The organism is Pseudoxanthomonas sp. CF385 (assembly GCF_900104255.1).
Lineage (GTDB): Bacteria > Pseudomonadota > Gammaproteobacteria > Xanthomonadales > Xanthomonadaceae > Pseudoxanthomonas_A.
On record NZ_FNKZ01000002.1, the window covers coordinates 844,548 to 898,375 of the forward strand.

The window sequence follows — 53,828 nt, forward strand, 5'->3', positions numbered from 1 at the left end:
CAGCGCTTTCACCAGCGACTTCACCAGCGCGCCCCGGCCTTTCAACGCGGGCGCCCGGTGCTTCTGGAGCGCGAGCCGCTGCCGGCGCAGGCTGAGGTGGTGTGCGAGCAGCTCTTCGATCGCCAGCCGGCGCTGCGCCGGATGCGTCCCGAGCGCGAGCGCCGCCACGTCCGCATCGCGCGGAGGACGGTGCATCGCCAGCAGGGCCTCGCGTAAGGACGGCAGGCCGAGCCCCTCGAGCAACGACGCGGGCAACAGCTCCAGCGCATCGGCCTCGGGCAACCGCTCCAGGGCCTGGCCGATGAGCTTTCGCAGGGTCGCTGGCCCCAGGCCTTCGACGGCGGGATAGATCGGGTCCAGCGCATCGCCCAACGCAGCGTCGTCCCCTTCCCCCAGGACCCGGTAGCTGGGATGGATGATCTCCAGCCCATGCTGGCCGGGTTTCGGCGTGCCGTAGCAGCGGATGCGGGTGCCGACCGCAAACTGGGCGACTTGCGCCGCCCGGAAGTGGAAGAAGCGCAACACCAGACTGCCATGACCCTCGTCGCCGACCGCGACACGCAGCACGGGGCGGTAACGGAAGCCGCGCTCGACCGCCTCCACGCGCCCCTCCACCTGCGCCGGCACCCCCGGCTGCAGCAGGCGGATCGGGGTCAACGTGGTGCGGTCCTCGTAGCGCAGCGGCAGGTGCAGCCACAGGTCCTGCATCGTCACCAGGCCGCGCGCGGCGAGCTTCTCGGCCACGCGCGGTCCGACGCCGGGCAGGCGGCTCAGGGGTTCGGCGGAGAGATCGACGGCAGGGACGTTGCGACGCACGGGCATCGCACAAGGATGCCGGGATCGGCGGCAAACAAAAACCCCGGCACCGCGAGGTGCCGGGGCGCCCACGTCCAGCGCGTCGCCGCGCGGCTCAGAACTTCACGGCCACTTCCACGCCATAGGTGCGCGGCTCGCTGATGGTCGCGCCGACGACACCCAGCGGACCGCGGCCGTACGTGTTCAGACCTTTCACATATTGGTTGTCGAAGACGTTGTTGCCGTAGACCGCCCAGCTCCAACGATCCTGCGGCGAAGTCCAGCCGATCCGCACATCGGTGCGCTCGCGCGGCTCGCCGATGTCCAGCAGCGCATTGACCCCGCAATCGCCCTGCAGGTCCGAACCCGCATTGCAGCGCGTGCGCCCGCGGTAGGCATGGCGGGCGGAGAGGCGCAGGTCGCCGTTGTCGCCCAGGCTGACCCGGTAGGCTGCGCCGAACGACGCAGTGAAGCGCGGCTCGCCCGTCGGTTCGCCGTCCAGGTCCACGCCTTCCGGCGTCACGTAGTCCTTGTACTTGGAGTCGATCCACTCGGCCTGCGCATCGAGGGTGAAGGCATCGGTCACCTTCCAGCGCATGTCGAAGTCGATGCCGGTGGCCTCGAGGTCGCCGGTGTCGAACACGAAACGCGGGATGTCCACGGGGTTGTTCGGGTCCGGATCGATCAGGCGGATCGACTGGCGATTGTCGTAGCGGTAGTGGAACAGCGACGCGTTGTAGGAGAAGCGGCCGAACGACTGCTTGATGCCCACCTCCGCGTTCCACACGTCCTCGTTCTCGAACGCCGGGCCGATCTGCAGCGCATTGAAACCGCCGGCCTTGTAGCCCTTGGCCAGCGAACCGAACACCATCGCCTTGTCGTTGAAGTGGTAGTCCACGACGAAGCGCGGGCTGAAGTCGCTCCAGCTGCGCTTGTCGCGCACCAGCACGCCCTTGTTGACCATCGCCGGCGGATCGATGAACGCCATGTCGAACGTCAGCGTCTCGCGGCTGATCGGGATGCCCATCTGCGCCAGCGCGTCGAAGAAGCCCAGCGACTCCAGCAGGGCCAGCTTGGCTTCCAGCTCCGGCGCATTGCGGGGCGTGTTGAGCCAGGTGAAGTCCTTCTCGTCGCGGGTATAGCGCAGGCCGAAGGTCAGGTTGAGCTTGTCGGTGGCGCGCCAGATCACGTCGCCGAAGGCCGCGTAGGCGGTCGTCGACAGCGTGTTGGTGAAGCGCTCGTTCCATCGATCGCCGACCAGCGAGACCGGGATGCCCGCCATCTGCGCCAGCAACGACGTGAAGCCGAACAGGCTGCCGTCCGGCGTCGGCGCGATACCGAGGTTGCGGACGATATTGTCGACCGCTTCGGTATTCGTGTTCACCTCGCTGGTCTGGTCGGCGTCTTCCTTGAAGAAGCTGGCGCCGGCGACCCAGTCCAGCCGCGCGTTGCTGCCGGCGAACTTGAACTCCTGGTAGAAGGTTTCGTTGCTCTCGGTGTTGACCGAATCGATGTACAGGTCGGCGCGGTTGGTGCCGTCTTCCTCGGTCTGGTTCAACGAGTCGTACTGGCGCCAGGACGTGGTCGAGGTCAGGTGACCCCAATTCAGTGCGTGGTCCAGGATCAGGGTGACGCCGTCGAACGTGCGCCACTCGGCGTTGGTGGCGTCGCTGTAGGTGGGGATCTCGCGCGGATCGAGGAAGTCGTCCGGATCCACCGGCACCGGCGGCCGCTGCGGATACGCCGGCAGCGGCACGATGCCCGTGGTCACGCGGCCGTTCTGGTCCAGGCTCTCGTGGTCCCAGCTGATCAGCGCGGTCGTGTTTTCGCCCAGGCCGACCTGCCAGGCCGCGCGCGTGGCCCACACGTTCTCGCCGCCCAGGTCCTTCCCGGTGGCGCCGTCCTGGAACCAGCCGTCGCTGTGGTTGAACAGCGCATTGAAGCGCAGCGCCGAGTTGTCGCTGGTGGGGATGTTCCACATCGCATCGGCGTACTGCTTGCCGTAGTTGCCCAGGCGCAGGCGCAGGCGCGCCTCGGTCTCGTTCTGCGGGCGACGGGTCACCAGCGAGATCGCGCCAGCGGCCGTGTTGCGGCCGAACAGCGTGCCTTGCGGCCCCTTCAGCACTTCGATCCGCTCGACATCGACGAACGGCAGCAGCACGCCGCCGCCGCGACCGCCGTACACGCCATCGACGAACACGCCGACCGCCGGATCGGTGCCGATGCCGAAGTCGCTGGTCTCCACGCCACGCAAGCGGAACGACGGTTGGGTAGGCTGCACCGCGTCGACCACGAGGCCGGGCACGAAGGCGTCGATGTCGCCCAGGTTGTCCGCCGCCACGTCATCGAGCAGCTGCTGGTCCACGACCTGCAGCGCGATCGGCACGTCCTGCAGTTCCTGCTGGCGGCTCTGCGCGGTGACGACGATGGTGTCCAGGTTGGTGGCGTCCTGCTCGCCCTGCGGGGTCGACTGCGCCCACGCCGTGCCGCCCGTCCCCAGCACCACGCAGCCGCCGAACAGCGCGCGCCGCAGCCCGACCACCAGATTCCGTTGCGTCACTTTCATCACTCCCTCCCAAGAAGCGTTTGTGCGGAAGCCGGCCTCACCGCGCCGGCAGCATGTTCACGGATTCCCCTGCCGCGATATCGCAACTCCCCGGCTGCGCGTTGATCCAGTCGCGGATCAGCTGCACGCCCTCGCGGTGCACCACCGAACGACCCAGCTCCGGCATCATGATCGCCGGGTCGTCGCTGTCCATGCGGAACTCGAAGATCGAAGCGGCGGCGTTGCCCGGCTCGATGTCGTGCAGACGATTGCCGGTGCCCTTGCCCGCCGCGATCGGCTGCTTGCAGAAGCCCAGTTTCAGGCGGTCCTGCGTGTGCGCATCCAGCCAGAGCCCGGAGGTGATCGCCGGCCCGGTGGCGCTGTGGCAGTGGCCGCAATTGACGTCCAGGTAGGCGCGCGCGCGCGCCTCCAGCGGTGCGGCAGCATCCATCGCATCCGCCAGTCGCGGCGCATCGGCCGGCACGCCGGTCAGGTAACCCACGCGCGCCAGATGGGCGAGCTGGTTCTCGCGGCCGCCGGCATAGGCGAAGTCGCGGTTGAGGTGGCGCGCCTTCGGACCGATCGGCAGCAGCTTGCGCGACTTGTTGTCGGTGATGTGGCAGCCACCGCACTGGTTCTGGTCCGGCACCTGGTAGTCGGCCGTCTCGCGCGCACCTGTGCCGTCGACGAGCTCGAGCGCCACCAGCTCACCCGTGCGCTTGAGCGTGGCCTCGGTCTGCGTCTCGTTCCATACGTACGGAAGCGCCACCCACCCGTCCGTGCGATGCACCAGCAGGCGGGTTTCGATCAGGCGTACCTGGGACAGGTCGAGGGCTTCGCCTTCCAGCGAGGACTGCGACGGCCGCGTGCGCGCGACGGATTTCCCGTCCCATGCCGTGCCTGCGGGCAGCGGGTAGTAGAAGGTCTTGCTGAGGATGGTGCCCACCGGAAAATCGAAACTCTGCTCCGGCTGGTACGTCGCCGACGTGCCCTCGGGCATCCACACCGTGCGCAGCTTGTGCGCGTAGTCGCTGAAGAGCGGCGTATTGAGGTCGTACGGCACCACGCCTTCGTTGAGGCGGAGCTTGCCGCCTTCGATCCGGAGCACGCCCCACTCACCCAGCGTCTTCGGTTGACCGTCGGCGAAGAAATGCACGCCCGCCGACGGTCGACAGGCGGCCAACGCGAGGCCCAGCAGGGCGATCACAAGCAGGAATCCCCGCCGGTACGGCTTCCGCATGCCTCACCCACGCTTCAGGTCGATCGCGGGCAGCCGGGGCAGCGCGCAGTCGTGGGCCTTCGCATCCTTGCTGGGGTTCTTGTAGCCGCCGGGGCCGTCTGCGTTGACCACGCCGCTGACGTCGCGCAGGCAGATCTGCGGACCGACCTTGTTGCCGTCGACCACGCGGTCCTTGTTGAAGTAGCCATCCCACAGCACGTCCGGGAAGTTGCCGCCCAGGCCATAGGTGGCCACCTTCAGCGCCTTCAGGTCGAACCCGTCGGGCGAATCGCCGCCACCGGACAGCGTGTTGCCGTGGATGTAGATGCGTTCCGGGTACGGATCGAAGTTGGGCGAAGCGCTGCTGTCCTTGTAGCCGGTCGAGTACACGCTGGAGACGATGATGTTCGCGGTCGCGTTGTCGCGGATCTCGTTGCCGAAGACCTCGATGTCGTCGTTGGAGTTGATGACGATGCCCGAACCGGCCGGCACGCTGGCCACCGGCGTGCCCTTGGCGCCGAAGTTCTCGTGGTTGTTGGCGATGACCTTGTTGTCGTAGACGCGGATGTTGCCGCCCTGCTGCGACAGGCCCGGCATGTTGAAGACGAGGATGCCGCCGGTGTTGCCGGTGGCGACGTTCTCGTACACGTCCGCATTGATGGTGTTCTCCACCTCGATGCCGGCCACGTTCTGCTCGGCGCGGCTGCGCCGCACGATCACGCCGTCGGACTGGCCGACGTAGATGCCCGCGTCCGACGCGCCGATGGACACGGTGTCCTCGATCAGCACGTTCTTCGTCAGCACCGGATAGATGCCGTAGGCGCCGTTCTTCGTGCTCGGCCCGCCGGTCCACTGCACCTTCACGCCGCGCACGGTGATGTTGGTCGACTCGCTGATCTTCAGGCCGTCGCCCTTGGAGTCCTCGATGGTCAGGTGTTCGATGGTGAAATCGTCGCCGTTGACCAGCAAGCCCTCGGCGCCGGCCTTCTGCCCCTTGAAGCTCAGCACGCTCTTGTCCATGCCGGCCCCGCGGATGGTCACCCCGCTCGCGCGCAGGGTCAGGCTGCGGTCGAACTGGTGGCGGCCGGCCGGGATCTCGATGACGTCCCCTGGCTTGGCGTCCAGCAGCCGCTCCTGCAGGGTGGCGGCGAATGTCGCGTCCGCCGCCGGCACCGCGGCCGTCTCGGGCGCCTTGGGCTGGCAACCGGTCGCCAACAGCGCCAGCGCGCCGGCCATCGCCCAGGAAATGTTGCGCTGCATGAGTCTCCCCTCCCATACGCTTGCGTAGTGACAGGCAGTCTGGTGCGCCCGCCTATGTGACACGGAGGGCAGGAGCGGCATACTAAGGGGGGCAAAGCGGACAAGCTGGAGGGGCTTCGATGCGCTGGAAAACGGGACTGGGCAACCGCCTGTCGGTCGCCAACCTGCCCACGAACATGCTGTGCGGCCTGGTGCTGCTCGCCGGCGAGTTCGGTGTGAACGCCGAGAGCTGGTTCGCCGGCATGCGCCTCAACGTGCAGGAGATCCACGATCCACAGGCGCGGGTCTCCTATCGGCAGGCGAGCGAGATCATCCGCCGCGCGCTGCCGACGCTGCCGATCGACGGGGTCGGCCTGGCGATGGGCGAAAAACAGAACGGCGGCAACTTCGGCCTGCTCGGCCTGGCGATGAAGACCGCGCCCACGTTCGGCGATGCCGTGCAGATCGGCCTGGAATACCAGCGCAACCTCGGCCCGCTGATGGACCTGGACCTGCAGGACCGCGACGATGGCGCGCTCGCCGTGGTCGCCACCGCACCGGAGGAAGCCGCCGATCTGCTGCCGTTCCTGTGCGAGGAAATGTTCGCCAGCACGCTGATGCTCGCGCGCGAACTGGCGGGCGGGGACTTCCGTCCGCTGTGGATGGAGCTCGGCTACCCTGCGCCGCGCTACGCAGCGCGCTATGCGGACCTGTTCGGCTGCGAGATCCGCTTCAACCAGGCGCAGCACGCGATGGTGGTGGATCGCCGCTGGCTGGAACTGCCGTTCGCCAGCTACAACCCGGTCACCTCGCGGCAGGCCCTGTCGCTATGCCAGGCGCAGCTCGCGGCGATGTCGCTGCGCGGCGAGACGACCGCGGCTGTCGAGCGCCAGCTGCGCCCGCGCCTGCGCGAGAACCCGCAGATGACCGACGTCGCCGCTGCCCTGCACCTGAGCGAGCGCACGCTGCGCCGCCAATTGTCCGAGGAGAGCACGAGCTTCAGCGCGGTGCATGACCGTGTGCGGACCGAACGCGCGCTCGAACTGCTGCAGGATCCGGACCTGACCATCGCGGCGGTCGGCAGCCAGATCGGCTTCACCGACGTGCGCGAGTTCCGTCGCGCCTTCAAGCGCTGGACCGGGCACACGCCGAGCGAGGCCCGGTTGCCCGGCCCCGTCGGCTAGACGCGCTTACTCGAGCACCATCACCGCGTCGACTTCGAACGCGGCGCCCTTCGGCAGGCCCGACACCTCGATCGTCGAGCGTGCGGGGAACGGTGCCGCGAAGTACTCCTGCATCACCGCATTGACGGCGGCGAACTGCGACAGGTCGGTCAGGTAAAGGCCCAGGCGGACGATCTGATCCAACGAACCGCCCGCGGCCTCGGCGACGGCCTTGAGATTGTCGAACGCGCGGCGCGCCTGCACGGCGATGTCGCCGTCGACGAGGTTGCCGGTGGCCGGATCCAGCGGGATCTGCCCGGAGAAGTACACCGTGTCGCCCGCGCGCACGGCCTGCGAGTAGGGGCCGATGGCCGCCGGCGCGCGGTCGGTGTGGATGATCTGCTTGGACATCGTCGGCTCCTGGCGGCGGGAGCCGGCATTGTAAACGGGCGCGACGGCTTACTGCCGGCGCACGCCATGCACGACGTTGAGGCGCCGCAACCGGCGCATCACTTCCGCCAGATGGTTGCGGTCGCGGACCTGGATGGAGAAGCGCAGCACGGCCATGTTGATGTCGCGCTCCAGGTATTCCACGCGCTCGATGTTGGACTGGCTCTTGGCCACCGCGGCCGCCACCTGCGCGAGCACGCCCGGGCGGTTCTCCACGTCGATGAGCAGCGCGGCGTCGTAGTCGCCGGTGACGTTGGCGTCCCACGCGATCGGCACCCAGCGGTCGGGCGACTTGCGGAACTCGACCACGTTGGGGCAATCCAGCCGGTGCACCACGATGCCCTTGCCGGCGGTGTGATACCCCATGATCTCGTCGCCGGGGATCGGCTGGCAGCATTGCGCGAAACTGACCACGCCGCGTTCGCCGCCGGTGATCAGGATCTTCTCCTGCGAATGCTTGGAGTGGCCGCCGCCGCGCAGTTCCGCGAACGCGGTGAGCGCCTGCGCCGCCTGCGCCGGCATCCAGTTGCCCAGCGCCACGTCGGCCAGGAAGGCTTCCAGCCGCGGGTACTTGTGCTCGGCGAGGAAGGCTTCCAGCCGCTGCTGCGGCAGCCGCTCGAGCGAGCTGTCCAGGTCCTCCAGCGCGCGGTCCAGCATGCGGTGGCCGAGCTGCACGGCGTCTTCGTGCTCCAGTTGCTTGAGCTGGTGGCGGATCGCGGTACGCGCCTTGCTCGTGACCACGAACTCCAGCCACTGCGGTTTCGGCGCGGCCGACTTGGCGGTGATGATCTCCACGCTCTGGCCGCTGCTGAGCTTGGTGCGCAGCGGCACCAGCTTCTTGTCCACGCGCGAGGCCACGGCCTGGTTGCCCACGTCGGTGTGAACGGCGTAGGCGAAGTCCAGCGCCGTGGAGTTGCGCGGCAGCGAGAGGATCTTGCCCTTCGGCGTGAACAGGTAGACCTCGTCCGGGAACAGGTCGACCTTGACGTTGTCGAGGAACTCCAGCGACGAACCCGCCGCCCGCTGGTTGTCGATCAGCTCGACGATCCAGGCGTGCGCGCGGTTCTGCGCGCTGTTGGGCGAATCGGTGCCGTACTTGTAGGTCCAGTGCGCGGCGATGCCCCGCTCGGCGACCAAGTCCATCTCGATCGTGCGGATCTGCACCTCGATCGGCGAGCCGTACGGGCCGAACAGCACGGTGTGCAGCGACTGGTAGCCGTTGGCTTTCGGGATCGCGATGAAATCGCGGAAGCGCCCATCCAGTGGCTTGTACTGCGCATGCACCGCACCGAGGGCGTGGTAGCACGACGGCACCGAATCGACGACGACGCGGAAGCCGAACACGTCCATCACCTGGTCGAAGCTTTTCCCTTCGCCCTGCATCTTGTTGTAGATGCTCCACGGCGTTTTGATCCGGCTGACCAGGCGGTGCTCGATGCCTTCCTTCGCCAGCCGCTGCGACAGGTGCGCCTCGATCTGCGCCATCGACTCGCGACGCATGACCGGCTGGCTGCGGATGTGCTTCTCGATCACCGCGTGGCGCCACGGGTGCAGCGCGCGGAAGCCCAGGTCCTGCAGCTCGGACTTCACCAGGTTCATGCCCAGCCGCTGGGCGATGGGCGCGTAGATCTCCAGCGTCTCGCGGGCGATGCGCGAGCGCGCCTCGGCGCTCTGAGCGCCCAGCGTGCGCATGTTGTGCAGGCGGTCGGCCAGCTTGATCATGATCACGCGCAGGTCGCGCGACATGGCCAGCAGCATCTTGCGGAAGCTTTCGGCGGCCGCTTCCTGGCGGTCGCGGAACTTCAGCTTGTCCAGCTTGGTGACGCCGTCGACCAGCTCGGCGACGTTCTCGCCGAACTCGCCGGCGATCTCTTCGCGGGTGAGCGGCGTGTCCTCGATGGTGTCGTGCAGGATCGCCGCGATCAGCGTCTCCGCATCCATGCCCAGTTCGGCCAGGACGCCGGCCACGGCCACCGGATGGGTGATGTAGGGCTCGCCCGACTTGCGGGTCTGCCCCGCGTGCGCGGCGGCGCCCACTTCCCAGGCGCGCCGCACCAACGGCAGCTGGTCTTTCGGCAGATAGGCCGCGGATTTTTCGAACTGCGCCATGTAGTCCGGCGTCGCGTCGTCGTGCGACGGCGCGGGCGTGCGGAGTGCCTTCACGGTGCGGCCGGAATTCATGTCGCCAGCCTATGCCAGACCGGTCGGATCGGCAACGCGCGGACCGGGCCCCGAAACGCACAAGGCCCGCTTTCGCGGGCCCTGGGTCATCGTCCGTTCCGATGGGAACGTCAGATGGCGTCGATCTCAGTCGTCGCCCTTGGACAGGTCGTCGTCGGCGACCACTTCCGCGGCGGCCCATTCCAGCGCTTCGCGTTCGGCGCGCTCGCGCTCGGACTTCTCGACGCGGTCGATCAGTTCATTGTCGATCTTGCGCGCGGCGATCTCGCGCAGCGCCAGCACGGTGGGCTTGTCCTGCGCTTCGGTGTTGTCGATCTGGGCATCGACGCCGTTGGCCAGCTGGCGGGCGCGCTTGGCGGCCATGGTGACCAGCTCGAAACGGTTGTTGACGACTTCCAGGCAATCTTCGACGGTGATGCGGGCCATGCGGGCTCCCGGCGACCGGTCGGGTCGCGCAGTGAATACGGAAAGGGGCGGCGATTGTAGGCAGCGGGGCCCCCTATTGCAAGCCTTTCCTTGAAAATCAATCGGTTACCCCGGAAATCGGGGGCGGCGACCCGCTCAATCGGCCAGCAGGGCGGCGATCAGGCCCGCGTGGCGGACGTCCTGCGCCTCCCGGCGCAACCGGCTGGCGGTGAAGATGGCGTGCATCTGGCCCACGGCCTCGTCGAACACGTCGTTGACGATCACGTAGTCGAACTCGCCGTAGTGCGACATCTCCTCGCGGGCGGCCGCCAGGCGTCGCTGGATGACCTCCTCGCTGTCCTGGCCCCGGGCGCGCATGCGCTGCTCCAGCGCCTGGCGCGAGGGCGGCAGGATGAACACGCTGACCGCGTCCGGCACCTTCTCGCGCACCTGGCGCGCGCCCTGCCAGTCGATCTCCAGCAGCACGTCCTTGCCGGCCGCCAGCTGCGGTTCCACCGACTGCCGGGCGGTGCCCTTCCAGTCGCCGTGCACGCGGGCGTACTCGAAGAAGTCGCCGGCGCGGATCATCGCCTCGAATTCCTCGGCGCTGATGAAATGGTAGTGCTGCGCGTGGCGCTCGCCCGGCCGCGCGCCGCGCGAGGTGAACGAGATGGACAGCGCGATCTCCTCGTCGCGGGCCAGCACCGCGTTGACGATGCTGCTCTTGCCCGCGCCGGACGGCGCCGCGACGATGTAGAGGGTTCCGCGCTTCATTCGATGTTCTGCGCCTGTTCGCGGATCTGGTCGATGAGCACCTTCAACTCGACCGCGATGTTGGTGGTACGGATGTCCACGGACTTGGAGCCCAGGGTATTGGCTTCGCGGTTGAACTCCTGCAGCAGGAAATCCAGCCGGCGGCCCACCGGGTCCTTCTGGGTGAACACGCGGCGGATCTCCTTCACGTGGCTGTCGAGGCGGTCGAGTTCCTCGTCCACGTCCAGCTTCTGCAGCCACAGCACCAGTTCCTGCTCCAGCCGGCCCTGCTCCATGCCTTGCGCCACGTCGACCATGCGCGCCTCCAGCTTCTGCCGCTGGCCGGCGCGGATCTGCGGGATCAGCGTGCGCACTTCGCCCGCCAGTGCGGCGATGCCGTCCACGCGCTCGAGGATCGCCGTCACCAGCTTGCCGCCCTCGCGTTCGCGCGCGGCGACGAACTGGTCCAGCACGCCATCCAGCAGCGCCAGCGCTTCGGCCTGCAGCGCATCCATGTCCACGCCCTTGCTCTGCAGCACGCCGGGGAACTGCAACAGGTCGGTCAGCTCGGTGCGCAGGTTCGGCAGGCGCGAGGCCAGGTCCAGCGCGAGTTCGGACAACTGCGCGACGACGCGCGGATTCAGCTGCAGGGCGCCATTGCCCTCGGGCGCGCGCAGGCGCAGGGTGAGGTCGAGCTTGCCGCGGGAGACGCGGGCGGCGACGCGCTCGCGCAACGCCGGCTCCAGCGCGCGCAGTTCGTCCGGCAGGCGCACGCCCAGTTCCAGGAAGCGGTGGTTGACCGCGCGCAGTTCGGCCGTGAGCGTGCCGCCCTCGGTGGCGCGTTCGGCGGTGGCGAACGCGGTCATGCTGCGGATCATGCGGGAGCCCATCGGATCAATGAGCGGCGCATCTTAGCAGCCCGGGCGCCGGCGTCCCGGCCGGGCGGTGGCGGGCTGGTAGACTTCGCCCCCCTCACCGTGGATGCCTCCATGTCCTTTTCCCGCCCCAGCGGCCGCCAGCCCGACCAGATGCGCGACGTCAGCATCCAGCGCAACTACACCCGGCACGCGGAAGGCTCCGTGCTGGTCAGCTTCGGCCACACCCGGGTCCTGTGCACCGCCAGCGTGGACAACAAGGTGCCCGGCTTCCTGCGCGGCAAGGGCGAAGGCTGGGTGACCGCCGAGTACGGCATGCTGCCGCGCTCCACCCACACCCGCAGCGACCGCGAGGCCGCGCGCGGCAAGCAGGGCGGGCGCACGCTGGAGATCCAGCGCCTGATCGGCCGCACCCTGCGTGCCTGCGTGGACCGCGTGGCGCTGGGCGAGCGCACCATCACCCTGGACTGCGACGTGCTGCAGGCCGACGGCGGCACCCGCACCGCCGCTATCACCGGCGCCTACGTCGCGCTGGTGGATGCGGTGAACTGGCTGAAGTCGCGCAACGAGATCAAGCGCGACGCCATCCACGGCGCGGTCGCTGCGGTGTCCGTGGGCATCTACCGCGGCGTGCCGGTGCTCGACCTCGACTACCCCGAGGACAGCGACTGCGATACCGACATGAACCTGGTGATGAACGACGGCGGCGGTTTCATCGAGCTGCAGGGCACGGCCGAGGGCCATGCCTTCCGCCGCGACGAACTCGATGCGCTGCTCGCCCTTGGCGAAAAGGGCATCGGCGAACTGTTCGCTGCCCAGCGCGCGGCCCTGGAAGGCTGACGCCATGGCGCGCCTGAGCCTGGTCACCCTGTTGGTCGACGACTACGACCGCGCCATCGCGCACTACCGCGATGCGCTGGGCTTCGAGGTGCGCGAGGACACCGACTTCGGCGGCGGCAAGCGCTGGGTGCGCATCGCGCCGCCCGGCGACGGCACCACCGACCTGCTGCTGGCCGTGGCCAGCACCGACGCGCAGCGCGCGCGCATCGGCGACCAGACCGGTGGGCGCGTGGGGTTCTTCCTGCAGACGGACGACTTCTGGCGCGACCATGCGCGGATGTCGGCCGCCGGCGTCGAATTCATGGAAACGCCGCGCGAAGAGCCCTACGCCACCGTCGCCGTGTTCCGCGATGCCTACGGCAACCGCTGGGACCTGCTGCAACCCAAGGGATGACCGGATGAAACTCGTCCTCGCCTCCTCCAACGCCGGCAAGCTGGAAGAACTCCGCGGCCTGCTGGCCGACACCGGGATCGAACTGGTCGCCCAGTCCGACCTGGGCGTGGAAGACGCCGACGAGACCGGCACGACCTTCGTCGAGAACGCGTTGATCAAGGCCCGCCACGCCAGCCTGCAGACGGGACTGCCCGCGCTGGCCGACGACTCCGGCATCTGCGTGGATGCCCTCAACGGTGCGCCTGGCCTGTATTCGGCACGCTACGCCGGCGGCCACGGCGATGCGCAGCGCAACATCGACAAACTGCTGGACGCGCTGCACGACGTCCCCGGCGACCAGCGCGGCGCGCACTTCTACTGCGTGCTGGTGCTGCTGCGGCATGCGCACGACCCGCAGCCGCTGATCGTCGAAGGCGAATGGCGCGGCCGCATCCTGCACGAGCGCCGCGGCACCGGCGGGCACGGCTACGACCCGGTGTTCTTCGACCCGCAGCGCGGCCAGACGGCGGCGGAAATGCCGCTGGACGAAAAGAACCGGATCAGCCATCGCGGCAAGGCGCTGGCCGGACTGAAGCAGCGCCTGCTCGACATCGCGTAGTCCATGCTGATCCCGCCGCCCCTCTCGCTCTACGTGCACATGCCGTGGTGCGTGCGCAAATGTCCGTACTGCGATTTCAATTCGCACCAGGGCAAGGGCGAACTGCCGTTCGACGCCTACATCGATGCGCTGCTGCGCGACCTCGACCACGACCTGCCGCTGGTCTGGGGTCGCACCGTGCACAGCGTGTTCTTCGGCGGCGGCACGCCCAGCCTGTTCCCACCGGAGGCGATCGACCGCTTCCTGCAGGGCGCGAGCAGCCGGCTGCGCTTCGCACCGGGGCTGGAAGTGACCCTGGAGACCAATCCGGGCACCACCGAGCACGGGCGCTTCGAGAGCTACCGCGCCGCCGGCGTCAACCGGATCAGCTTCGGCATCCAGAGCTTCGACGACGCCAGCCTGCAGAAACTGGGACGCATCCACGACAGCCGCGAGGCCGAGCACGCGGTGAAGCTCGCGCAGGACGCGGGCCTGGACAACCTCAACCTCGACCTGATGTACGCCCTGCCCGGCCAGACCCTGGCGATGGCCGAGCACGACCTGCAGCGCGCCTTCGCCCTGCAGCCGGCGCATATCTCGCACTACCAGCTCACCCTGGAGCCCAACACCGTCTTCTTCGCCAAGCCCCCCCAGGGCATTCCCGATGACGACCACGCCTGGGACATGCAGGAGCATTGCCAGGCGCTGCTGGCCGACGCCGGTTACCGGCACTACGAAGTCAGTGCCTACGCCCGCCCGGAACGCCGCTGCGCGCACAACCTCAACTACTGGCGTTACGGCGATTACATCGGGATCGGGGCCGGCGCGCACGGCAAGATCACCGTCGGTGCGACGCAGCAGATCCTGCGCCGATGGAAGGTCAAGCATCCTGCCGCCTACCTCGCGGCCGCCGGTACGCCGGCCGCCATCGGCGGGGACGACGACATCACGCCCGAGCGCCGGCCCTTCGAGTTCATGCTCAATGCGCTGCGCCTGCAGGACGGTTTCGCCCTGGCCAATTTCGAAGCCACCACCGGCCTCGGCCGCGGCGCGATCGCCGACGCCTTGGCACGGGCATTGCAGCAGGGGTGGGTGACCCTGTCCGACACCCATGTCCACCCGACGGCACTCGGCCGCCGCTTCACCAACGATGTGATCGAACTCTTCCTCGACGCGTGACGGCGGCGCCCGGGACCGGGCGATGGATGGATGCGCGGGCTGTACGGGGTGTGATAATGATGGCGCCACAGGGGAGCCCGCCGCACCGATGACCGCGACACGACCGCCTTCGCCCGCCGCTGCGCCGACCACGATCGCGTCGGCCGCGCTGCCCCTGCGCGTGCGACGCGTGCTGCAGAACCTGTTCGACCACGTCTCCACCGACTTCATCACCGCACTCAACGCGATGCTGGTGGAGTTCGAGCAGCAGTTGTTCAAGCAGGCCGACCAGGCCCGCAGCAACCACCTGCAGGCGCAGGTCTTCGTCGACCTGCGTGCGCTGCAGAAGCACCGCACCGAGCTGGCGCCGCACTACATGTTCGGCCTGGAGGCCGAGCTGGCCTCGATCCGCGCACCGCGCGCGGCGGGCGACGCACCGGCGGCCGCGCGCCTGGACTACCAGACGCTGACCCTCGTCGAAGACGCGGTGATGGACCAGGAGATCGTGCTGCGCGAAGTCGCGCGCCGGCACGAGCAGCGCGGCAATGCGCAGATCCTCATGTTGGGCCAGCGCTTCGGCGTGCTCGCCGGGCAGCCCGCCTATGAAGCGGAAACGCTGCCGCTGGGCCCGAACCGCCTCTGCCATGTGCTGAAGGAAGCGGCCGCCTGCCTGGACCTGTCGCTGGACGCGCAACTCGTGCTGTACCGCACCTTCGACCAGAAGGTCATGCTGAATTACAGCGAGTGGGCCGGCACGGTGAACCAGTTCCTCTCGCGCGAAGGCATCCTGCCCGGGCTGGTGTACACCCCGCGGCGGGTACGCGCGCACGACACCATCCGTCGGCACCCGCGCGACGAGGGGGATGGCTCGGCCCGGCCGATGACCGGCTGGAACGGCCAGGGCACCACGTCGCACTGGGCCACGCTCACCCCCGAACAGCTGCAGGCGGTCGCCGGCGCGCTCGTGGGCGGCAGCGCGCCGGATCCCGGCGGCGGCACGCCACCCCCGCTTCCGCCGCGCGATGCCGCGGCCCCGGCCGCCACCGACGATGCCGCCGGCTCGTTCGAAGTCCTGCAGAAACTCCTGGCCATCCGCCGCGGCGGCCTCCAGGCCGATGCACAGGCCCTGGCCGATGGCGTGGGCGTTCCCGGTGCGCCTGGCGCGCTGGCGCAGGGACCGGCGGACGCCGCTGCGGGCGCGGCCGGTACCGGCGGCGGACGCCACGGTGCAGCGGCCGGCGGAAACGCACCGGCGACACCGCGCCTGCTGCCCACGCCCGATGTCCTCAGCGCACTGCAGGGCCTGCAGTCCGCGCCCCTGCCGGCCCGCACGCCCGAACAGCCGCGACGTACCGTGCAGGACCTGCAGCAGGCCATGCTCGCCGCCGCACGCGCACAACACGGACCGAATGCCGCGCTCGCCAGCGCGGATTCGGACACGTTCGAACTGCTGGACCTGCTCTACAACGAGATCGAACGCGAGGTGCAGCACGATGCCCCGGCGGCCGACATGCTCGTCCGCCTGCAGGTCCCCGTCGTCCAGGCCGCCTTGCGTGACCGCAACTTCTTCCTGCGCGCGCAGCATCCCGCCCGCGACCTGCTCAACACCGTGGCCGAGTCCGGCGCCACCTGGCTGGGCGAGGACGACGTGGATCCGCAACTGGTGCAGAAACTGCACCAGGCCGTCGAGACGGTGGTGGAGAAGTACGAAGGCGACGAAGCCGTCTTCGAAGACGCGCATCGCGACGTGCAGCAGCACCTGCAGGCGGCCGTCCGCAAGGCGGAGCTGGCCGAGCGTCGCCAGATCGAAGCCGCGCGCGGCAAGGACCGGCTGGAGGTCGCCAAGCAGCGCGCCGCCGAGACCATCGAGTCGGCGATGGCCGATGCCAAGCCGCAGAAATTCGTGCAGGCCCTGCTCAGCCAGGCCTGGGCCGACGTGCTCACGCTTACCCAGCTGCGCAACGGCGAGTCCTCCAGCGAGTGGGCCGAACAGTTGCAGACCACGCTGGAGATCGTCGCCGCCACCACCACCGCGCAGGGCGCCAGTCCCGAGCTGGCCGGCAAGGTGGAGAAGTCGCTGGTCCAGGTGGGCTACCACGAGGACGAAGCGGCCGCGATCGCGCGCCGCCTCTCCAGCGCGGAGGAAGACGAGACCACCTCGCGTACCGAACTGACCGCGCGGCTCAAGGCGCGCGCGCGCTTGGGCGGGCAGAACGAGGTCAAGAAGAAGCCGACGCAGCCGCGCACGCCGCAGGAACAGGAGTGCTACGACTACCTGCGCACGCTGCCGTTCGGCACCTGGTTCGAGTTCACCCGCAACCAGCAGGGCGATGTGCAGCGGCAGCGCCTGTCCTGGTTCAGTCCGGTCACCGGCAATGCGCTGTTCGTCAACCAGCGCGGCCAGCGCGTGGGCGAGCACTCGCTGGACACGCTGGCGCACCTGATGGCGAAGGGTCAGGCGCAGGTGGTCACCGAGGACCGCGGCCGCCTGATCGACCGTGCCTGGAACGCCACGCTCAATGCGCTGCGCAGCCTGACCGGCCGTCGCGGCGAAGCCGAACCCGCAGGAGGCGCCGCATGATGCGCGAATTCCGTCGCGCCCGCCGGCGCAACGTGCCCAAGCCCGTGGCCGTGTTCGACCTGATGACCGAACAGGTCATCGGCCGCCTCGGCAACCTGTCCGAGTCGGGCATGCTGCTGGTGGCCACCGAACCGGTGACCGAGGACGCGCTGTACCAGCTGCGCTTCCATCTGCGCGACGACCGGGGGCAGGACGTACCGATCGACGTCGGCGCGCACCTGCTGTGGTCCGCGCCGGCCAATACGCCCGGCCAGGCCTTCGCCGGCCTGCGCTTCCTGACCATCGACCGCGAACCGCTGGAGCGCCTGCGCCAGTGGGTCAACGCCGGGCCCGAAGCCGAATAGGGCGCGGGCCACGGCCTGTGCGGGCCGGATGCGGCAAAATGGCGGTTCTTCCGCAAGAGCCGCCGCCATGAATGCCCCCGCCGATCTCGCCGCCCGCCTCGTCCCGCTCTACGCCGACCACCTGGCGGCGATGAAGCGCCGCGCCGATGAGGCGCTGGCGCGTGGCGGTTTCGATCACCTGGTGGTACCCAGCGGCACGCAACACTGGCAGGTGTTCGACGACCGCGATTACCCGTACGCGGTCAACCCGCAGTTCAAGGCCTGGCTGCCGCTGACGCGCGTGCCCTACAGCTGGCTGGTGTACACGCCGGGCGAACGGCCGAAGGTGATCTTCTACCAGCCCTTCGACTACTGGCACGTGGTGCCGGATGCGCCCAGTGGCTGGTGGGTCGACCACTTCGACATCCACATCATCCGCAAGCCCGACGAGGCGCTCGCCCTGCTGCCGCCCGCCGCGCGCAGCGCTATCCTCGGCGAACCGCAGAGTGCGCTGGGTGGCCACGCGCCGAACAATCCCGAAACGGTCATCCAGTACCTGGAATACCAGCGCTCCTACAAGACGCCGTACGAAATCGCATTGATGCGGCAGGCGCAGCGACTGGCCGTGCGCGGCCATCGCGCCGCGGAAGCGGCGTTCCGCGCGGGCCAGAGCGAGTTCGGCATCCACATGGCCTACTGCGCGGCGGTCGGCCAGGACGCCAACGACCTGCCGTACGGCAACATCATCGGGATCAACGAACATGCTGCCGTCCTCCATTACATGGAACTGCAGCGCGTCGCGCCCGACCCGCTGCGCAGTTTCCTGATCGACGCCGGCGCGAGCTTCCACGGCTACGCCAGCGACATCACCCGCAGCTACGCCTACGACACCGGCAGCGAGTTCCAGGCGATGATCGACGCGGTGGATGCCGCGCAGCAGGCGATGTGCGCCGGCGTGCGCAGCGGCGTCGACTACAAGCAGTTGCACGTCGATGCGCACCTCACCCTGATGGGCATCCTGAAGGACTTCGGCGTGATCACCGTCTCGCCGGAGGCCGCGGTCGCCACCGGCGTCAGCGCGGCGTTCTTCCCGCACGGCCTGGGCCACCCGATCGGCCTTCAGGTGCACGACGTGGCGGGCTTCGCGGCCAGCGACCGTGGCGGCCGCATCGAGCGCCCCGCCGGCCATCCCTACCTGCGCATGACCCGCATGCTGGAACCGGACATGGTCGTCACCATCGAACCCGGCCTGTACTTCATCGACATGCTGTTGGACGAGGTGAAGAAGAACGGCCACGCCGCCAGTATCGACTGGACCCGCGTCGAAGCGTTCCGCCCCTACGGCGGCATCCGCATCGAGGACGAAGTACTGTGCACGGAGGGCGATGCCGACAACCTGACGCGCCCGGCGTTCGCGGAGTCGCGCTGACGCAGCCCTGCGATGGCCAACCCGATCACCCTGCCGGGTGTCTTCACGGCGGCGGGAATGCCTTCACTGGCGACGATGCCGACGGACTGACACACTCGCGCCTCGGCACGTATGGCACTTCGTCATGACACCCGGAGGTCCAGCATGAAACGCGTCACCGGCATCGGCGGCATCTTCTTCAAATCGGCGGACCCCAAGGCGCTGAGCGCGTGGTATCGCGACCATCTCGGCCTGGACACCTCGGAATGGGGCGGCGCGATCTTCCCGTGGGGCGGCGAAGGCAGTCCTTCCGGCATGACGATCTGGAGCCCGTTCAAGCAGGACACCACCTACATGGCGCCCAGCACCGCGAGCTTCATGATCAACTTCCGCGTGGCCGACCTGGATGCGCTGCTCGCCGTGTTGCGCGCAGAGGGCTGCAACGTGGTCGGCGACCCGCAGGTGTCGGAACAGGGCAAGTTCGGCTGGGTGCTCGATCCGGAAGACAACAAGGTCGAACTGTGGGAACCCCCCGCGGGGCAGTAGACCGGCGCGACGAGAGGAGCAGGCATGCCATTGGGTGACATCGCGGGCGAAGCGTTGGGTGGCGTGTTCCGCTTTATCGCGCGGATGGTGTTCGAGATCGTCGTCGAGATTGTCCTGCATGGCACGGGTGTCCTGATCCTGCGCATGTTGCGTCCAAAGCACGAACCTGGCGAGACCGCCGCCGTATTGACTGGCCTGGTGTTCTGGATCGCGATGGTCGCCCTGGGTGTATGGATCTATCGTGCGACCGGATGACGTGGACGCTCTGCCCCTGATCCCCCGCGTGGGGCCGGCGACACTCAGGTCGCCCACTGTCTCTGCACCTCCCTCCTCCGACGGAGCCTTTCGAACATGTCCCAATCAGATTATTTGTTGATCTCCCGCGGCCAGTGGGACGAGAGCGCGTCACCGCAGGACGTGCAGGACGCCATCGACCGCTTCTACGGGTGGTACGAACGCGGCCTGGCCGAGGGCGTGCTGAAGCCGGGCAGCCGGCTGGAGCAGCGCGGCAAGCGCGTCACCCGCGACGGCATCACCGACGGACCGTTCGCCGAGGCGAAGGAACTGGTGGGCGGCTACTGGTTCATCGTGGCGGACTCGCTGGACGCCGCCGCGCGGATCGCCGCGCAGAATCCGTGCCTCGCCTTCGGTCTTGAGCTGGAGATCCGGCCACTCGAAGCCGCACGTGCCCGTGCCGAAGACGTGACCAATGAAACGCCGGCGGCCTGGCGCGTCAGCGGCGCCTGATCCGCGCCCATGACGACGACGCACGCCACGCTGGAGGGCGGTTGCCATTGCGGCGCGATCGCCCTCGCGTTTTCCACGGCGTTGGTGCCGGCGAACACGGCGCCGCGCGCCTGCGATTGCAGCTTCTGTCGCGCACACGGTGCGGCGTGGGTGTCGGATGCCGACGCGCGCCTGTCGATCCACGCGCATCGCCCGGACCGGCTGCACCGCTACCGGCAGGGTTCGCTGGCCGCGCAGTTCCTGCTGTGCGCCGACTGCGGTGTGCTGGTCGCCGTGGTGTTCGAAGAGGGCGACCGCACGTACGCGGCCGTGAATGCATGTTGCCTGGCCGCGCGCGACGCCTTCGCGCCGGTCGTGCCTGCGTCGCCACAGACCTTGGCGCCGGAAGAGAAGACGGCGCGCTGGCGACAGCTGTGGATCTCTGACGTGCGATGGACCTGATCTGATCCGCAGCTGCCCGCACCCACGGCGGGCTCAGCCCGCGGCCATCGCCGCTTCGATCTCGTCGGCGCTGCGCGCCAGCGCATCGGTCAGCACGACCGGGGCGTCGGCGGTGACCAGCACGTCGTCCTCGGTGCGGATGCCGATGCCGCGCCACTTCGCATCCACCGTGGTGTCGTCATGGGAGACGTACAGGCCGGGCTCGATGGTGAACACCATGCCCGGTTCCAGCAGGCGCGATTCGCCGTCGATGCGGTAGTCGCCCACGTCGTGCACGTCCAGGCCAAGCCAGTGGCCGGTCTTGTGCCGGTAGAAGCGACGGTAGGTGCCCTCGGCGAGGTTCTTTTCCAGTTTGCCTTTCAGCAGGCCCAGCTTGAGCAGGCCTTCGGTCAGGGTCTCGACGGCGGCCACGTGGCCGGCCTCGTACGGAACGCCCACGCGCGCGCAGTCCAGCGCGGCGCGCTGCGCCCGGCCGACGAGGTCGTGCAGGGCGCGCTGCGAAGGCGTGAAGCGGCCGTTGACCGGTAGGGTCCGGGTGATGTCCGCGGCATAACCGCGGTACTCGGCCCCGGCATCGATGAGCACCAGGTCGCCGTCGCGCGCCTGAGCGGTGTTGTCGCGGTAGTGCAGCACGCAGGCGTTGTGGCCGGCGCCGACGATGCTGTTGTAGGCGGGCCAGGCATCGTTGGCACGGAACTCGCGCTCCAGGTCCGCCTGCAGTTCGTATTCGCGGATGCCGGGGCGCGCGGCGCGCATCGCGGCCTGGTGCGCCCGTACGCTGATGTCGGCGGCGCGCTGCATCAGCTTGATCTCGTCCTTCGACTTGAACAGGCGCAGGTCGTGCAGCAGGTGGCCCAGTTCGAGGAACTCGTGCGGCGGCTGCGCGCCCTGGCGCACCTGCGCGCGCACGTGGCGCACCCAGCCGATCAGCTTGAGGTCGAAGTCGGCGTCACGGCCGAAGTGGTAGTACACCCGCGAGCGGCCTTCCAGCAGCCCGGGCAGGATTTCGTCGAGATCGGCGATGGGATAGGCATCGTCCATCCCGTAGTCGTTGACGGCGCCGTCCTGGCCGGCGCGCGGACCGTCCCAGCCCTCGCGCTCGGGATCGCGCTCGCGGCAGAACAGGATCGTTTCGCCGTGCTTGCGCCCCGGCACCAGCACCAGCACGGCTTCGGGCTCGGGGAAGCCGGACAGATACCAGAAATCGGAGTCCTGCCGGTACGGATAGTGGGTGTCGTGGCTGCGGATACGCTCTGTCGCGGCGGGCAGCACCAGGATGGCGTCGTTGCCGGCCATCCGCATCAGCTGCCGGCGCCGGCGGGCGAACTCCGCCGCGCTGATGCCGGTCAGCGCCTTCATCAGTTCAGGCTCCGGCGATGCCGGGGCCCGAGCACGCAGTCGCCATGCAGCAGCAGGGCCGCGACGCGGACGAACTCTTCCAGTTCGGCCAGCGCGTCCTCGTCCTCTTCGTCCTCGCTGCTCTCTGCCGACGCCTTGGCGAGGCGGGCCAGGTCCTGCAACGCCTCCTGGCCTTCCTCCGACAACGACGGCGCAGCGCCGGCGGCGAGACCGAACGCGCCGAGGAACCCACGGCACCACGAGAACAGCGCTTCGGCACGCTCGTCCAACGGACGGTCGGCGGTGGGCAGCAGCAGGTCGAAGGAGAAGCCGCGATCCTCGAGCTGGACGACCGCGGCCTCGCGCAGCTGGTCCAGCACGCTGCCCGGCGCAGGCGCAGGCAGGGCGTCGTCGGCCAGCGCGCGGGCAAGCCACGTGCCGTCGGCGGCACCGCCACCGGCCAGCCAACCGCACAGTGCGCCGTGCAACTCGGAGGCGTCCGTCGCCAGTCCCAACTGGCGTGAAGCCGCGTCGACGGCGGCGATATCGGGTAGGTCGGGCATAGAAGAACGCAATCCGCTGCAGGTTTCGGACAACCCCTCGATTGTACCAACGAAAAGCCGCGCCCCGGCTTGTTGTGCGTGTGTACGCATGCCTACACTCCGTTATCGCCTTGGCCCGGACCGTCCGTCCACCCCCATGCTGCCTCTTCCTGTCGCTGCCCTCATCGCAACGGCCTCCCCGCTGTCGTCCCGGCCCGTGATCATGGTGCTGGCCGGCGCGGTCCTGGTGGGCGTGGTGGCGATCGGCACGCGGCGCTGGTGGCAGGGCTGGCTGGCGGAGCGGCAGGTACAGCCGGAACCCCCGCGCAGCGAATCGCTGCGCAACCGCGACGAACGCCTCAAGCTGGCGCTGTGGGCCTCGGGCGAGCAGTTCTGGGACTACGACCTGGTCCAGCGCCGGCTGTACCGCATGCGCGCGGACGAAACCGCGGTGCAGACATCCGACATCACGGTACTGACCCGGCAGGGCGAGGTCCCCACGATCCATGAGGAAGACCTGCCGCTGGTGATGGAACGCCTGCGCCTGCACCTGCAGGGCAAGGCGCCGATCTTCACGTCCGAACACCGCATGGACATGCTCGGCAACGGCACCTGGGTGTGGGTGCGCGCGCGCGGCCGGGTGGTGGAGCGCGATGCCGAAGGCCAGCCCGTGCGCATCGCGGGCACCGCGCGCGACATCACGGCCAGCCGCAACGCCGAGTACGAACACCGCATCGCCGGCGAAGTGATGCGCAGCATGAACGAGGCCGTCGCCGTGCTGGACTGGGCGCACCAGTTCATCACCATCAACCCGGCCTTCACCCGCATCACCGGGTATGCCGAGGACGAGATCATCGGCCAGCCGATGACCATGCTGGACAGCGACCAGCACGAGGACGCCTTCTTCGAGCGGATGAACCGCGAACTGCGCCTGACCGGCCGCTGGTCCGGCGAGGTGTGGAAGGTGCGCAAGGATGGCGAGGAGATCCTCTGCCGCATCGAGACCAATGTGGTGCCCGACGTCAGCGGCGAGCGCCCGCTGTACGTGCAGGTCCTCACCGACATCACCGAACAGAAGCGCGCCGAGCAGGAACTGCGCTACCTGGCCAACTACGACACGCTGACCAGCCTGCCCAACCGCTCGCTGCTCTCCGAGCGGCTGTCGCGTGCCATCGTGCGGGCGCGCCGCGAACACGGCCACGTGGCGGTGCTGTTCATCGACCTGGACCGCTTCAAGGACATCAACGATTCGCTCGGCCACGCGACCGGCGACCGGATCCTGCGCGCGGCCGCTGCGCGCGTGCAGCAGACCGTCGGTACCCAGCACACCGTCGCCCGCCTGAGCGGCGACGAGTTCACGGTGGTGCTGGAGGACATCAACGGCCTGCCCGATGCGGAGGACGTGGCGCAGCGTCTCATCCACGCCTTCCGCACGCCGCTGAACTTCGGCGAACGGCTGGAGCTGGCGGTCTCGCCCTCGATCGGCATCAGCCTGTATCCCGAGCACGCGCAGGTCCCGACCGAACTGCTCAAGCACGCCGACACGGCGATGTACCAGGCCAAGGCGATGGGCCGGCACACCTACGAGGTGTATTCGGAGACGATGGACGAGAAGAACCGCCATCGCGCCATCCTCGCCAGCGCGCTGCGCCGCGCGATCGACCGCAACGAGCTGTCGCTGGTGTTCCAGCCGCGCCTGTCCATCTCCCGCCAGCGCATCACCGGGGTGGAAGCGTTGCTGCGCTGGGACAGCCGCGAGTTCGGCATGGTCTCGCCGGCGCAGTTCATTCCGCTGGCCGAAGAATCCGGGATGATCCTGGAACTCGGTGCCTGGGCGCTGCGCGAAGCCTGCCTGACGCTGCGCAGCTGGCACGACGCCGGGCTGGAGGAACTGTCGGTGGCGGTGAACGTATCGGCCACCCAGCTCCAGCGCGGCGACCTGCAGGCCGTGGTCGCGCGCACGCTGCAGGAAACCGGCATCCCCGCCAACCGGCTGGAACTGGAGTTGACCGAAAGCGTCATCATGGCCAACCCCGAGCAGAACGCAGATACGCTGCGCGCCTGCCGGCGCCTCGGCATCTCGCTGGCGATCGACGACTTCGGCACCGGCTATTCGTCGCTGGCCTACCTCAAGCGCCTCCCGCTGACCACGCTGAAGATCGACCGCGAGTTCATCGGCGACCTGACCCACGACAGCGACGACGAAGCCATCACCAGCACCATCATCACCATGGGCCAGTCGCTGGCGCTGAAGGTGGTCGCCGAAGGCGTGGAGACGTGGGACCAGTACGAGTTCCTGCGCAGCCACGGCTGCGACGAGGTGCAGGGCCACTGGGTGGCGCAGGCGCTCAGCCCGGACCAGTGCCTGCGGTTCATCCGCGAGTACTACCCCGGCTCCGGCATCCGCGTCGCTTCCTGAACATCCCGCCGCGACGGGTGTCGCCGCCGCCGACCGGGCGCCCTTGACCGCCCGCCGAGCGCATGCCTATCGTGGCCGCCATGGACAACGCCGACCTGCTCGACCAGCTACGCGCGCTCAGCGCGCGCATCCAGGACCTGGCGGACCGCTGCCATCGGCTGTCCGACGAGAACCGCAGCCTGCGCCAGCAGCAGGAACAGCTGGTGGGCGAACGCTCGCAGCTGCTGGCCAAGAACGAACAGGCGCGTTCGCGGGTCGAAGCGATGATCAGCCGCCTGAAATCCCTGGAGCAGCACACGTGAGCGCCACCGAGCCCGTCAGCGTCCACATCCTCGACCGCGAGTACACCGTCGGCGTATCGCCCGACGAACGCTCCGGCCTGATGGCGGCCGCCAAGTTGCTCGACAGCCGCATGCGCGAAGTACGCGGCAGCAACCGCATGGCGGCGGTGGATCGCGTGGCCGTGCTGGCCGCGCTCAATCTGGCACACGAATTGCAGCAGCTGCGCGACGAGCAGCACGCGCGCAACCGCGACGTCGAACGCACGTTGCAGGACCTGCACCGCAAGCTCGACGCTGCGCTCGGTTCATCGTAACGCGCTGCGCACCACACCGACTGCGCACTGAATCCGCCGACGAACGGGCTAGGCAAGTTTTTTCAAGCCGCTATACTGGCTTCGCGTCCTCTGCTGTCCTCGACAGCGCACGCAAACATTCGCCTTGTCCCTTAATGACGACCACGGGATGGCGACGGTACCGGGAGTGCAGGTCTGCCTCGCAGCGGAAAGCCCGATGGTTCCCCAGCCTTCCCACTTGAACCCCGGGTTCAAGGTCGTTTCGTGAGCATCGTTGATGGCGGAGGACGTATTTTTCCCGCGGCAGCGGCATCAGCCGCGACCCGGCCGGTCCTGTTGCACCCGCCCTTGAGCGGGATGACTTCGAAATGAAGCCGATTGCACCGGGGACCCGACGCCCAGGGCCGTGACTGACGCCGCTCCCGCGGTCCCACCCCGGCAACGCCGGGGCCGCATGCCGTAAAATTCGCGCATGCCCTTCCGCCCTATCCCACGACCATGACGGCACAGCGCGACGCGCTGCGCCGCGAACTGCGCGCACGCCGCCGGGCCCTGTCCGCCGCCGAGCGCATCGCCGGGGCCGACGCACTCGCCACGCGCCTGCTCGCACTGCCGTTCGCGCCCGAACGCGGCTACGTGGCGGGTTACTGGGCGATGGACGGCGAGATCGGCCTGCACAGCTGGCAGCTGCGGCTGTCGAAAGACGTGATCTATTGCCTGCCGGTGCTGGCCGACGACGAAACCCTGCGTTTCGCCCCCTGGCGTCCCGGCGACGAACTGGTGACCAACCGCTACGGCATCCCCGAGCCCGACATCGATCCGCGCAGCGGCCTGCGCGCCGACGAGATGGCCTTGATCGCCGTGCCGCTGGTGGGTTTCGACGACGCCGGCCATCGCCTCGGCATGGGCGGCGGCTGGTACGACCGCACGCTGGCCGCGCGCCTGCGGCAGCCCGCGCCGCCGTGGCTGGTCGGCGTGGGCTTCGAGGCGCAACGCGTGGCCTCGGTCGACGCCCAGGCCTGGGACGTACCGCTGGATGCGATCTGCACCGAGCGCGCGACCCTGACCCCTTCTCCCGTTTCGCCGGAAACTCCGCGATGACCGCACGCAAGCGCTACTGGCTGATGAAGTCCGAGCCGGACACCTTCTCGATCGACAATCTCAGGAAGGTCGGCACGGAGCCGTGGAACGGCGTGCGCAACTACCAGGCACGCAACTTCATGCGCGGCATGCAGGTCGGCGACGGCGTGCTGTTCTACCACTCCAACTGCAAGGAACCCGGCATCGTCGGCACCGCCACCGTGGCCACCGCGGCGTACCCGGACGACACCCAGTTCAACCCCAAGTCCGACTACTACGACCCGAAGAGCACGCGCGAAGACCCGCGCTGGTCGCTGGTGGACGTGAAGTTCGAGCGCAAGCTCGCGCGCACGATCACCCTGGACGAAATCAAGCAGCACGCCGATGCGCTGGGCGACGGCTTCGCGCTGACCCAGCGCGGCAATCGCCTGTCGGTGCTGCCGGTCACCGCCGCGCAGTGGAAGTTCCTGCTGGCGCTGGAATGACACCCCTTCTCCCTTCCTGATAGCGCATTTCCCATGAGCGAAGCAAAGCGCCTGGCCGGCGAAAAGGCCATCGAGTTCGTCGAGGACGGCATGATCGTCGGCGTGGGCACGGGCTCCACCGTCGCCTTCTTCATCGACGCGCTGGGACGGGTCAAGGACCGCATCAAGGGTGCGGTCTCCAGCTCCGAGCAGAGCACCGCGCGGCTGAAGCAGCACGGCATCGAGGTGCTGGACCTCAACCACACCGGCACGCTGTCGCTGTACGTGGACGGCGCCGACGAATGCGACCCGCACAAGCGCCTGATCAAGGGTGGCGGCGCCGCACTCACGCGCGAGAAGATCATCGCCGAGGCGAGCAAGCAGTTCGTCTGCATCGTCGACCCGAGCAAGCAGGTGCCGGTGCTGGGCAGGTTCCCGCTGCCGGTGGAAGTCATCCCGATGGCACGCAGCCTGGTCGCGCGCGAGATCCTCGCGCTCACCGGCGGCCAGCCGGTCTGGCGCGACGGCACCGTGACCGACAACGGCAACCTGATCCTGGACATCCACAACCTGTCGATCACCGATCCGGTGGCGATGGAGCGCGAGATCAACCAGATCCCCGGCGTGGTCAGCGTCGGCCTGTTCGCCCGCCGCCCGGCGGACATCGTCATCGTCGGCGGCGAGCCGCCGGTCGTACTGAAGTGAACCGCAGCGCCTAGGCGCTGTCGGAGAGCGCCTTCACCAGCTCGCCCACCAGCTCGCGCTTCTTCGGCGGCAGCTGGAGGAAGGCCTCCACCACCTGCCGTTCGCGGCTGCCCGCACCCGCCGGCCAAGGCGGACGTGTTTCCGCCACGCGCGAACGCGCCGACACGCCGAACCGCAGCGCATGCGGCTCGACGCCGAGCAGATCGGCCATCACCTGCAGCTTGTCCTGTTCCGGCAGCGCACGTCCGCGGAGCCAGCGCGACACGGTTTGGAACGTGACAGAAGAGCCGCGGTATTTCGCGTTGAAAAGATGGAACAGGACAATGGGGCGCGGCTCGTAACCGGCCTGCTGCATCGCGTGCACGAGGCGTTGTGCGAATTTTTCTCGTTCGTCGGCCATGCCGGAAACTTACGCGCACAGGCACCGGCGCGCATCACTATCAAAGTTAATTGACGCGAACATTTTGTGTTCATATAGTCGATGAGAATGCGCTGTCGGCGATCGGCAGCGACACCGCCGCCGGCCATGCAAGGAACGCACGATGTCCGACTCACAACCCGAAACGCCGGACGCCGACGCGATCCCGGCCGAATCCGTCATCCATGGCGTCGACGACGCACCAAGCGCGCTGGAACAGGCGCTGCAGGCCTTGCAGGGCGGGCCCGCCCAGAGCCTGGCCGATCCCGGCATCACCCTGCTCACGCCGGCGCAGCTCGACCTGTTGTACGTGGGGGCGCGCATGCAGGCCGACCACTGCCAGGACGGGCTGCTGCTGTTGCTCGACCTGATGCACGGCGCGCAAGTCGGCGGGGCGATGCCGGATGGCGCACTGATGCAGCGCTTCGTCGCCCAGCTCCACACCCTGTGCCGCGACCAGCAGCGTTGGCATGCGCTGGCCGACAACGCCGCGTACTACCGCGACAATGCGCGGGTCGCGGGCCGTATCGCCAGTTGGGTGCGGGTGCAGCCGGCCGCCGAGGCGCCCGCGGGCTGACGCACCGCCGGGATGCGAACCGGTAGACTGGCGACTCCCGATCGCCGGAAGCCGCCATGCGCCGCCTGCCCCCCGTCCTGCTCGTCTCCGCCCTCCTGCTCAGCGGCTGCGCCAGCGGCGGCGAATGGGTGGAAATCGGCGGCAAGAGGTACACCGTCGAGATCGCCGACGACGATGCCGAACGCGCACGCGGGCTGATGTTCCGCGACACGCTGACGGACGGCACCGGCATGCTCTTCATCCACGAAGCCGAGGAGCCGCAGGCCTACTGGATGAAGAACACCCGGATCCCGCTGGACATCCTGTATTTCGACGACGGCCGCAAGCTCGTGACCCAACAGCGCAACGTGCCGCCCTGTTCCGCCGGCGACGCCTGCCCGTCCTACCCCAGCGACCAGCCGGCCCGCTTCGTGCTGGAACTGAATGCCGGCGAAGCCGAGCGCCTCAAGCTCCAGGACGGTGCGGAGCTGACGTTCGGGAAGGGCATTCCGCCCGTCCGCTGAGGCTTGATTCGCGGTGGGATTGGCCCCAGTCTGTCGGCATGGGGGATCGACTGACATTGCCGGAATGGAATGCGTTGGCCGGCCAGCCGGATGAAACGGTGCCGCTGCTGGAAACCGCGCTGCTGATCGCGCGCGACGAATATCCGGACCTGGATCCCGACCTCTACGACACGCTGGTCCAGAGCCACGCCGAGCACCTGCGCCACGAGATCGCCATGATCGAGCCGTGGCCATTGAAGATGGCGGCCATCAACCGCCACCTGTTCGACGAACTGGGCTACACCGGCAACCACGACGAGTATTACGACCCGCGCAACAGCTACCTCAACGAGGTGTTCGAGCGCCGCCTGGGCAATCCGGTCTCGCTGGCGATGGTGCAGATGGAGGTCGCCCGCCGACTGGGCGTGCCGCTGGACGGCGTGTCCTTCCCTGGCCACTTCCTCGTGCGCCTGCCGGTGGACGACGGCCTGCTGGTGATGGATCCCTTCAACGGCGGCCGCCCGCTGGGCGTGGACGAACTGCGCGAACGCGCCAAGCCGCACCTGGGCGGCGACATCCCCGACGACGCCGCGCTGCTGCACATCCTCAACCCCGCCTCGCACCGCGCGATCCTCGTGCGCACGCTGCGCAACCTGCATGGCGTGTACGCCGAACGCGACGAATGGGACCGTGCCGCACGCTGCGCGGACCGCGTGCTCAAGCTCACGCCCGACCAACCCGACGCCCTGCGCGACCGCGGCCAGGCCTATCTGAAGATGGACTACCGCGCCGGCGCGCAACGCGACCTGGCGCGCTACCTGCACCTGTCGCCGGACGCGAAGGACGCCGCGGACCTGCGCGAACAGCTGGTGGAACTCAATGCGGTGCGCACGTCGCGGATGCATTGACCGCGAAGCGATTGCCGACGCTGGTGTAGGAGCGACGTAAGTCGCGACCGCAGAAGGTTTTCTCCATCGAACTGCGTTCGCGCGCGTGTCAAACCACCGAAGCGCGTTGACGGACGCACATCCTGGCCCATGCCGCTGCGAGGACGACCGATCCATGCGGTCGCGACTTACGTCGCTCCTACATCGCCATCGAAGCTCAGTCCAGCTCCACCATCTCGAAATCCTCCTTGCTCACGCCGCAGTCCGGGCAGGTCCAGTCGTCGGGAATGTCTTCCCAGCGCGTTCCCGGAGCGATGCCTTCTTCCGGCAGGCCGTCGGCCTCGTGGTAGATGAAGCCGCAGACCACGCACATCCAGGTGCGGAAGATGGTGGTGGTGGCGTCGGTCACGGGATAATGCCGGCTTGGAGGAGCGGCCATTGTCCCATCGCCGCCCACGCACCGGAAGTTCGCCGATGACATCCCTGCCGCCGTCCGTCCGCGCTGCCCGCGGCCTGTACCTGATCACCCCGGAGGAACCGGACACCGATCGCCTGCTGGCGCGCGTGGCCGCGGTGCTGCCGCAGGCGACGTGGCTGCAGTACCGGCAGAAAGACGCGGATGCCGACCGCCGCCACGCACAGGCCGCCGCCCTGCAGGCGCTCTGCGCGCAGGCCGGCGTGCCGCTGATCGTCAACGACAACGTCGGCCTGGCGGCCGCGATAGGCGCCGCGGGCGTGCACCTGGGTGAGGACGATGGCGACATCGCCGCCGCCCGCGCGCGGCTCGGGCCCGACGCCATCGTCGGCGCCTCCTGTTACGACGACGCGATCCACGCCCAGCGCGCCGTATCGGTAGGCGCCAGCTACGTGGCCTTCGGTGCGTTCTTCCCCACCACCAGCAAGGTCACCACACGACGCGCCACGCCGGCCTTGCTGGCCGGCGCCGCTGCGCTGGGCGTGCCGCGGGTGGCGATAGGCGGCATAACGCCCGACAATATGGGCCCGCTGGTGGCCGCCGGCGCCGACCTGGTCGCAGTGATCGGCGGCGTGTTCGAGGCGGCCGATCCGGTGGCCGCGGCCCAGGCCTACCGAGCAGGATTTGACCGAGCCTGATGCTCCTGTGGGAGCGACGTAAGTCGCGATGAGGCATCACGGCCCTTCCATCGCGACTTACGTCGCTCCCACAAGACGACCCCCCTACTTCCCGGAATCCCCATGAACCACGACCAGTCCCACGCCCTCTTCACCCGCGCCCAGGAACTTCTCCCCGGCGGCGTCAATTCGCCGGTGCGCGCGTTCAAGTCGGTCGGGGGCGAGCCGTTCTTCGTGCAGCGCGCGGACGGCGCCTACCTGCACGACGTGGATGGCAACCGCTATATCGACTACGTCGGCTCGTGGGGCCCGATGATCGTCGGCCACAACCATCCGGCTGTGCGCGAGGCGGTGCAGGCGGCGATCCAGAACGGCCTGTCTTATGGCGCGCCCTGCCCGGCCGAAGTGACGATGGCGGAAACGATCACGCGGCTGGTGCCGTCGTGCGAAATGGTGCGCATGGTCAATTCCGGCACCGAGGCCACGCTGTCGGCGATCCGCCTGGCGCGCGGCGCGACCGGCCGCAACCGCATCGTCAAGTTCGAAGGCTGCTACCACGGCCACGGCGATTCGTTCCTGGTGAAGGCCGGTAGCGGCATGCTGACGCTGGGCGTGCCGACCTCACCCGGCGTGCCGGCGGGCCTGAGCGAACTGACGCTGACCCTGAGCTACAACGACTTCGAAGGCGCGACCGCGCTGTTCGAACAGTTCGGCAGCGAGATCGCTTGCCTGATCATCGAACCCGTCGTCGGCAACGCCAACTGCCTGCCGCCGCGCGAAGGTTACCTGCAGCACCTGCGTGCCCTGTGCACGCAGCACGGTGCGCTGCTGATCTTCGACGAAGTGATGACCGGTTTCCGCGTCGCCCTCGGCGGCGCGCAGGCGCACTACGGCATCGCGCCGGACCTGACCACCTTCGGCAAGATCATCGGCGGCGGCATGCCGGTGGGTGCCTACGGCGGTCGCCGTGAGCTCATGCAGCAGATCGCCCCGGCCGGCCCGATCTACCAGGCCGGCACGCTGAGCGGCAATCCGGTGGCGATGGCCGCAGGCCTGGCGATGTTGGAGCTGATCCAGACACCCGGTTTCCACGAAGGTTTGACGGCAGCGACCGCCACGCTGTGCGAAGGCATGGAGGCCGCCGCGCGCGAGGCCGGCGTACCGCTGACCACCACCCGCGTCGGCGCGATGTTCGGCCTGTTCTTCACCGACCAGCAGGTCGACACGTACGCGCAGGCCGTGGCGTGCGACACCGCGGCGTTCAACCGCTTCTTCCACGCGATGCTGGAGCGGGGCGTGTACCTGGCGCCGTCGGCGTTCGAGGCCGGCTTCATGTCCAGCGCGCATACGCCCGACGTCATCGACGCGACGATCGCCGCCGCGCGCGAGGCCTTCAAGGTCGTCGCCGCGGGATGAAACCCCGCATCCATCAGGTGCTGTTCGATTTCGACGGCGTCCTGGCCCACTATCGGCACGAGGTGCGGCTCGCCCACCTCGCCGCGCATGCGGGCTGCGCGCCCGAGCGGGTGCGCGAGGTGCTGTTCCTCTCGGGACTGGAAACCGAATACGACAGCGGCACGCTCGACACCGCGGCCTACCTCGGCCGGCTGGGTGATGGCCTGGGTGCGGCGGTGGATGAAGCCTCCTGGCTGGCCTCGCGGATGGCCGGCAGCACGGCCATCGACGGCGTGCTGGCGCGCATCGATGCGCTGCACGCCGACCTCGCCCTGGGCGTGCTGACCAACAACGGCGTGCTGATGACGCAGGCGATCCCCCGCATCGTCGCGCCGATGGCGGCCCGCATCGAGGGTCGCGTACTGACCAGTGGCGGCCTGCAGATGCGCAAGCCGGCGCCGACGACGTTCGCACGCGCGCTCGAGGTGCTGGGCTGGGACGCCGGCAGCACGCTGTTCGTCGACGACAAGTTCACCAACGTGCAGGGCGCGCGCGAAGCGGGCCTGCACGCCGAAACCGTCACCGATTCACGCAGCTTCGGCAAGGCGCTGAAGCGCTACGTATTCGGCCCGCAGACGGGCTGGTAGCGCGTTTGATGGTTGCTTGATCCGGACGCGGGAGACTGGCGGCCTTCCACCGGAGAGCCGCGCCATGTCCCTGATCCCCAACGCACTGCGCCTGCTGGGCGCGCTGCTGTTCACTGCCGCCGTCCCGGCCGCGCACGCTGCTGCGCCGGACAAGGTCCTGATCGTCGTCAGCGGCGAAGGCCGCGGCCAGGGCAAGACCCGGCCGGGCTACGAGTTCGACGAACTCTCGCAGGCGTGGCTGATCTTCAAGGCCAACGGCCTGGAGGTGGACGTCGCCAGTCCCCAGGGCGGTGCCGTGGAGCCCGACACCTACAACGCGCAGGAACCCTTCAACGCCGCCTTGCTGGCCGATGCGGACGCCATGCGCACACTCGCGTCGACGCGCTCGACGCGCGAGGTGAAGAGCGCGGACTACGCCGCGATCTACGTCGTGGGCGGCAAGGGCGCGATGTTCGATCTGCCGCGCGATACCGCGCTGGCCTCGCTGCTGGCCGACGCGCATACGCGCGGCGCGGTGATCGGCGCGGTTTGCCACGGCCCGGCGGCGTTGGTCGACGTCACGCTCGCCGACGGCCGCTCGCTGGTCGCCGGGAAAGCCATGACCGGCTTCACCCTCGAGGAGGAGACCGTGTTCGGCAAGCGCTGGGCGAAGGAATTCCCCTGGCAACTCGAGGATGCGCTGCGCGCGCGCGGGGCGCAGTGGCAGGAAGCGCCGCTGATGATGCCGAAGGTCGTCGTGGACGGGCGGCTCGTCACCGGCCAGAACCCGTACTCCACCCCCGGCGTCGCCGAGGCCATCGTGCGTGCACTCGGCCGCGAACCGGCCACGCGCACGCCCTGGCGCGACGAATTGACGATGGCCCTGGCCGCGCAGGCCCGCGCGGGCGACGTGCGCGGCGTCGCCGAGGCCCTCGCTCGCGACAAGGATCGCTACCACGTGGATCTGCTGGGATTGCTGGGCTATTACCAGGCGCAGGCCGCGGAGCGCGACGAAGACGTGCGCCATGCCCTGGCGCTGATGCAGTTGGCGATGCCCTACATGGCGCAACCGCAACTGAAACTCGGTGCCGCCGAAGCGCACCTGCGGTTGCGCGAACACGCGCAGGCGCGCGCGCTGGTGCAGCAGGTGCTGGCAGGTAAGCCCGACATGGCGGAAGCTAAGGCCCTCCTGCAACGCATCGACGGCTGAACGATGGCGGCACCCGTGCCCCGCATCCTGGTGATCGAAGACAACGCACTGTTGCGGGTGCAGCTGCAGCACCTGTTCGCCGATGCCGGATTGGCGGTCGAGTTCGCCGCCGACGGCCTGAGTGGACTGCAGATGGCGCTCGATGCGCCGCCGGATGTCCTCGTACTCGATGTCGGTCTGCCAGGCCTGGACGGCCTGCGCCTGTGCGAGCGCCTGCGCGCACAGGCCGACCGCCACGTGCCGGTGCTGATGCTGACCGCGCGCGACGCACTCGAGGACAAGCTGCAGGGGTTCCGGGCGGGTGCGGACGACTACCTGGTCAAGCCCTTCGCCGGCGCGGAACTGGTCGCACGCTGCCAGGCGCTCACGCTGCGGCACCGCGGTGGCGCAGCGCACCTGGTGCGCATCGGCACGTTGAGCATCGACCGCCGCATCGGCCAGGCGACGCGCGGGGATCAGCCGCTCGACCTGCACCACACGCCGTACCAGATCCTGCTCGCCCTGGCCGAGGCATGGCCGCGCACGCTGACGCGCAGCGAACTGATCCAGCGTCTGTGGGGCGACGCGCCGCCCGAATCCGATCCGTTGCGCACGCACCTGTATCTGCTGCGCCAGCTGCTCGACAAGCCCTTCGCCACGCCCATGCTGAAGACCGTGCATGGCGTCGGCTTCCGCCTGGAGGCCGACGCATGAGCCGCGCCGTCCCGCCCCGTCGACGGCTGCGCAACCGTCTGATGCTGGCCTTCGCGGGCTTCACCTTGTTGGTCGCCGCGCTGTTCGCGTTGTATGTGGTGCTGTTCGTCTACACCGTCGAGGACCAGCTCTTCGAGACCATGCTGGATCGCGAGGCCGTCGCGCAGCAGCAGCATCACCGCGACCACGGAAGCTGGACCACGCCTCGCGATGGCTTCATGTCCGTCGTGCCCTCCACGGCCGCGCTGCCTGACGGCATCGCCGAGGCCCTGCGCCAGGAGCCGCGGCGCCGCGAGTTCGCCGGCGGTGAGGGCCGCCACTATCACCTGCGCGCTCTGCAGTCTCCTCGCACGAACGAACCGCCTGCCTGGCTTGTCGCCGAAGTCAGCTCGCTGCTCGTGGTCCGGCCGATGCGTGCGCAGCTGCTCCAGTTGCTCGCCTGGTCCGGGTTCGCGATGGTGGCGCTGGCCCTGCTGCTGGGCAGCTGGCTGGCACGGCGCACGACCGCACCCCTGTCGCGGCTGGCGGATGCGGTAGGCGATGCGACGCCGGATCGGCTGCCACCCGGGTTCGCCGCCAGCTTCCCGGACGATGAAGTGGGCGTGGTCGCTCGCAGGCTCGACGACCTGATCGCCCGCATGCGGGACTTCGTCGAGCGCGAGCGCGAATTCACCCGCGACGCCAGCCACGAGCTGCGCACGCCGCTCGCCGTCATCCGTGCCGCCAGCGAACGCCTGTCGACGGATGGCTCCCTGAGTGCCGATGCGCGCGCCAGCGTGGAGCATGTCAGGCTGTCCGCGACGCACCTCGAGCAGACCGTCGCCCTGCTGCTGGCGCTGGCGCGCGAGCAGACGCCCGCTTCGGCCACGATCAAGGAATCCCGCGTGCTGCCGTTGCTGGAGCGTGTGGTGATCGAACAATCGCCGCTGTTGGAAGGAAAACAGGTGCAGGTCGCCGTCGATGTTCCCGCCGACGTCACCACCGTTCTGCCTGCACCCGTGATGCAGGTCCTGCTGGCCAACCTGATCGGCAACGCGTTCGCGCACACCCACGAAGGCCGCATTGCGATCACGCGGGAGGCGGATGCGCTCTGCATCCGTAACCCCGGTCAGCCCATCCGCGATAGCGATTTCGCGCCTTTCGCGAAGGGCGAGGACAGCACCGGTTTCGGCCTGGGCCTGTCGATCGTGCGGCGCCTCTGCGAACGGCACGCCATCGACCTGCGCTTCGATCGCGAAGCCGACGGCACGACAGCCCGCCTACGGCTGCGGGCAGATCCCGTGGCGCGCGTCAGCGCGGCGCCGCGAACGCCCTGAGCGCCGCGTGCAGGCGCTTCAGGCCTTCCGCGACTTCCTCATCGGTGATGTTCAGGGCCGGCACGAAGCGCAGCACATCCGGGCCGGCCTGCAGCATCAGCAGGCCCTGCGCCGCGGCCAGATCCAGCACTTCGCCTGCGCGGCCGGCGTACTTCGCGTTGAGCACGGCGCCCAGCATCAGACCACGGCCGCGCACCTGGGCGAACAGCCCGAGCTCCGCATTGATCGTGTCCAGGCCCTTGCGCAGGGCGGCGGACTGGCGCGCCACGTTGTTGGCGATCTGCGTCGACGCGAGCTTGCGCAAGGCCACACGCGCGACCGCGGCCGCCAGCGGGTTGCCGCCGAAGGTGGTGCCATGCGCGCCGAACTGCATCACCTGCGCGACCTTCGGCCCGGCCAGCATCGCGCCGATCGGGAAACCACCGCCCAGCGCCTTGGCCAGGGTGACGATGTCGGGCACCACGCCGTCCTGCCAATGCGCGAACAACGTTCCCGTGCGGCCCATGCCGGCCTGGATCTCGTCCAGCACCAGCAGCGCGCCGTAGTGGTCGCACAGCGCGCGCACCGCGTTGAGGAACCCGGGCGCGGCCGGCATCACACCGCCCTCGCCCTGCACCGGCTCCAGCATCACCGCGGCCACGTCGCCGCAGGACATGGCGATCTCGAGCTGGGTCAGGTCGTTGAAGTCGACGTAACGGAAACCGCCAGGCAGCGGCTCATAGCCTTCCTGGTACTTCGGCTGCGCGGTGGCGGTGACGGCGGCCAGCGTGCGCCCGTGGAAACTGCCGCGGAACGTCACGATGACGCGCTGATCCGATGGCCGACCCTGCGAGGCCGCCCACTTGCGCACCAGCTTGATCGCCGCCTCGTTGGCTTCCGCGCCGGAATTGCACAGGAACACGCGTTCGGCGAAGCGCGACGCCGTGACCAGTTCCTCCGCCAGGCGCAGCGGCGGCTCGCTGTAGAAGACGTTGCTGGTGTGCCACAGCTTGCCGGCCTGCTCGGTCAGCGCCGCGACCAGGTCCGGGTCGTTGTGGCCCAAGCCGCAGACGGCGATGCCGGCGGACAGGTCCAGGTATTCGCGGCCCTCGCTGTCCCAAACGCGCGCGCCCTGGCCGCGCTCCAGGATCACCTCGCGCGGACGGTACACCGGCAGGTAGTAGCGTTGGCCGTTGGCCAGCAGGTCGGCGGAGGTCGTGGCGCTCATGGCGGCGGCTCGCAGCGGAAATGGCGGCGTATTGTCGCCGATCACGCAGCCCACGCCAGCGGGCGCCGCAGCATCGGGCCTCAGGCGGCGAAGGCGATCTCGCCGGCCGGCAGCGCGCGGATGCCGACGCCGAAGCTGCGGATCGCCGGCAGCGTGGCGTTGTGGTGCTCGCGGATGCGGGCGGCGTCGGCGTGCGGCTTGTCGTGGGTAGTGTGGGCGTCCGCGGCCAGCAGCACGTGGTAGCCGTGCGCGGCGGCGCTGCGGGTGGTGGTGTCCACGCAGAACTCGGTGGCGTAGCCGCACAGCACCACGCCTTCGACGCCGCAGAACGACAGCACTTCGTCCAGCCCGGTGCGCAGGAACGAATCCGGCGTGGCCTTGCGGATGCGGTGGTCGCCCGGCTCCAGCATCAGCGCGGGATGCAATGCCCACGCCTCTGACTCCGGCGCGAGGTCGCCGGCGCGCTCGTGCTGCACGAAGATCACCGGGGCACCCGCCTGCCGCGCTTTCGCCGACAGTGCATTGATGCGCTCGATGACCGCATCGGCATCGGCCGGCGCGGGTTCGAACAGGCCACGTTGCACGTCGATCACGATCAGGGCGAGGTTCATCGGCAGAATTCCTTGTTCGGATGCATTACCAGCTTCCCGTATTCGCCATCGAAAGCCAAGGCTCCTGCGGCGGCAATGCGGCACCTTTCTGCAGCAGCTCGATGGAGATCAGGTCCGGGGTGCGGACGAAGGCCATGCGGCCATCCCGCGGCGGGCGGTTGATGGTGATGCCCCGCGACTGCAGGTGCGTGCAGAGCGCGTAGATGTCGTCCACTTCGAAGGCCAGATGGCCGAAGTTGCGCGCGCTGCCGTAATCCTCGGCCGGGCCGCCATCTTCCGGCGGCCAGTTGTAGGTCAGCTCCACTTCCACTTCCGGATTCGCCGGTGCGCCGAAGTACACGAGGGTGAACCGGCCCTGCGTGTTCTCCATCCGCCGTGTCTCGGCCAGGCCAAGGCCTTCGGTGAGGAAGCGGGCGGTGGCATCCAGGTCGTGGACGCGGATCATCGCATGCAGGTACTTCATGACAACCTCATTTCGGAAGGGAAACGCGTCGCCGGTGCGCCCACGCGTTGGCGAGCAGGCAGACGAGTATCAGCACGCTGTACTCGGCGCCGTTGCGCCCGAGGCCCACGACGAACCAGCCTGCCGGCGCGTGCACCAGCCAGATGCCGCAGGCGTAGATCGCTGCGAATATCAGCGCGATCGGGCTGACCCAGCGTCCCGATGCGAATACGGGCGCGGCGACGAGTTCGAATACGGTGACGAACCAGGCGATCGCGAGCCCGAACGGAAAGCCCTGCGATTCGAGGAAGGTACCGAAGGGCGCGACGCCATCGGCCAGTACGCGTGCCACGCCGTGGATGAAGAGCAGCGCAGCCAATGCCACGCGGATGAAGGCCAGTGCCTGGCGTGCCGGAAGTTCAGCGGACGGCATGGTCGTGGCTCCGGTGAAGGAACAAGAGGACGTGTCGCGGGAGGGTCACGGGTCGACGAACAGATCGGGCAACAACGGCTGCGAGGCATCGACGGCGTAGTTTGAGAAGTCGGCGACGCCGGCCTCCCGCAATACATCCTCGTCGATGAGGAACTGCCCATGGAAACCGCGCCCCTCGCGCACCAGCACCGCGTGTGCGGCATCGGCGACGATCTGCGGCGTGCGGCAGCGCGGGATTTCCACGCCCGGGATCATGTTCAGCGCATCGGTGGCGATGATGGTGCGCGGCCACAGGGCATTGACGGCGATGCCCTGGGGGCCGAACTCGCCGGCCAGGCCCAGGGTCACGAAGCTCATGCCCATCTTCGCCAGCGTGTAGCCGGTGTGCGGCGCCCACCACTTCGGGTCGAGCGACGGCGGCGGCGCCAAGGTCAGGATGTGCGGATTGGCGGCCTGCTTCAGGTACGGCAGGCAGGCCTGCGCGCAGAGGAAGCTGCCGCGCGCGTTGACCTGCTGCATCAGGTCGAAGCGCTTCATCGGCGTGTCCAGCGCGCCGGCCAGCCAGATGGCGCTGGCGTTGTTGACCAGGATGTCGATGCCGCCGAAGGCATCGGCGGTGGCGGCCATCGCGGCCTTGACCTCGTCCTCCTCGCGGATGTCGCACTTCAGCGCCAGCCCCTGGCCACCCGCCTCGGTCACCGCCTGCGCGGCGGTATGGATGGTGCCGGGCAGCTTGGGATTCGGCACCGACGACTTGGCGGCGATGGCCACGTTGGCGCCGTCGCGCGCGGCGCGCAGGGCGATGGCCAGGCCGATGCCGCGCGAGGCGCCGGTGATGAAAAGGGTCTTGCCGGCCAGCGAGGTCATGGCGTACTCCGGGAGAAAGATCGGATGGATGCGGATGCGCTCACGGCTTCGGCCCCTGCCCTTCGTTGTCTTCCCACTTCAACACCTTGCGGGTGATGAAGCGATACACCGGCTTGCCGGTGCGGAACCAGAGATCGCGCAGCCATGAAGTGCGCTTCAGCACGCGTCTCTCGGTAGGCGTGATCGACGCGGCGCAGTACATGCGCTTGTGCTTGAGCAGGTGGCGCAGGTCCTGCCGCGCCAGCAGGCGCATCCAGCGCGAGCGCGGATCGCCACGGGTGGCGAGCTGGAAGTCGATGATCGCCGGGCGCCCGTCGGCCAGGACCAGCCAGTTGGCTTCCTTGGCCAGGTCGTTGTGGGCGATGCCGCGGCGATGCAGGTGCTTGAGCAGCCGGTGCGCCGCACGGAAATAGGCGATGTCGCCGCGGGGCGGCCGCTGGTACATCGCGGCGCCTTCCATGTAGCTGCGGTCGAGGCGGCGCCCGGTCCAGGCCAGCAGTTGAGGGACGTCGGCCATGCCGGCGACCTTGCGCAGCGCCAGGGCTTCCCGGCGCGCCAGCCACCACGCCGGCAGCCGCAGCCACAGCGGAACGTGCGCGAGGTCACGCCGCACGAACGGGCCGTCCGGGCCCTGCATCAGCGAGATGCGGCCGAAGCTGTCGGCCTTGAGTGCAGCGATTTCGGAAGGCGAGCGCAAGTCCACCTCGTCATTCTACCGTCCGGGAGGAGGGGGCGCCGGTCAGCGACCGCCGCCTATAATCCGCCGATGGATTCCACCTGGTTAGACTCCCTGCTGGCCTGGATCAGCGCGCATCCCGTGGCCGCGGGTCTGGTGATCTTCGCGATCGCCTTCTGCGACGCGGTGATCATCCTGGGCGCCATCGTGCCTGCGCTGCCCTTGCTGTTCGCGGTGGGCGTGCTGATCGGGCTGGGCGAGATCTCGGGGCCCTACGCCGTCGCGTGCGCCATGCTGGGCGCCCTGATCGGCGATGCGACCAGTTACTGGGTGGGCCACCGCTGGGGCCAGCAGTTGCGTTCGGTATGGCCGTTCCGCCGCTACCCGCAGTTGCTGGACCGGGGCGAGGTGCTGTTCCGGCGCAATGCGTGGAAGAGCATCTTCGTGGCGCGCTTCGTCGGCCCGATCCGCCCCTTCGTACCGGCCGTGGCCGGCATTTCGCGGATGCCGCTGCGCCGGTACGGCATCGCGAGCGCTGCGGCGTGTCTCGCGTGGGCGGTATCCTTCCTGCTGCCGGGCTGGGTGCTCGGCCACGCCTACGATGCCGTTGCGGCCGTCGCAGGCCGGCTGGCGCTGGTGCTGGGCCTGCTGGTCGTCGTGCTGGCGGTCGCCTGGGCGCTGGTGCTGTACACGTACCGCTGGTTCGCGGCGCACGCCGATGCACTGCTCGCGCGCGCGCTGGCGTGGTCGCATGCCCATCCCGTGCTCGGCCGCTACACGGCCGCGGTCTTCGATCCCGGGCGGCGTGAGTCCGTGCCGCTGGCGCTGCTGGCCATCCTGCTGCTGGCCATCGTCTGGGTGTGGTTTGCGTTCCTGGTGATCGTCATCGGCCACGGGGAGCCGCTGGCCATCGACGTGATGGTCTACGATCTGATGCGCGCGCTGCGCAACCCGCTCGCCGACTACCCGCTGGCGGCGATCGCGTCGTTCGGCGATGAACAGGTGCTGGCGCCGGCCTCCCTGCTGGTGCTGGCCTACCTGGCGTGGCGCAAGCGCTGGATGGCAGCGGGCCACTGGGTGGCGGCGCTGGCGTTCGGCCTGGCATTGACGGCCTGGCTCGGTGCGTCGGTGGACATTCCCAAGCCGCCGTCGGTCAGCAGCGGGTTCGGCTTTCCCTCGATCGCGGTCACGATGTCGACGATCACGTTCGGCTTCTTCGCGGTGCTGATCGCACGCGAGTTGCCGGGACGCACGCGGGTATGGCCTTATCTGGTCTCCGGCATCGTGGTGGCGCTGATCGGCTTCGCCCGTATCTACCTGGGCGCGCATTGGCTCAGCGACGTGATCGGCGGCATGCTGTTCGGGCTGGTGTGGTTGCTGGTGCTGGGCATCGCCTATCGGCGCCGCATGGTGCGTTCGTTCTGGATCAAGCCGATCGCATGGCTGTTCTACGGGGCGTTCGTGCTGGCGGGCCTGTGGCACGCGCCGCGCAACGTGGAGCACATGCTGGCGCAGTTCCAGTCGCCGGTGATCGAGCGCACGCTGGCGTTGCAGGACTGGTGGCAACGCGACTGGCAGACGCTGCCCGCGCGGCGCAACGAGTTCGACGACGAACAACGCTGGCCGCTGGATGTGCAGGTCGCCGGACCGCTGGCGCCGCTGAAGGCCGCGCTCACCGCCCAAGGCTGGCGTGCGCAGTCGCAGGCCGGGTGGGAGGAAGCCCTGAACCTGCTCGACAGCGACCTGCCCGACCACGAACAACCCGTGCTGCCCGCCACGCTCGACACGCGCGCGGAAAGCCTGCTGATGGTGCGCGCTGGCGACCAGCCGGGCGAAGTCTTCGTGCTGCGCCTGTGGCCGGCGGATACGCGACTTCAACCGGGCAACGTGCCGTTGTGGATCGGCAGCGCGCAGGTGCTGCAGCAGCAGCGCGCGTTCAACCTGGTGCGGCTGTGGCGGCCCCTGCGCGAAGCGCGTACGGCCCTGGATGCGGTCAGCCAGGTCACCACCGGCCTGGACCACGCCATCGCGCCGCATCCGGAATCCGGCCTGCCGGTCCTGCGGATCTGCACCACGGACGTAGACGCCGTGCGCTGAGCGCGGGATCGCGCGATCAGTCGATCCAGTTCAAGAGGTGCTGCAGGCGCGCGTGCGGATCGTCTTCCTGCAGCACGGTGACGCGCTGCTCCGGCGTGATCGGCAATATCTGCGCCAGCCGCCAGCCGACCCAGGCCGCGTGTTCGAAGATACGCGCCGGCAGCTTGCTCATGTCGGTGCCGGTCTTTTCCATCATCGTCTGCAACAGCGTGCCCAGCAGCGCGTGCTCGGGGCGCAGGGCCTCGTCATGGTCGGCGGCGAGCCATTCCACGTCGGCCAGCACCAGGCCGTTGTCGCGCACGCGCGTGCGCTGCACGTGGAAGCGACGGTGGCCGCGCACGCGCAGCGACAGCAGGCCGTCCGCGCCCATGTCGAAGTCCTCGATCAGCGCTTCGGTGCCATAGGCCGCCGGCGTGGCGGGCGCACCCACCTCGTGGCCTTCCAGGATCAGGCAGACGCCGAAACCGCTGCTGGCCCGCCCGCAGTCACGCACCAGATCGAGATAGCGACGCTCGAAGACGCGCAGATCCATCGCGGCGCCGGGGAGCAGCACGCTCTGCAGCGGAAACAACGGGAGGGATTCGGTCGCCATGCCGCCCGCTCACCCCTGCAGCGACGCCAGGAAGCGTCGCGGCGCGCCATCGAAACCGCCGTTGGACATGAACACCACGTGGTCGCCTGGATGCACGACCTGCCGTAGCGCGGCGATCAGCGCGTCGGCATCCGGCACGGTGCGCGCGTCGCCCCGGATGGCGGCCACCACCTTGGCGGCGTCCCATGCCAGTTCCGGTCGATGCAGGAACACGACCGCATCGGCGATGTCGAGCGACGGCGCCAGTGCCTCGGCATGCGCGCCCGAGCGCATCGAATTGCTGCGCGGTTCCATCGCCACCACGATGCGCGCCTCGCCGACGCGTGCGCGCAAGCCCTCCAGCGTGGTGTGGATGGCGGTGGGATGGTGGGCGAAATCGTCGTAGACGGTGACGTTGTCGTGCTGGCCGATCACTTCCAGCCGCCGCTTCACGCTGCGGAAGGCGGCCAGCGACGGCAGCACGTTGGCCACGTCCACGCCGACCGCATGGCATGCGGCCAGCGCCGCCAGCCCGTTGAGCACGTTGTGCCGGCCCAGCATGGGCCAGTGCACCTCGCCGATCTCGCTGCCGTTGTGGCGCACCGCGAAGGCGCTGCCGTCCTCGCGGATCAGGCGCGCGCTCCACTCCAGCGATGCGTCGGACACGCCGTCGTAGAGCCCGAAGCGCTCCACCGGCGTCCAGCAGCCCATGGCCAGCACCTCCGCCAGGCGTGCATCCTCGCCGTTGACGATCAGGCGGCCGCGGCGCGGCACCGTGCGGACCAGGTGGTGGAACTGTCGCTGGATCGCGGCCACGTCCGGGAAGATGTCGGCGTGGTCGTACTCCAGGTTGTTGAGGATGGCGACCAGCGGGCGGTAGTGGACGAACTTGCTGCGCTTGTCGAAGAAGGCGGTGTCGTACTCGTCCGCTTCGACCACGAACTCGCGACCGCCGCCGATGCGCGCGGATACACCGAAGTCCTCGGCCACGCCGCCGATCAGGAAGCCCGGCGAGCGGCCCGCCGCTTCCAGCAGGTAGGTCAGGATGGTGGTGGTGGTGGTCTTGCCGTGGGTGCCGGCGACGGCCAGCGTGTCGCGGCCGGGCAGCACACGCTCGGACAGCCACTGCGCACCGGAGATGTAGCGGCGACCCTGGTCGAGCACGGCTTCCACCGCCGCATTGCCGCGCGAGAGCGCGTTGCCGATGACGATCTCGTCGCAGTCGGGCGCGATGTTCTGCGGCAGGTAGCCCTGCGCCAGCGTGATGCCCAGCGTCTCCAGCTGAGTGGACATGGGCGGGTAGATGGCCTGGTCGCTGCCTTCGACGGTGTGGCCGAGTTCGCGGGCCAGGGCGGCCACGCCGCCCATGAAAGTGCCGGCGATGCCGAGGATGTGGATCTTCAAGACTGCGCTTCCGGAATGACTGCGCAGACTTTAGCCGAGCGCGCGCGCTTCGGCATCCGGCCGCGGGCCATGGCGTGACGGCGGTTCAGCGGAAAAAGCGCAGCGTCTCCAGGTCGAAGGTGCCCGACTCGGCCTTCACCACCAGCGTATTGCGGCCCGGAGCCAGCGCCAGCGCGCGGAAGCCGCTGGTACGGCCAACGGCCTTCACCGGCATGCCATTGAGTACCAGCGACACCTGGCCGTCGCCGCGCCCGTCCAGGGCAAGCCGGTACGTCCCGCCCGCCGGCGCCTCGAAGGTGTACTTCAGCCATTCGCCCGACTGCAGCCCGGCGACATGCAACGTTCCGTCCGGGTCCTTGCCCAGGTCGACGCCGTCGTTGCGATACGTCATGGCGGGATTCCATACCACGCGCTCGCCGCCGTCGGAGATGTGGTGGTTGGCCGGCGTGAGGTCGTGGTAGGCCACGCCGTCGCGGCCCATGTCGAAGTCGACCGCGGCGATCGTGCCGCCCGCCGCGCCGATCACGTGCGCCTTGAACGGTACCGTCTGGTCCGAGTGCGGCGCGCGGAACAGCGCATCGATCACGTCGGGATGCTGCACGTTGTTCGCGTAGCGCACGTCCTCGGTGGCGAAGCGCATCAGCGCGGCTTCGGCGTCTTCCGCCGACGGCTTCGGGCCCACGCCCTTCCAGTACGCCAAGACCTGCCGATAGCCCTCGTTGGGGATGATCTGCAGCGGATTGTTGTAGCGGATCTTCTTCAGCGGCCACCACGCCCAGCCGATCCCCTCGCCTTCCACCAGCGCCACGGTACGGGCGAACCAGTCGTTGGAGTTCTCACCGGTTTCGCCCAGCCACAGCGGCATCCGGTGCTTGTCCCGCAATGCCAGCATGTCGGCGATGCTGTCGCGCGTGGTGACGTTCCAGTACTTGTGGAAGCTGATCACCAGGTTGTCATCCCAAGGCCCGTCGTCGAGCACGCCGCGGTAGTTGTTGCCCCAGCAGTTGCCCTCGATGACGATGATATGGCGCCTGTCGACCTCGCGGATCGCACGCGTGGTGCGGACCAGCAGCTCCTTCAGCGGCGCGTTGCCCTCTTCCTTGCAGCCGTTGCTGTCGGCCTTGTCGGCGAAGCCCCAGTTCGGTTCGTTGATGATGTCGTACGCGGCGATGTACGGCTCGTCCTTGTAGCGCTGCGCCAGTTTCTTCCACAGCGCCACCATCTTGTCCTGGTGGCGCGGGTCGTCCCACAGCGATGGCGTGGCAGGATCACGGTCGGCGATGTTGTTGTCGTTGCCCTGCCCGCCCGGTGCGGCGTGCAGGTCGAGGATGAGGTACAGGTCGTTAGCCTTCGCCCAGGCCAGCAGCGCGTCGGTGCGGCGGAAGCCCTCTTCGCGCCACGTCTGCCGGCCCGGCACGCGCTCTTCTTCAACCGGCGCGGTGTACAGCGCGTAGTGCATCGGCAGGCGCACGGAGTTGAAGCCCCATCGGCCCATCGCATCGATGTCCGCCTTGGTCGTGTGGTTGTCGCGCCAGGCCTGGTAGAACGCATCGGCTTTCTGCGGGCCGATCAACTCGGCGATGCGCGCATGGATGCTGCGCTGCGTGCCCACGCCGTCGATGTCCAGCATGTAGCCTTCCTGCAGCATCCAGCCGCCCAATCCCATCCCGCGCAGGATCACCGGCCTGCCGGCTTCATCGACGATCTGCGTGCCCTGCGTGCGGAGGAAATCCTTGGCCTGCGCCGCGGACGAGGCGGCCAGGCAGGCGAGCAGCAGGCAGGCAAGGCGCTTCATCGACGACTCCGGACCTCGGGAGCGCGACCATAACAGCCCGCCTTGGGCCTCGTGCGGTCGATCATCACAGCCCGGAAAGCAGAAGCCCCGCACGGGCGGGGCTCCAGGAGGTCACGCGGGGTGCGGAAGGGACGTCAGCCCACTTCCTTCGCCGGCGCCAAGGCCTCGGTGATGCGGGTGAACACCTCGTCCAGCGAGCCGACGCCGTCGACGACGGTCAGTTCGCCCTGCTGGCGGTAGAAATCGATGACGGGCGCGGTCTGGTCGGTGTAGACCTGCAGGCGCTTGCGCACCGACTCCGGATTGTCGTCCGCGCGGCCTTCGGCCTTGGCGCGGCCGGCGATGCGCTCGACCAGCAGTTCGGTGGGCACTTCCAGCTGCACGGCGAAATCGAACTTCTGCCCCAGCTTGGCCAGCAGCTGGCCCAGCGCAGCGGCCTGCACGAGGTTGCGCGGATAGCCGTCCAGGATGAAGCCGGCACGGGTGTCGTCACGGGAGAAACGGTCTTCCAGCATGCCGAGCAGGATGTCGTCGCTGACCAGCTCGCCGCGCGCCATGACTTCCTTGGCCTGCAGGCCCAGCGGGCTGCCGGCGGCGACTTCGGCGCGCAGCAGGTCGCCGGTGGAGATGTGCGGTACCTGCAGGTAGTCCTTCAGGCGCGCTGCCTGAGTGCCCTTGCCCGACCCGGGTGGGCCCAGTAGAACCAATCGCATGCTGTAACTCCCGAAACTGGAATCCTGCGGGCGGTGGACCGCGCCGGGCGCCGGGCGCCGCGCTGCACCGCGTCATCTGTGTGAAGCTTACCGCATCCCCGCACCCCGGAACGAACCCCACATGGCGTCTGGCACCCTACTTTATGCGCAGTCCGGCGGTGTCACCGCCGTCATCAACGCCTCTGCGTCGGCGGTCATCACCGAAGCGCGGGCCCGGAAAATCAAGGTCTTGGCGGCGCGCAACGGCATCCTGGGCGCCCTGCGCGAGGAGCTGATCGACACCAGCAAGGAGTCGGCCGCGGCCATCCGCGCCCTGGCCCACACGCCGGGCGGCGCCTTCGGCAGCTGCCGCGTCAAACTGAAGTCGCTGGAGGCCGACCGGGCCAAGTACGAGCGCCTGCTGGCGGTGCTGAAGGCGCACGATGTGCGCTACTTCCTCTACAACGGCGGCAACGATTCCGCGGACACCGCATGGAAGGTGTCGCAGCTGGCGCAGGCCTTCGACTACCCGCTGACCTGCATCGGCGTGCCGAAGACCGTCGACAACGACCTGGCCGTCACCGACACCTGCCCCGGCTTCGGTTCCGCCGCCAAGTACACGGCCGTCTCCGTGCGCGAGGCCGCGCTGGACGTCGCCGCGATGGCGGAAACCTCGACCAAGGTCTTCGTCTACGAAGCCATGGGCCGGCATGCCGGCTGGCTGGCCGCCGCGGCCGGGCTGGCCGGGCAGTCGCCGGATGAAGCGCCGCACATCATCCTGTTCCCCGAGCGCGCCTACGACGAGACGCAGTTCCTCGCGCAGGTGAAGAAGGTTGTCGACCGCGTGGGCTGGTGCGTGGTGGTGGCCAGCGAAGGCATCCAGCATGCCGACGGCCGCTTCGTCGCCGATGCCGGCGGCGGCAAGGATTCGTTCGGCCACACCCAGCTGGGCGGCGTCGCGTCCTACCTGGCCGGCCGGGTGAAGGACCAGCTGGGCCTGAAGGTGCACTGGACCCTGCCCGACTACCTCCAGCGCTCGGCGCGCCACATCGCCTCGAAGACCGACTGGGAACAGGCGCAGGCCGTCGGCAAGGCCGCCGTGCAGTTCGCGCTGAAGGGACAGAACGCGGTCATGCCGGTGATCGTGCGCACCTCCGACGCGCCGTTCCGATGGAAGATCGAGGCCGCGCCGCTGTCGAAGGTGGCGAACCACGAGAAGAAGTTTCCGCCGAACTTCATCCGCAAGGACGGTTACGGCATCACCGACAAGGCGCGCGCGTACCTGCAGCCCTTGATCCGTGGCGAGGCCTACCCGCCTTACGGCACCGACGGCCTGCCGAAGTATGTCGCGCTGAAGAACGTCGCGGTGAAGAAGAAGCTGCCCGCCTGGGAGGGCTGAGCGCGCGATGCCGATCCGCATCGTTCGCCTCGGCAGCCCGCGCGCGGAAGACGAAGGCCTGCGCATCGGCACGGTGCGCCGGCCGCCGCGCGGCGTGCCGAAATCCGAGTTCGCCTCGCAGGACTGGTACGACGTCTGGTATCCCGCCCTCGCGCCGAGCACCGAGCTGGTGAAGGAAGCGCAGGGCGCCGCCTCGCCCAAGGCGTGGGCGGCCTTCGTGAAGAAGTACCGTGCCGAAATGGCCGCGCCCGACACCGCCCGCACGCTGGACCTGCTGGCCGCGTTGTCGCACGGCAGCGATTTCTCGGTGGGCTGCTATTGCGAAGACGAGGCGCACTGCCACCGCTCGGTGCTGCGCGCCCTGCTGGACGAACGGGGCGCGGTACTTCGGGCAGGGTGACTTCAGGCACCGGTCCGCCGGCAGCGCCGGTGCTAGCGTGGCCTCGTCGCCTCGCCCCCGGGATTCCGCCATGTTCCGCAAAGTGCTCGTCGGACTGCTTGCCGTTGCCATCGGCCTCGCCATCGCGGGCGCCGGTTATCGTTTCGGGCAATACCTCGCGCAGAAGGACGATACGGCTTCGCCTGCGCGCGCCACGTCCTGATCGACGTCGTCCATCGCGCTAGCATGTCGCGATGGACGACCTGCTCGCCGAACTGACGGCCCTCGAAACCGAACTCCACCACCCGGGCGTGACCTGCACGCGCGCACGGCTGGAGCGCCTGCTGCATCCGGATTTCCACGAGATCGGCCGCTCGGGCAAGCGCTATACGCGACAGACAGTCATCGATTTCCTCGCCGATCGCCCTTCACCGCCGAACGTCATCGCCTACGACCATCGCGTCGAGCGGATGGCAGACGGTGTCGCGTTGCTGCATTTCGCTTCGCATGAAGTCGGCGCCGACGGCATGCGCTGCCACGCCGCCCTGCGCGTGTCGGTGTGGCGGCGCACCGCGCTCGGCTGGCAGCTGCATTACCACCAGGGCACGCAGGCGGCGCCCTAGCGGCAGGCCTTGCCCTCGATCTCCAGCTTCGCCGCGAACAGGGTCAGCGAAGGCGCCTGGGCGGCGCCGGCGGCCTGCTGCTTCGCGTCCTGCAGGTAGATGCGCGACTGGCCTTGACCATCCGCGGCGGGCGGCGTGGCGCTGCCGGGCTTGCGCCAGACCCGCACCACGGCCTGTTGCGACGGGCACGCCGCATTGGGCACGCGGATGACGTCGTTGAGTTTCCAGCCCGCGGCGACGGACGGCTTGGCCTTGTCGAAATCGACGAAGCGCGCACGCGGCTGGCACTGCGGGCTGGTGCGCACGGGGGAGTAGCGGTAGGGCTGCGCCGCATCGCCGGTGAAGGCACCTTCCAGTCGCGCGCACGCCTCCGGAATCTGTCGCAGGCTGTGCACCACGCCGGTCGCCTGCGCCTTTGCGGGCGGGCGCTGGATCTCCGGCGCCGGCTCAGCGGCGCGGGCCGCGGACGCGAGCAGGCAGGCGGCAAGCAGTGGGGCTGCGACGCTGGGACGCATGGCGACTCCGGTACGAAACGGGACGTGGGCCGCAAGGCTGGCACGGGCCGCCTGAACCCCTCCGTCACGTATGGCGGTGCGCTCGCCATCCGGTCATACTCGGGCCGGCTCCAGGGAATTGTCTGAACACGGGTTTCGCGCTGCAAGGCATCGCAGCGGTCGAGTGCGCTCAATCGTTCAACAGGCTCCACCGGGATTGGGTTGCAAGTTCAAGCGCTTCGCTGGACGACATCCATCAACCTTGGGAGGGGTCATGCTGGAACAACACGGTTTGACGCTGGCGCTGATCTGCGCCGGCGTGGCGATCATCTATGGCGTGGTAGCCGCGCGCTGGATCCTGAAACAACCCGCCGGCAACAGCCGCATGCAGGAAATCGCGGCGGCCGTGCAGGAAGGCGCCAGCGCTTATCTCAACCGGCAGTACACGACCATCGGCATCGCCGGCATCGTGCTGTTCGCACTGATCGGTTTCTTCCTGTCGTGGCCCAGCGCCATCGGCTTCCTCGTCGGGGCCGTGCTGTCGGGCGCCGCCGGCTACATCGGCATGAACGTCTCGGTCCGCGCCAACGTGCGTACCGCGGAAGCCGCGAGCAAGGGCATGAGCGAGGCGATGGACGTGGCCTTCAAGGGCGGCGCCATCACCGGCATGCTCGTGGTCGGCCTGGGGCTGCTGGGCGTGGTCGGCTACTTCGCCGTGCTCCACCTGCACCTGGGTTACAGCGAAGCCGAAGCCCTGCACGCACTGGTCGGCCTGGCGTTCGGCTCCTCGCTGATCTCGATCTTCGCGCGCCTGGGCGGCGGCATCTTCACCAAGGGCGCCGACGTCGGCGCGGACCTGGTGGGCAAGGTGGAAGCCGGCATCCCCGAGGATGACCCGCGCAACCCCGCGGTGATCGCCGACAACGTCGGCGACAACGTGGGCGACTGCGCCGGCATGGCGGCGGACCTGTTCGAGACCTATGCCGTCACCATCATCGCGACGATGCTGCTGGGCAGCCTGATGGCGGCGCAGGCCGGCGAACACGCCGTGCTGTATCCGCTGGTGCTCGGCGGCGTGTCGATCATCGCCTCGATCATCGGCGCGTTCTTCGTCAAGGTGAAAGCGGGCGGCTCGATCATGGGCGCGCTGTACAAGGGCGTCATCGTGTCGGCCGTGCTGGCCGCGATCGCGTTCTATCCGATCACCACCCAGCTGATGGCCGATTCGTCCTACGGGGCGATGAACCTGTATTTCTGCGCCCTGGTCGGCCTCGCGCTCACCGGCATCATCGTGTGGATCACCGAGTACTACACCGGCACGCAATACGCGCCGGTCAAGCACGTCGCTGCAGCATCGACGACGGGCCACGGCACCAACATCATCGCGGGTCTCGGCGTGTCGATGCGTTCGACCGCGTGGCCGGTGGTGGCCGTGTGCCTCGCAATCCTCGGCGCCTACGCACTGGGTGGCCTGTACGGCATCGCCATCGCCGCGACCGCGATGCTGTCGATGGCCGGCATGATCGTGGCGCTGGACGCCTACGGCCCGATCACCGACAACGCCGGCGGCATCGCCGAGATGGCGGAACTGCCGCCGGAGATCCGCAACATCACCGACCCGCTGGATGCGGTGGGCAACACGACCAAAGCGGTGACCAAGGGCTATGCGATCGGGTCGGCGGCATTGGCGGCGCTGGTGCTGTTCGCCGACTACACGCACAACCTGCAGACGGAGAATCCCGGTGCGGTGTTCACCTTCGACCTGTCCAACCACCTGGTGATCGTCGGCCTGCTGATCGGTGGCCTGATCCCCTATCTGTTCGGCGCGATGGCGATGGAAGCCGTCGGCCGCGCGGCGGGCAGCGTGGTGGAGGAAGTGCGTCGGCAGTTCCGCGAGATCCCCGGGATCATGGCGGGCACCGCCAAGCCGGACTACAGCAGGGCGGTCGACATGCTGACGAAGTCGGCGATCAAGGAAATGATCGTGCCCTCGCTGCTGCCGGTGATCGTGCCGATCATCGTCGGCCTGCTGCTGGGACCGCAGGCGCTGGGCGGCCTGCTGATCGGCACCATCGTCACCGGCCTGTTCGTCGCCATCTCGATGACCACCGGCGGCGGCGCGTGGGACAACGCCAAGAAGTACATCGAGGACGGCCACCACGGCGGCAAGGGCAGCGAAGCCCACAAGGCCGCGGTCACCGGCGACACCGTCGGCGATCCCTACAAGGACACGGCCGGTCCGGCGATCAATCCGCTCATCAAGATCATCAACATCGTCGCCCTGCTGCTGGTGCCGGTGCTGCCGGTGAATGGGTGGCTGGTCAGCGGCGGCCAGGACAGCGGCGGTGTACATGCCGCGCCGATGGCCGCCAGCGAGGTGGTGGATGGCCACGCGGCCAAGCTGTATTTCGACACCAGCTCGGCGGTCGTGCCGGCGGATACCAGCGCGCGCCTGGCCGGTGTGCTCGGCACGCTGCATGCCGACCCGAACGCCCGCGCGCGGGTGTCGGGGTTCCACGATGCCAGTGGCGACCTCGCCGCGAATGAGGCGCTGGCCAAGCAGCGCGCCGAAGCAATCCAGCAGTGGCTGGTGGTCAACGGCGTGGCCGTCGACCGCATCGTGCTGGACAAGCCGGCGCAGACCACCGGCGACGGCAACGCGGACGAAGCGCGGCGGGTGGAAGTCACGGTCGAATGACCTGACCTCCGCGGAGCATGAAAAAAGGCGGCCTCGGCCGCCTTTTTTCTTTCGCGTGTCAGGTGCCCGGTTGCAGCGCCACCACGCGGACGTCGACGTCCTTGCAGGCGTTGTCGCGGCAGATGCCGTTCACCCAGGCCTCGCCGTTGCCGAACATCACGCCCTTGTAGTTGACCATCAGCTGCGAGTACTTCTGTTTCGTGATCGCATCGGCGATCGCCGGCGTGACGATGCGGTCGTAGTCGCGCACGAAGGCGTCGGCATCGGCCACCTTCAGCGGCTGGCCATCGCGCACCGTGGTGAACGGATAGTCCACCAGGGCCGCGACGGTGGCCGCATCGCGCGCCGCGACCGCCTGCTGCAACCGGCGGATCACCGTCTCGTAGAGGACGTGGTCGCCGAGCACGTCATCGATGGACTGGTTCACGGCCGAGGGATCGTCGACCACCGCCGCGACGGGCGTCGCCGGCGCGGGTGTCCCGGCTGCGTCGGCCGCATCCGCCGAGGCAGCGGCCGTGGTGGCGGCGACGGGAATGGCGGGTTCCGGGGCGGAGGGCGCGCAGGCCGCCAGCCACAGCACCATCGGGGTGGCAATCAGCTTCTTCATCGTGCGGATTCCTGGTTCTGGTGGCGAACGCGTTGCGAAGGTCCGTCCCTGGCACGACAGCCGAGCTCCGGCGGTGCGACCCCATGGTAGCGGGGCGCACGCGGGCAAGCGTTCGGGAATCGTTAGCCGGACGGTCGCCGTCAGCTCAGCACGTCGGCCAGCACCTTGCGTCCCACCGCCGCGGCCTCGGCCTCGACTTCGGGCACCGCTTCGGCCGCCGCGCGGGCTTCGGCCTGCTGCTTCAGGTAGACCGGGCAGTGCTCCATCATGTAGTCGACGTCGAACTTCATCCGCTCGACCAGGAAGTCGACGAATGCGCGCACCTTCGGCGACTGCACGTGGCCACGCGGGAACACCGCGTTGAACTCGAACTCC

General features: G+C 68.8%; 60 protein-coding genes, 1 other RNA gene and 1 pseudogene (2 of these 62 cut by a window edge). 36 read left to right on the forward strand and 26 right to left on the reverse strand.

Annotated elements, in window-relative coordinates; all coding sequences use genetic code 11:
• The 4 genes from recG to BLT45_RS14195 all read right to left on the reverse strand — a co-directional run.
• Positions 1-822 carry the beginning of an ATP-dependent DNA helicase RecG gene (recG, locus tag BLT45_RS14180; RefSeq protein ID WP_093301254.1) on the reverse strand. It extends 1,284 nt beyond the left edge of the window, so only the first 822 of its 2,106 coding nucleotides appear in the window; its start codon is at positions 820-822; the stop codon falls past the left edge of the window.
• A gap of 88 nt (positions 823-910) precedes the next feature.
• Positions 911-3,361: a TonB-dependent receptor gene (locus tag BLT45_RS14185; RefSeq protein ID WP_093301257.1), complete on the reverse strand. Its 2,451-nt coding sequence runs from the start codon at positions 3,359-3,361 to the stop codon at positions 911-913.
• A gap of 37 nt (positions 3,362-3,398) precedes the next feature.
• Positions 3,399-4,580 (reverse strand): SO2930 family diheme c-type cytochrome, encoded by a 1,182-nt coding sequence (locus BLT45_RS14190; RefSeq protein ID WP_093301259.1) that lies wholly within the window; start codon positions 4,578-4,580, stop codon positions 3,399-3,401.
• 3 nt (positions 4,581-4,583) lie between these two features.
• Positions 4,584-5,819 carry a parallel beta-helix domain-containing protein gene (locus BLT45_RS14195; protein WP_093301262.1) on the reverse strand — a complete coding sequence of 412 codons (1,236 nt, stop codon included), beginning with the start codon at positions 5,817-5,819 and terminating at the stop codon, positions 4,584-4,586.
• Positions 5,820-5,938: 119 nt separating this feature from the next.
• On the opposite strand from BLT45_RS14195, the gene BLT45_RS14200 reads away from it, so the two are divergent.
• Entirely contained in the window at positions 5,939-6,982 is a 1,044-nt protein-coding gene (locus tag BLT45_RS14200) for an AraC family transcriptional regulator (protein ID WP_217629569.1), read from the forward strand.
• A gap of 6 nt (positions 6,983-6,988) precedes the next feature.
• Here the strand turns inward: BLT45_RS14200 and BLT45_RS14205 are convergent, their stop codons facing one another.
• From BLT45_RS14205 to BLT45_RS14225, 5 genes are all read right to left on the reverse strand, one after another.
• Positions 6,989-7,372 (reverse strand): RidA family protein, encoded by a 384-nt coding sequence (locus BLT45_RS14205; RefSeq protein WP_093301265.1) that lies wholly within the window; start codon positions 7,370-7,372, stop codon positions 6,989-6,991.
• A gap of 48 nt (positions 7,373-7,420) precedes the next feature.
• Positions 7,421-9,520 (reverse strand): RelA/SpoT family protein, encoded by a 2,100-nt coding sequence (locus BLT45_RS14210; protein ID WP_254771914.1) that lies wholly within the window; start codon positions 9,518-9,520, stop codon positions 7,421-7,423.
• A 198-nt stretch (positions 9,521-9,718) separates the two neighbouring features.
• Positions 9,719-10,018, reverse strand: a complete 300-nt coding sequence (gene rpoZ / locus BLT45_RS14215; RefSeq protein ID WP_093301271.1) for a DNA-directed RNA polymerase subunit omega — start codon at positions 10,016-10,018, stop codon at positions 9,719-9,721.
• A 135-nt stretch (positions 10,019-10,153) separates the two neighbouring features.
• Positions 10,154-10,771 (reverse strand): guanylate kinase, encoded by a 618-nt coding sequence (gmk, locus tag BLT45_RS14220; protein WP_093301274.1) that lies wholly within the window; start codon positions 10,769-10,771, stop codon positions 10,154-10,156.
• Positions 10,768-11,628: a YicC/YloC family endoribonuclease gene (locus BLT45_RS14225; protein WP_093302137.1), complete on the reverse strand. Its 861-nt coding sequence runs from the start codon at positions 11,626-11,628 to the stop codon at positions 10,768-10,770. The genes gmk and BLT45_RS14225 overlap by 4 nt, the downstream gene beginning before the upstream one ends.
• A 111-nt stretch (positions 11,629-11,739) precedes the next feature.
• Between BLT45_RS14225 and rph the strand changes: the two genes are divergently transcribed.
• From rph to BLT45_RS14280, 11 genes are all read left to right on the forward strand, one after another.
• Positions 11,740-12,465, forward strand: coding sequence for a ribonuclease PH (gene rph, locus BLT45_RS14230; protein WP_093301277.1), 726 nt, complete (start codon positions 11,740-11,742; stop codon positions 12,463-12,465).
• Between the two features lie 4 nt (positions 12,466-12,469).
• The gene (locus BLT45_RS14235) at positions 12,470-12,859 is read left to right on the forward strand and encodes a VOC family protein (RefSeq protein WP_093301280.1); all 390 of its coding nucleotides are present in this window, start codon (positions 12,470-12,472) and stop codon (positions 12,857-12,859) included.
• A 4-nt stretch (positions 12,860-12,863) separates the two neighbouring features.
• Entirely contained in the window at positions 12,864-13,457 is a 594-nt protein-coding gene (gene rdgB / locus BLT45_RS14240; RefSeq protein WP_093301283.1) for an RdgB/HAM1 family non-canonical purine NTP pyrophosphatase, read from the forward strand.
• 3 nt (positions 13,458-13,460) lie between these two features.
• Positions 13,461-14,615 (forward strand): radical SAM family heme chaperone HemW, encoded by a 1,155-nt coding sequence (gene hemW / locus BLT45_RS14245; RefSeq protein ID WP_093301286.1) that lies wholly within the window; start codon positions 13,461-13,463, stop codon positions 14,613-14,615.
• An 88-nt stretch (positions 14,616-14,703) separates the two neighbouring features.
• Positions 14,704-17,175 (forward strand): DUF1631 domain-containing protein, encoded by a 2,472-nt coding sequence (locus BLT45_RS14250; protein WP_093301289.1) that lies wholly within the window; start codon positions 14,704-14,706, stop codon positions 17,173-17,175.
• Positions 17,172-17,519 carry a PilZ domain-containing protein gene (locus BLT45_RS14255; protein WP_093301292.1) on the forward strand — a complete coding sequence of 116 codons (348 nt, stop codon included), beginning with the start codon at positions 17,172-17,174 and terminating at the stop codon, positions 17,517-17,519. The genes BLT45_RS14250 and BLT45_RS14255 overlap by 4 nt, the downstream gene beginning before the upstream one ends.
• Before the next feature lie 67 nt (positions 17,520-17,586).
• Complete coding sequence (pepQ, locus tag BLT45_RS14260; protein ID WP_093301295.1) at positions 17,587-18,927, forward strand: Xaa-Pro dipeptidase; 1,341 nt, start codon at positions 17,587-17,589, stop codon at positions 18,925-18,927.
• 144 nt (positions 18,928-19,071) lie between these two features.
• The gene (locus BLT45_RS14265; RefSeq protein WP_093301298.1) at positions 19,072-19,452 is read left to right on the forward strand and encodes a VOC family protein; all 381 of its coding nucleotides are present in this window, start codon (positions 19,072-19,074) and stop codon (positions 19,450-19,452) included.
• Positions 19,453-19,476: 24 nt separating this feature from the next.
• The gene (locus tag BLT45_RS14270) at positions 19,477-19,707 is read left to right on the forward strand and encodes a hypothetical protein (RefSeq protein WP_139188024.1); all 231 of its coding nucleotides are present in this window, start codon (positions 19,477-19,479) and stop codon (positions 19,705-19,707) included.
• A 96-nt stretch (positions 19,708-19,803) separates the two neighbouring features.
• The gene (locus BLT45_RS14275; protein WP_093301304.1) at positions 19,804-20,199 is read left to right on the forward strand and encodes a YciI family protein; all 396 of its coding nucleotides are present in this window, start codon (positions 19,804-19,806) and stop codon (positions 20,197-20,199) included.
• Between the two features lie 9 nt (positions 20,200-20,208).
• Positions 20,209-20,640, forward strand: a complete 432-nt coding sequence (locus BLT45_RS14280) for a GFA family protein (protein WP_093301308.1) — start codon at positions 20,209-20,211, stop codon at positions 20,638-20,640.
• 33 nt (positions 20,641-20,673) lie between these two features.
• Here the strand turns inward: BLT45_RS14280 and BLT45_RS14285 are convergent, their stop codons facing one another.
• Together BLT45_RS14285 and BLT45_RS14290 are read right to left on the reverse strand one after the other, a co-directional pair.
• Positions 20,674-21,999: an aminopeptidase P N-terminal domain-containing protein gene (locus BLT45_RS14285; protein ID WP_093301311.1), complete on the reverse strand. Its 1,326-nt coding sequence runs from the start codon at positions 21,997-21,999 to the stop codon at positions 20,674-20,676.
• Positions 21,999-22,541 (reverse strand): UPF0149 family protein, encoded by a 543-nt coding sequence (locus BLT45_RS14290; RefSeq protein WP_093301314.1) that lies wholly within the window; start codon positions 22,539-22,541, stop codon positions 21,999-22,001. The genes BLT45_RS14285 and BLT45_RS14290 overlap by 1 nt, the downstream gene beginning before the upstream one ends.
• A gap of 136 nt (positions 22,542-22,677) precedes the next feature.
• On the opposite strand from BLT45_RS14290, the gene BLT45_RS14295 reads away from it, so the two are divergent.
• The 7 genes from BLT45_RS14295 to rpiA all read left to right on the forward strand — a co-directional run bounded on the left by BLT45_RS14295 (position 22,678) and on the right by rpiA (position 27,762).
• Positions 22,678-24,939: a putative bifunctional diguanylate cyclase/phosphodiesterase gene (locus BLT45_RS14295; RefSeq protein WP_254771893.1), complete on the forward strand. Its 2,262-nt coding sequence runs from the start codon at positions 22,678-22,680 to the stop codon at positions 24,937-24,939.
• An 80-nt stretch (positions 24,940-25,019) separates the two neighbouring features.
• Positions 25,020-25,241: a TIGR02449 family protein gene (locus BLT45_RS14300; RefSeq protein ID WP_093301317.1), complete on the forward strand. Its 222-nt coding sequence runs from the start codon at positions 25,020-25,022 to the stop codon at positions 25,239-25,241.
• Entirely contained in the window at positions 25,238-25,534 is a 297-nt protein-coding gene (locus tag BLT45_RS14305) for a cell division protein ZapA (protein ID WP_093301320.1), read from the forward strand. The genes BLT45_RS14300 and BLT45_RS14305 overlap by 4 nt, the downstream gene beginning before the upstream one ends.
• A gap of 84 nt (positions 25,535-25,618) precedes the next feature.
• Positions 25,619-25,804: non-coding RNA, 6S RNA (gene ssrS / locus BLT45_RS14310), on the forward strand.
• 207 nt (positions 25,805-26,011) lie between these two features.
• On the forward strand, positions 26,012-26,614 hold the full coding sequence (locus BLT45_RS14315) for a 5-formyltetrahydrofolate cyclo-ligase (protein WP_093301324.1): 603 nt from the start codon (positions 26,012-26,014) through the stop codon (positions 26,612-26,614).
• Complete coding sequence (locus BLT45_RS14320; RefSeq protein WP_093301326.1) at positions 26,611-27,078, forward strand: EVE domain-containing protein; 468 nt, start codon at positions 26,611-26,613, stop codon at positions 27,076-27,078. The genes BLT45_RS14315 and BLT45_RS14320 overlap by 4 nt, the downstream gene beginning before the upstream one ends.
• 33 nt (positions 27,079-27,111) lie before the next feature.
• The gene (gene rpiA, locus BLT45_RS14325) at positions 27,112-27,762 is read left to right on the forward strand and encodes a ribose-5-phosphate isomerase RpiA (RefSeq protein WP_093301329.1); all 651 of its coding nucleotides are present in this window, start codon (positions 27,112-27,114) and stop codon (positions 27,760-27,762) included.
• Positions 27,763-27,772: 10 nt separating this feature from the next.
• Here rpiA and BLT45_RS14330 read toward each other — a convergent pair whose 3' ends face one another.
• A complete protein-coding gene (locus BLT45_RS14330; protein ID WP_256385850.1) occupies positions 27,773-28,117 on the reverse strand; it encodes a helix-turn-helix domain-containing protein in 345 nt (114 codons plus the stop codon).
• Between BLT45_RS14330 and BLT45_RS18430 the strand changes: the two genes are divergently transcribed.
• From BLT45_RS18430 to BLT45_RS14345, 4 genes are all read left to right on the forward strand, one after another.
• Positions 28,073-28,216 (forward strand): hypothetical protein, encoded by a 144-nt coding sequence (locus BLT45_RS18430; RefSeq protein WP_217629571.1) that lies wholly within the window; start codon positions 28,073-28,075, stop codon positions 28,214-28,216. The two genes, BLT45_RS14330 and BLT45_RS18430, sit on opposite strands and share 45 nt — an antisense overlap.
• An 88-nt stretch (positions 28,217-28,304) precedes the next feature.
• A complete protein-coding gene (locus BLT45_RS14335; RefSeq protein ID WP_093301332.1) occupies positions 28,305-28,757 on the forward strand; it encodes a hypothetical protein in 453 nt (150 codons plus the stop codon).
• Positions 28,758-28,813: 56 nt separating this feature from the next.
• Positions 28,814-29,260: a DUF192 domain-containing protein gene (locus tag BLT45_RS14340; RefSeq protein ID WP_093301335.1), complete on the forward strand. Its 447-nt coding sequence runs from the start codon at positions 28,814-28,816 to the stop codon at positions 29,258-29,260.
• Between the two features lie 38 nt (positions 29,261-29,298).
• Positions 29,299-30,147 carry a SirB1 family protein gene (locus BLT45_RS14345; RefSeq protein ID WP_093301338.1) on the forward strand — a complete coding sequence of 283 codons (849 nt, stop codon included), beginning with the start codon at positions 29,299-29,301 and terminating at the stop codon, positions 30,145-30,147.
• Positions 30,148-30,343: 196 nt separating this feature from the next.
• Here the strand turns inward: BLT45_RS14345 and BLT45_RS14350 are convergent, their stop codons facing one another.
• Positions 30,344-30,565, reverse strand: a complete 222-nt coding sequence (locus BLT45_RS14350) for a rubredoxin (protein WP_093301341.1) — start codon at positions 30,563-30,565, stop codon at positions 30,344-30,346.
• Between the two features lie 35 nt (positions 30,566-30,600).
• Between BLT45_RS14350 and thiE the strand changes: the two genes are divergently transcribed.
• From thiE to BLT45_RS14380, 6 genes are all read left to right on the forward strand, one after another.
• Positions 30,601-31,239, forward strand: coding sequence for a thiamine phosphate synthase (thiE, locus tag BLT45_RS14355; protein ID WP_093301344.1), 639 nt, complete (start codon positions 30,601-30,603; stop codon positions 31,237-31,239).
• A gap of 102 nt (positions 31,240-31,341) precedes the next feature.
• The gene (gene hemL / locus BLT45_RS14360) at positions 31,342-32,634 is read left to right on the forward strand and encodes a glutamate-1-semialdehyde 2,1-aminomutase (RefSeq protein WP_093301347.1); all 1,293 of its coding nucleotides are present in this window, start codon (positions 31,342-31,344) and stop codon (positions 32,632-32,634) included.
• Entirely contained in the window at positions 32,631-33,260 is a 630-nt protein-coding gene (locus BLT45_RS14365) for an HAD-IA family hydrolase (protein ID WP_093301350.1), read from the forward strand. The genes hemL and BLT45_RS14365 overlap by 4 nt, the downstream gene beginning before the upstream one ends.
• A gap of 64 nt (positions 33,261-33,324) precedes the next feature.
• Positions 33,325-34,449, forward strand: a complete 1,125-nt coding sequence (locus tag BLT45_RS14370) for a type 1 glutamine amidotransferase domain-containing protein (RefSeq protein ID WP_093301352.1) — start codon at positions 33,325-33,327, stop codon at positions 34,447-34,449.
• Positions 34,450-34,464: 15 nt separating this feature from the next.
• Positions 34,465-35,142, forward strand: coding sequence for a response regulator transcription factor (locus BLT45_RS14375; RefSeq protein WP_254771894.1), 678 nt, complete (start codon positions 34,465-34,467; stop codon positions 35,140-35,142).
• A complete protein-coding gene (locus BLT45_RS14380; protein WP_093301358.1) occupies positions 35,139-36,458 on the forward strand; it encodes a sensor histidine kinase in 1,320 nt (439 codons plus the stop codon). The genes BLT45_RS14375 and BLT45_RS14380 overlap by 4 nt, the downstream gene beginning before the upstream one ends.
• Here the strand turns inward: BLT45_RS14380 and BLT45_RS14385 are convergent.
• The 6 genes from BLT45_RS14385 to BLT45_RS14410 form a co-directional block, all read right to left on the reverse strand.
• Positions 36,433-37,665, reverse strand: a complete 1,233-nt coding sequence (locus tag BLT45_RS14385; protein ID WP_093301360.1) for an acetylornithine transaminase — start codon at positions 37,663-37,665, stop codon at positions 36,433-36,435. The two genes, BLT45_RS14380 and BLT45_RS14385, sit on opposite strands and share 26 nt — an antisense overlap.
• Before the next feature lie 80 nt (positions 37,666-37,745).
• Entirely contained in the window at positions 37,746-38,276 is a 531-nt protein-coding gene (locus BLT45_RS14390) for a cysteine hydrolase family protein (RefSeq protein WP_093301363.1), read from the reverse strand.
• 25 nt (positions 38,277-38,301) lie between these two features.
• A complete protein-coding gene (locus BLT45_RS14395) occupies positions 38,302-38,739 on the reverse strand; it encodes a VOC family protein (RefSeq protein WP_093301366.1) in 438 nt (145 codons plus the stop codon).
• 7 nt (positions 38,740-38,746) lie between these two features.
• Positions 38,747-39,151, reverse strand: a complete 405-nt coding sequence (locus BLT45_RS14400) for a DoxX family protein (RefSeq protein WP_093301369.1) — start codon at positions 39,149-39,151, stop codon at positions 38,747-38,749.
• Positions 39,152-39,196: 45 nt separating this feature from the next.
• The gene (locus BLT45_RS14405; protein ID WP_093301372.1) at positions 39,197-40,018 is read right to left on the reverse strand and encodes an SDR family oxidoreductase; all 822 of its coding nucleotides are present in this window, start codon (positions 40,016-40,018) and stop codon (positions 39,197-39,199) included.
• A 40-nt stretch (positions 40,019-40,058) separates the two neighbouring features.
• Positions 40,059-40,655, reverse strand: a complete 597-nt coding sequence (locus BLT45_RS14410; RefSeq protein ID WP_254771916.1) for a phosphotransferase — start codon at positions 40,653-40,655, stop codon at positions 40,059-40,061.
• Between the two features lie 129 nt (positions 40,656-40,784).
• Here BLT45_RS14410 and BLT45_RS14415 point away from each other — a divergent pair, with 129 nt between their 5' ends.
• Positions 40,785-42,791 carry a bifunctional DedA family/phosphatase PAP2 family protein gene (locus tag BLT45_RS14415; RefSeq protein ID WP_093301374.1) on the forward strand — a complete coding sequence of 669 codons (2,007 nt, stop codon included), beginning with the start codon at positions 40,785-40,787 and terminating at the stop codon, positions 42,789-42,791.
• Between the two features lie 16 nt (positions 42,792-42,807).
• On the opposite strand, the gene BLT45_RS14420 is transcribed toward BLT45_RS14415, so the two are convergent.
• From BLT45_RS14420 to BLT45_RS14435, 4 genes are all read right to left on the reverse strand, one after another.
• Positions 42,808-43,383, reverse strand: coding sequence for an LON peptidase substrate-binding domain-containing protein (locus BLT45_RS14420; protein ID WP_093301377.1), 576 nt, complete (start codon positions 43,381-43,383; stop codon positions 42,808-42,810).
• Positions 43,384-43,392: 9 nt separating this feature from the next.
• A complete protein-coding gene (gene mpl / locus BLT45_RS14425; RefSeq protein ID WP_256385847.1) occupies positions 43,393-44,766 on the reverse strand; it encodes a UDP-N-acetylmuramate:L-alanyl-gamma-D-glutamyl-meso-diaminopimelate ligase in 1,374 nt (457 codons plus the stop codon).
• An 85-nt stretch (positions 44,767-44,851) separates the two neighbouring features.
• On the reverse strand, positions 44,852-46,561 hold the full coding sequence (locus tag BLT45_RS14430) for a cellulase family glycosylhydrolase (RefSeq protein ID WP_093301380.1): 1,710 nt from the start codon (positions 46,559-46,561) through the stop codon (positions 44,852-44,854).
• Between the two features lie 134 nt (positions 46,562-46,695).
• Positions 46,696-47,274, reverse strand: coding sequence for an adenylate kinase (locus BLT45_RS14435; protein ID WP_093301383.1), 579 nt, complete (start codon positions 47,272-47,274; stop codon positions 46,696-46,698).
• Between the two features lie 121 nt (positions 47,275-47,395).
• Here BLT45_RS14435 and BLT45_RS14440 point away from each other — a divergent pair, with 121 nt between their 5' ends.
• The 4 genes from BLT45_RS14440 to BLT45_RS14450 all read left to right on the forward strand — a co-directional run bounded on the left by BLT45_RS14440 (position 47,396) and on the right by BLT45_RS14450 (position 49,654).
• Positions 47,396-48,652, forward strand: coding sequence for a 6-phosphofructokinase (locus BLT45_RS14440; RefSeq protein WP_093301386.1), 1,257 nt, complete (start codon positions 47,396-47,398; stop codon positions 48,650-48,652).
• Between the two features lie 7 nt (positions 48,653-48,659).
• A complete protein-coding gene (locus BLT45_RS14445) occupies positions 48,660-49,052 on the forward strand; it encodes a DUF488 domain-containing protein (protein WP_093301389.1) in 393 nt (130 codons plus the stop codon).
• A 70-nt stretch (positions 49,053-49,122) separates the two neighbouring features.
• Positions 49,123-49,254, forward strand: a complete 132-nt coding sequence (locus BLT45_RS18630) for a hypothetical protein (protein ID WP_256385848.1) — start codon at positions 49,123-49,125, stop codon at positions 49,252-49,254.
• A 31-nt stretch (positions 49,255-49,285) separates the two neighbouring features.
• On the forward strand, positions 49,286-49,654 hold the full coding sequence (locus BLT45_RS14450) for a nuclear transport factor 2 family protein (protein WP_093301391.1): 369 nt from the start codon (positions 49,286-49,288) through the stop codon (positions 49,652-49,654).
• On the opposite strand, the gene BLT45_RS14455 is transcribed toward BLT45_RS14450, so the two are convergent.
• Complete coding sequence (locus BLT45_RS14455; protein WP_093301394.1) at positions 49,651-50,169, reverse strand: hypothetical protein; 519 nt, start codon at positions 50,167-50,169, stop codon at positions 49,651-49,653. The genes BLT45_RS14450 and BLT45_RS14455 overlap by 4 nt on opposite strands.
• A gap of 253 nt (positions 50,170-50,422) precedes the next feature.
• On the opposite strand from BLT45_RS14455, the pseudogene BLT45_RS14460 reads away from it, so the two are divergent.
• Together BLT45_RS14460 and BLT45_RS18545 are read left to right on the forward strand one after the other, a co-directional pair.
• Positions 50,423-52,450 (forward strand): annotated as a pseudogene (locus BLT45_RS14460) (sodium-translocating pyrophosphatase); the annotation flags it as partial.
• A 60-nt stretch (positions 52,451-52,510) separates the two neighbouring features.
• Positions 52,511-52,846 carry an OmpA family protein gene (locus tag BLT45_RS18545; RefSeq protein ID WP_254771917.1) on the forward strand — a complete coding sequence of 112 codons (336 nt, stop codon included), beginning with the start codon at positions 52,511-52,513 and terminating at the stop codon, positions 52,844-52,846.
• A 58-nt stretch (positions 52,847-52,904) separates the two neighbouring features.
• Here BLT45_RS18545 and BLT45_RS14465 read toward each other — a convergent pair whose 3' ends face one another.
• Both BLT45_RS14465 and BLT45_RS14470 read right to left on the reverse strand, forming a co-directional pair.
• Positions 52,905-53,453, reverse strand: a complete 549-nt coding sequence (locus tag BLT45_RS14465; protein WP_093301399.1) for a hypothetical protein — start codon at positions 53,451-53,453, stop codon at positions 52,905-52,907.
• Positions 53,454-53,593: 140 nt separating this feature from the next.
• Positions 53,594-53,828, reverse strand: partial view of a LysR family transcriptional regulator gene (locus tag BLT45_RS14470; RefSeq protein WP_093301402.1) — the 3' end only. It continues 797 nt past the right edge of the window; 235 of the gene's 1,032 nt are visible here — the last part of the coding sequence; the start codon falls outside the window, past its right edge; it ends in the stop codon at positions 53,594-53,596.

Bases quoted from the DNA above. Each gene is read 5' to 3' on its own strand.
- BLT45_RS14185 (WP_093301257.1), bottom strand. From the start codon at position 3,361: ATGAAAGTGACGCAACGGAATCTGGTGGTCGGGCTGCGGCGCGCGCTG.
- BLT45_RS14190 (WP_093301259.1), bottom strand. From the start codon at position 4,580: ATGCGGAAGCCGTACCGGCGGGGATTCCTGCTTGTGATCGCCCTGCTG.
- BLT45_RS14195 (WP_093301262.1), bottom strand. From the start codon at position 5,819: ATGCAGCGCAACATTTCCTGGGCGATGGCCGGCGCGCTGGCGCTGTTG.
- BLT45_RS14200 (WP_217629569.1), top strand. From the start codon at position 5,939: ATGCGCTGGAAAACGGGACTGGGCAACCGCCTGTCGGTCGCCAACCTG.
- BLT45_RS14205 (WP_093301265.1), bottom strand. From the start codon at position 7,372: ATGTCCAAGCAGATCATCCACACCGACCGCGCGCCGGCGGCCATCGGC.
- BLT45_RS14210 (WP_254771914.1), bottom strand. From the start codon at position 9,520: ATGGCGCAGTTCGAAAAATCCGCGGCCTATCTGCCGAAAGACCAGCTG.
- rpoZ (WP_093301271.1), bottom strand. From the start codon at position 10,018: ATGGCCCGCATCACCGTCGAAGATTGCCTGGAAGTCGTCAACAACCGT.
- gmk (WP_093301274.1), bottom strand. From the start codon at position 10,771: ATGAAGCGCGGAACCCTCTACATCGTCGCGGCGCCGTCCGGCGCGGGC.
- BLT45_RS14225 (WP_093302137.1), bottom strand. From the start codon at position 11,628: ATGATCCGCAGCATGACCGCGTTCGCCACCGCCGAACGCGCCACCGAG.
- rph (WP_093301277.1), top strand. From the start codon at position 11,740: ATGTCCTTTTCCCGCCCCAGCGGCCGCCAGCCCGACCAGATGCGCGAC.
- BLT45_RS14235 (WP_093301280.1), top strand. From the start codon at position 12,470: ATGGCGCGCCTGAGCCTGGTCACCCTGTTGGTCGACGACTACGACCGC.
- rdgB (WP_093301283.1), top strand. From the start codon at position 12,864: ATGAAACTCGTCCTCGCCTCCTCCAACGCCGGCAAGCTGGAAGAACTC.
- hemW (WP_093301286.1), top strand. From the start codon at position 13,461: ATGCTGATCCCGCCGCCCCTCTCGCTCTACGTGCACATGCCGTGGTGC.
- BLT45_RS14250 (WP_093301289.1), top strand. From the start codon at position 14,704: ATGACCGCGACACGACCGCCTTCGCCCGCCGCTGCGCCGACCACGATC.
- BLT45_RS14255 (WP_093301292.1), top strand. From the start codon at position 17,172: ATGATGCGCGAATTCCGTCGCGCCCGCCGGCGCAACGTGCCCAAGCCC.
- pepQ (WP_093301295.1), top strand. From the start codon at position 17,587: ATGAATGCCCCCGCCGATCTCGCCGCCCGCCTCGTCCCGCTCTACGCC.
- BLT45_RS14265 (WP_093301298.1), top strand. From the start codon at position 19,072: ATGAAACGCGTCACCGGCATCGGCGGCATCTTCTTCAAATCGGCGGAC.
- BLT45_RS14270 (WP_139188024.1), top strand. From the start codon at position 19,477: ATGCCATTGGGTGACATCGCGGGCGAAGCGTTGGGTGGCGTGTTCCGC.
- BLT45_RS14275 (WP_093301304.1), top strand. From the start codon at position 19,804: ATGTCCCAATCAGATTATTTGTTGATCTCCCGCGGCCAGTGGGACGAG.
- BLT45_RS14280 (WP_093301308.1), top strand. From the start codon at position 20,209: ATGACGACGACGCACGCCACGCTGGAGGGCGGTTGCCATTGCGGCGCG.
- BLT45_RS14285 (WP_093301311.1), bottom strand. From the start codon at position 21,999: ATGAAGGCGCTGACCGGCATCAGCGCGGCGGAGTTCGCCCGCCGGCGC.
- BLT45_RS14290 (WP_093301314.1), bottom strand. From the start codon at position 22,541: ATGCCCGACCTACCCGATATCGCCGCCGTCGACGCGGCTTCACGCCAG.
- BLT45_RS14295 (WP_254771893.1), top strand. From the start codon at position 22,678: ATGCTGCCTCTTCCTGTCGCTGCCCTCATCGCAACGGCCTCCCCGCTG.
- BLT45_RS14300 (WP_093301317.1), top strand. From the start codon at position 25,020: ATGGACAACGCCGACCTGCTCGACCAGCTACGCGCGCTCAGCGCGCGC.
- BLT45_RS14315 (WP_093301324.1), top strand. From the start codon at position 26,012: ATGACGGCACAGCGCGACGCGCTGCGCCGCGAACTGCGCGCACGCCGC.
- BLT45_RS14320 (WP_093301326.1), top strand. From the start codon at position 26,611: ATGACCGCACGCAAGCGCTACTGGCTGATGAAGTCCGAGCCGGACACC.
- rpiA (WP_093301329.1), top strand. From the start codon at position 27,112: ATGAGCGAAGCAAAGCGCCTGGCCGGCGAAAAGGCCATCGAGTTCGTC.
- BLT45_RS18430 (WP_217629571.1), top strand. From the start codon at position 28,073: ATGGAACAGGACAATGGGGCGCGGCTCGTAACCGGCCTGCTGCATCGC.
- BLT45_RS14330 (WP_256385850.1), bottom strand. From the start codon at position 28,117: ATGCAGCAGGCCGGTTACGAGCCGCGCCCCATTGTCCTGTTCCATCTT.
- BLT45_RS14335 (WP_093301332.1), top strand. From the start codon at position 28,305: ATGTCCGACTCACAACCCGAAACGCCGGACGCCGACGCGATCCCGGCC.
- BLT45_RS14340 (WP_093301335.1), top strand. From the start codon at position 28,814: ATGCGCCGCCTGCCCCCCGTCCTGCTCGTCTCCGCCCTCCTGCTCAGC.
- BLT45_RS14345 (WP_093301338.1), top strand. From the start codon at position 29,299: ATGGGGGATCGACTGACATTGCCGGAATGGAATGCGTTGGCCGGCCAG.
- BLT45_RS14350 (WP_093301341.1), bottom strand. From the start codon at position 30,565: ATGGCCGCTCCTCCAAGCCGGCATTATCCCGTGACCGACGCCACCACC.
- thiE (WP_093301344.1), top strand. From the start codon at position 30,601: ATGACATCCCTGCCGCCGTCCGTCCGCGCTGCCCGCGGCCTGTACCTG.
- hemL (WP_093301347.1), top strand. From the start codon at position 31,342: ATGAACCACGACCAGTCCCACGCCCTCTTCACCCGCGCCCAGGAACTT.
- BLT45_RS14365 (WP_093301350.1), top strand. From the start codon at position 32,631: ATGAAACCCCGCATCCATCAGGTGCTGTTCGATTTCGACGGCGTCCTG.
- BLT45_RS14370 (WP_093301352.1), top strand. From the start codon at position 33,325: ATGTCCCTGATCCCCAACGCACTGCGCCTGCTGGGCGCGCTGCTGTTC.
- BLT45_RS14380 (WP_093301358.1), top strand. From the start codon at position 35,139: ATGAGCCGCGCCGTCCCGCCCCGTCGACGGCTGCGCAACCGTCTGATG.
- BLT45_RS14385 (WP_093301360.1), bottom strand. From the start codon at position 37,665: ATGAGCGCCACGACCTCCGCCGACCTGCTGGCCAACGGCCAACGCTAC.
- BLT45_RS14390 (WP_093301363.1), bottom strand. From the start codon at position 38,276: ATGAACCTCGCCCTGATCGTGATCGACGTGCAACGTGGCCTGTTCGAA.
- BLT45_RS14395 (WP_093301366.1), bottom strand. From the start codon at position 38,739: ATGAAGTACCTGCATGCGATGATCCGCGTCCACGACCTGGATGCCACC.
- BLT45_RS14400 (WP_093301369.1), bottom strand. From the start codon at position 39,151: ATGCCGTCCGCTGAACTTCCGGCACGCCAGGCACTGGCCTTCATCCGC.
- BLT45_RS14405 (WP_093301372.1), bottom strand. From the start codon at position 40,018: ATGACCTCGCTGGCCGGCAAGACCCTTTTCATCACCGGCGCCTCGCGC.
- BLT45_RS14410 (WP_254771916.1), bottom strand. From the start codon at position 40,655: ATGCAGGGCCCGGACGGCCCGTTCGTGCGGCGTGACCTCGCGCACGTT.
- BLT45_RS14415 (WP_093301374.1), top strand. From the start codon at position 40,785: ATGGATTCCACCTGGTTAGACTCCCTGCTGGCCTGGATCAGCGCGCAT.
- BLT45_RS14420 (WP_093301377.1), bottom strand. From the start codon at position 43,383: ATGGCGACCGAATCCCTCCCGTTGTTTCCGCTGCAGAGCGTGCTGCTC.
- BLT45_RS14430 (WP_093301380.1), bottom strand. From the start codon at position 46,561: ATGAAGCGCCTTGCCTGCCTGCTGCTCGCCTGCCTGGCCGCCTCGTCC.
- BLT45_RS14435 (WP_093301383.1), bottom strand. From the start codon at position 47,274: ATGCGATTGGTTCTACTGGGCCCACCCGGGTCGGGCAAGGGCACTCAG.
- BLT45_RS14440 (WP_093301386.1), top strand. From the start codon at position 47,396: ATGGCGTCTGGCACCCTACTTTATGCGCAGTCCGGCGGTGTCACCGCC.
- BLT45_RS14445 (WP_093301389.1), top strand. From the start codon at position 48,660: ATGCCGATCCGCATCGTTCGCCTCGGCAGCCCGCGCGCGGAAGACGAA.
- BLT45_RS18630 (WP_256385848.1), top strand. From the start codon at position 49,123: ATGTTCCGCAAAGTGCTCGTCGGACTGCTTGCCGTTGCCATCGGCCTC.
- BLT45_RS14450 (WP_093301391.1), top strand. From the start codon at position 49,286: ATGGACGACCTGCTCGCCGAACTGACGGCCCTCGAAACCGAACTCCAC.
- BLT45_RS14455 (WP_093301394.1), bottom strand. From the start codon at position 50,169: ATGCGTCCCAGCGTCGCAGCCCCACTGCTTGCCGCCTGCCTGCTCGCG.
- BLT45_RS18545 (WP_254771917.1), top strand. From the start codon at position 52,511: ATGGCCGCCAGCGAGGTGGTGGATGGCCACGCGGCCAAGCTGTATTTC.
- BLT45_RS14465 (WP_093301399.1), bottom strand. From the start codon at position 53,453: ATGAAGAAGCTGATTGCCACCCCGATGGTGCTGTGGCTGGCGGCCTGC.